General features: G+C 69.0%; 37 protein-coding genes and 1 pseudogene (1 of these 38 running past the window's edge). 10 read left to right on the top strand and 28 right to left on the bottom strand.

Features of this window, described 5'->3' with window-relative positions; all coding sequences use genetic code 11:
* The 3 genes from AB0L65_RS57985 to AB0L65_RS57975 all read right to left on the bottom strand — a co-directional run.
* Positions 1-159, bottom strand: the 5' portion of a protein-coding gene (locus tag AB0L65_RS57985; protein WP_364265375.1) for a histidine kinase. The gene continues 1,038 nt to the left of window position 1, outside the view; the window shows 159 of its 1,197 coding nt (coding positions 1-159); its start codon is at positions 157-159; the stop codon falls past the left edge of the window.
* Between the two features lie 283 nt (positions 160-442).
* Positions 443-1,396: an alpha/beta hydrolase family protein gene (locus AB0L65_RS57980; protein WP_364265373.1), complete on the bottom strand. Its 954-nt coding sequence runs from the start codon at positions 1,394-1,396 to the stop codon at positions 443-445.
* A 20-nt stretch (positions 1,397-1,416) separates the two neighbouring features.
* Positions 1,417-3,987 (bottom strand): SGNH/GDSL hydrolase family protein, encoded by a 2,571-nt coding sequence (locus AB0L65_RS57975; RefSeq protein WP_364265371.1) that lies wholly within the window; start codon positions 3,985-3,987, stop codon positions 1,417-1,419.
* Positions 3,988-4,295: 308 nt separating this feature from the next.
* Here AB0L65_RS57975 and AB0L65_RS57970 point away from each other — a divergent pair, with 308 nt between their 5' ends.
* A complete protein-coding gene (locus AB0L65_RS57970) occupies positions 4,296-4,688 on the top strand; it encodes a hypothetical protein (RefSeq protein WP_364265369.1) in 393 nt (130 codons plus the stop codon).
* 225 nt (positions 4,689-4,913) lie between these two features.
* The gene (locus AB0L65_RS57965; RefSeq protein WP_364265367.1) at positions 4,914-5,189 is read left to right on the top strand and encodes a hypothetical protein; all 276 of its coding nucleotides are present in this window, start codon (positions 4,914-4,916) and stop codon (positions 5,187-5,189) included.
* A gap of 41 nt (positions 5,190-5,230) precedes the next feature.
* Here AB0L65_RS57965 and AB0L65_RS57960 read toward each other — a convergent pair whose 3' ends face one another.
* The 4 genes from AB0L65_RS57960 to AB0L65_RS57945 all read right to left on the bottom strand — a co-directional run bounded on the left by AB0L65_RS57960 (position 5,231) and on the right by AB0L65_RS57945 (position 9,903).
* Entirely contained in the window at positions 5,231-7,612 is a 2,382-nt protein-coding gene (locus AB0L65_RS57960; protein WP_364265365.1) for a S8 family serine peptidase, read from the bottom strand.
* Positions 7,613-7,687: 75 nt separating this feature from the next.
* Positions 7,688-8,698: a hypothetical protein gene (locus tag AB0L65_RS57955; protein WP_364265363.1), complete on the bottom strand. Its 1,011-nt coding sequence runs from the start codon at positions 8,696-8,698 to the stop codon at positions 7,688-7,690.
* Positions 8,695-9,288, bottom strand: coding sequence for an RICIN domain-containing protein (locus tag AB0L65_RS57950; protein WP_364265362.1), 594 nt, complete (start codon positions 9,286-9,288; stop codon positions 8,695-8,697). The genes AB0L65_RS57955 and AB0L65_RS57950 overlap by 4 nt, the downstream gene beginning before the upstream one ends.
* Before the next feature lie 87 nt (positions 9,289-9,375).
* Complete coding sequence (locus AB0L65_RS57945) at positions 9,376-9,903, bottom strand: hypothetical protein (protein WP_364265360.1); 528 nt, start codon at positions 9,901-9,903, stop codon at positions 9,376-9,378.
* A gap of 374 nt (positions 9,904-10,277) precedes the next feature.
* Between AB0L65_RS57945 and AB0L65_RS57940 the strand changes: the two are divergent.
* Positions 10,278-10,439: pseudogene (locus tag AB0L65_RS57940) on the top strand (IS5/IS1182 family transposase); the annotation flags it as partial.
* 49 nt (positions 10,440-10,488) lie between these two features.
* Here the strand turns inward: AB0L65_RS57940 and AB0L65_RS57935 are convergent.
* From AB0L65_RS57935 to AB0L65_RS57925, 3 genes are all read right to left on the bottom strand, one after another.
* Complete coding sequence (locus tag AB0L65_RS57935) at positions 10,489-11,907, bottom strand: MFS transporter (RefSeq protein ID WP_364265358.1); 1,419 nt, start codon at positions 11,905-11,907, stop codon at positions 10,489-10,491.
* A 1,360-nt stretch (positions 11,908-13,267) separates the two neighbouring features.
* Positions 13,268-14,434, bottom strand: coding sequence for an acetamidase/formamidase family protein (locus tag AB0L65_RS57930; protein ID WP_364265356.1), 1,167 nt, complete (start codon positions 14,432-14,434; stop codon positions 13,268-13,270).
* A gap of 35 nt (positions 14,435-14,469) precedes the next feature.
* A complete protein-coding gene (locus tag AB0L65_RS57925) occupies positions 14,470-15,723 on the bottom strand; it encodes an aminotransferase class I/II-fold pyridoxal phosphate-dependent enzyme (protein WP_364265354.1) in 1,254 nt (417 codons plus the stop codon).
* A gap of 206 nt (positions 15,724-15,929) precedes the next feature.
* Here AB0L65_RS57925 and AB0L65_RS57920 point away from each other — a divergent pair, with 206 nt between their 5' ends.
* The gene (locus AB0L65_RS57920) at positions 15,930-17,057 is read left to right on the top strand and encodes a helix-turn-helix domain-containing protein (RefSeq protein ID WP_364265352.1); all 1,128 of its coding nucleotides are present in this window, start codon (positions 15,930-15,932) and stop codon (positions 17,055-17,057) included.
* 238 nt (positions 17,058-17,295) lie between these two features.
* Here the strand turns inward: AB0L65_RS57920 and AB0L65_RS57915 are convergent, their stop codons facing one another.
* The 3 genes from AB0L65_RS57915 to AB0L65_RS57905 all read right to left on the bottom strand — a co-directional run bounded on the left by AB0L65_RS57915 (position 17,296) and on the right by AB0L65_RS57905 (position 22,897).
* Entirely contained in the window at positions 17,296-21,984 is a 4,689-nt protein-coding gene (locus tag AB0L65_RS57915) for a hypothetical protein (RefSeq protein WP_364265350.1), read from the bottom strand.
* 37 nt (positions 21,985-22,021) lie between these two features.
* A complete protein-coding gene (locus AB0L65_RS57910) occupies positions 22,022-22,351 on the bottom strand; it encodes a hypothetical protein (protein ID WP_364265348.1) in 330 nt (109 codons plus the stop codon).
* A 240-nt stretch (positions 22,352-22,591) separates the two neighbouring features.
* Positions 22,592-22,897, bottom strand: coding sequence for a hypothetical protein (locus AB0L65_RS57905; RefSeq protein WP_364265346.1), 306 nt, complete (start codon positions 22,895-22,897; stop codon positions 22,592-22,594).
* A gap of 916 nt (positions 22,898-23,813) precedes the next feature.
* Here AB0L65_RS57905 and AB0L65_RS57900 point away from each other — a divergent pair.
* Complete coding sequence (locus tag AB0L65_RS57900; RefSeq protein ID WP_364265344.1) at positions 23,814-30,491, top strand: DUF5615 family PIN-like protein; 6,678 nt, start codon at positions 23,814-23,816, stop codon at positions 30,489-30,491.
* On the top strand, positions 30,488-31,183 hold the full coding sequence (locus tag AB0L65_RS57895) for a DUF3027 domain-containing protein (RefSeq protein ID WP_364265342.1): 696 nt from the start codon (positions 30,488-30,490) through the stop codon (positions 31,181-31,183). The genes AB0L65_RS57900 and AB0L65_RS57895 overlap by 4 nt, the downstream gene beginning before the upstream one ends.
* A 301-nt stretch (positions 31,184-31,484) precedes the next feature.
* Here AB0L65_RS57895 and AB0L65_RS57890 read toward each other — a convergent pair whose 3' ends face one another.
* From AB0L65_RS57890 to AB0L65_RS57860, 7 genes are all read right to left on the bottom strand, one after another.
* Positions 31,485-32,783: a hypothetical protein gene (locus AB0L65_RS57890; protein WP_364265340.1), complete on the bottom strand. Its 1,299-nt coding sequence runs from the start codon at positions 32,781-32,783 to the stop codon at positions 31,485-31,487.
* A 21-nt stretch (positions 32,784-32,804) separates the two neighbouring features.
* Positions 32,805-33,794, bottom strand: coding sequence for a LacI family DNA-binding transcriptional regulator (locus AB0L65_RS57885; RefSeq protein WP_364265338.1), 990 nt, complete (start codon positions 33,792-33,794; stop codon positions 32,805-32,807).
* 26 nt (positions 33,795-33,820) lie between these two features.
* Entirely contained in the window at positions 33,821-35,521 is a 1,701-nt protein-coding gene (locus AB0L65_RS57880) for a glycoside hydrolase family 36 protein (RefSeq protein ID WP_364265336.1), read from the bottom strand.
* A 2-nt stretch (positions 35,522-35,523) separates the two neighbouring features.
* Entirely contained in the window at positions 35,524-36,345 is an 822-nt protein-coding gene (locus AB0L65_RS57875; protein WP_364265334.1) for a carbohydrate ABC transporter permease, read from the bottom strand.
* Entirely contained in the window at positions 36,342-37,199 is an 858-nt protein-coding gene (locus AB0L65_RS57870) for a sugar ABC transporter permease (RefSeq protein WP_364265332.1), read from the bottom strand. The genes AB0L65_RS57875 and AB0L65_RS57870 overlap by 4 nt, the downstream gene beginning before the upstream one ends.
* A complete protein-coding gene (locus AB0L65_RS57865) occupies positions 37,196-38,503 on the bottom strand; it encodes an extracellular solute-binding protein (RefSeq protein ID WP_364265330.1) in 1,308 nt (435 codons plus the stop codon). The genes AB0L65_RS57870 and AB0L65_RS57865 overlap by 4 nt, the downstream gene beginning before the upstream one ends.
* 424 nt (positions 38,504-38,927) lie before the next feature.
* Complete coding sequence (locus AB0L65_RS57860) at positions 38,928-41,060, bottom strand: M9 family metallopeptidase (protein WP_364265328.1); 2,133 nt, start codon at positions 41,058-41,060, stop codon at positions 38,928-38,930.
* A 589-nt stretch (positions 41,061-41,649) separates the two neighbouring features.
* Between AB0L65_RS57860 and AB0L65_RS57855 the strand changes: the two genes are divergently transcribed.
* On the top strand, positions 41,650-42,606 hold the full coding sequence (locus AB0L65_RS57855) for a LysR family transcriptional regulator (RefSeq protein WP_364265326.1): 957 nt from the start codon (positions 41,650-41,652) through the stop codon (positions 42,604-42,606).
* Positions 42,607-42,799: 193 nt separating this feature from the next.
* Here the strand turns inward: AB0L65_RS57855 and AB0L65_RS57850 are convergent, their stop codons facing one another.
* The 7 genes from AB0L65_RS57850 to AB0L65_RS57820 all read right to left on the bottom strand — a co-directional run bounded on the left by AB0L65_RS57850 (position 42,800) and on the right by AB0L65_RS57820 (position 52,327).
* Positions 42,800-43,630: an NAD(P)-dependent oxidoreductase gene (locus AB0L65_RS57850; protein ID WP_364265324.1), complete on the bottom strand. Its 831-nt coding sequence runs from the start codon at positions 43,628-43,630 to the stop codon at positions 42,800-42,802.
* A gap of 8 nt (positions 43,631-43,638) precedes the next feature.
* The gene (locus AB0L65_RS57845) at positions 43,639-45,837 is read right to left on the bottom strand and encodes an FAD-dependent oxidoreductase (RefSeq protein WP_364265322.1); all 2,199 of its coding nucleotides are present in this window, start codon (positions 45,835-45,837) and stop codon (positions 43,639-43,641) included.
* The gene (locus AB0L65_RS57840; RefSeq protein ID WP_364265320.1) at positions 45,834-48,086 is read right to left on the bottom strand and encodes a hypothetical protein; all 2,253 of its coding nucleotides are present in this window, start codon (positions 48,084-48,086) and stop codon (positions 45,834-45,836) included. The genes AB0L65_RS57845 and AB0L65_RS57840 overlap by 4 nt, the downstream gene beginning before the upstream one ends.
* Positions 48,087-48,105: 19 nt before the next feature.
* A complete protein-coding gene (locus AB0L65_RS57835) occupies positions 48,106-48,957 on the bottom strand; it encodes a carbohydrate ABC transporter permease (protein ID WP_355200511.1) in 852 nt (283 codons plus the stop codon).
* Entirely contained in the window at positions 48,954-49,880 is a 927-nt protein-coding gene (locus AB0L65_RS57830; protein WP_364265318.1) for a sugar ABC transporter permease, read from the bottom strand. The genes AB0L65_RS57835 and AB0L65_RS57830 overlap by 4 nt, the downstream gene beginning before the upstream one ends.
* A complete protein-coding gene (locus AB0L65_RS57825; protein ID WP_364265316.1) occupies positions 49,877-51,244 on the bottom strand; it encodes an extracellular solute-binding protein in 1,368 nt (455 codons plus the stop codon). The genes AB0L65_RS57830 and AB0L65_RS57825 overlap by 4 nt, the downstream gene beginning before the upstream one ends.
* 111 nt (positions 51,245-51,355) lie before the next feature.
* Positions 51,356-52,327, bottom strand: coding sequence for a LacI family DNA-binding transcriptional regulator (locus AB0L65_RS57820; RefSeq protein WP_364265314.1), 972 nt, complete (start codon positions 52,325-52,327; stop codon positions 51,356-51,358).
* Positions 52,328-52,495: 168 nt separating this feature from the next.
* Here AB0L65_RS57820 and AB0L65_RS57815 point away from each other — a divergent pair, with 168 nt between their 5' ends.
* On the top strand, positions 52,496-53,632 hold the full coding sequence (locus tag AB0L65_RS57815; RefSeq protein WP_364265312.1) for a mandelate racemase/muconate lactonizing enzyme family protein: 1,137 nt from the start codon (positions 52,496-52,498) through the stop codon (positions 53,630-53,632).
* Between the two features lie 313 nt (positions 53,633-53,945).
* Positions 53,946-54,317 (top strand): DUF4189 domain-containing protein, encoded by a 372-nt coding sequence (locus AB0L65_RS57810; RefSeq protein ID WP_364265395.1) that lies wholly within the window; start codon positions 53,946-53,948, stop codon positions 54,315-54,317.
* A gap of 529 nt (positions 54,318-54,846) precedes the next feature.
* Here the strand turns inward: AB0L65_RS57810 and AB0L65_RS57805 are convergent.
* The gene (locus tag AB0L65_RS57805; protein WP_364265310.1) at positions 54,847-55,872 is read right to left on the bottom strand and encodes a M36 family metallopeptidase; all 1,026 of its coding nucleotides are present in this window, start codon (positions 55,870-55,872) and stop codon (positions 54,847-54,849) included.
* Positions 55,873-56,136: 264 nt separating this feature from the next.
* Between AB0L65_RS57805 and AB0L65_RS57800 the strand changes: the two genes are divergently transcribed.
* Complete coding sequence (locus AB0L65_RS57800; RefSeq protein WP_364265308.1) at positions 56,137-57,396, top strand: cytochrome P450; 1,260 nt, start codon at positions 56,137-56,139, stop codon at positions 57,394-57,396.
* Positions 57,397-57,671: the final 275 nt, after the last annotated feature.

Genomic DNA, 57,671 nt, shown 5'->3' with positions numbered 1-57,671 from the left:
CAGCGCCAGCGACTGCGCATCGGCCGGGCGCCCCTTGCCCAGCTCCAGCACCTCCCACAACGAGGTGCCGACGCCCAGCGCGACCGCCAGGGCGAGGTCGAGCAACCGCGGGTCCAGAGCGGACAGCCGACGGGCGAACGACGCGGGCCTGCCGGACAAACCCTCACCCCCGCACCAGCGTCATGGTCCGCCTCCAGGAAGGGAACGGCGCTCCTACGATGCCCGGCCGCGGCGGCCGCCGCAACAGACGCGTGCCGTCACGGGCAAGCGCAGGCAGCGACCGTCGCGAGGGCGGTCGCGGGCCGGCGCCGGGCGGGTGGGGGAACTTCGGCTTCACCAGGCGCCGGCCAGGCCCCCGTGCTTGTCGGCGAGGCCGACCGCCCGCCGGAGCCCCGGCCGGGGCGAATGTCCACGGGCTCGCCCAAGGAGCGCGGCCCCCCATTCAGGTGCCGAGCAGGGAGTCGATCGAGCGCCGTAGTTCACCCTGCCAGTTGGGCCAGTCGTGACGGTGGAAGGGCTTGATGTGCACCCGCAGTGGAATGTCCAGCTCGCCCAGTTTGTCGATGGCCTGCGTGGCCATGCCGTACACCGACTGCTCGACCGGATCCACCAGGAGGGGGTTGCCCACCCCGGCCTGGTCCTTGCCCGCCTGGCCGTCGCCGGTGGCGATGTAGAGTCTCGTCCCGCGCAGCGCCGCGAGCGAGTGCTTCGGGTTGTACCGGTTCCAGTACTCACCGCCGACCGGGCCGTAGATCTGCTCGACGGTGACGCCGCAGGCCAACGCGCCGCTCGCGATCGCGGCCATCGCGGGCAGGCCGGGGTTGCCCGGATAGTCGTTGTCGAGCGCTCCGCTGAAGGAGGCGGCGGCGGTGAACCTGCCGGGGAAGCGGGCGGCGTATCCGATGGCTCCGCCGCCGCCCATGGACAGGCCCGCGATGGCCTGCCGGTCGCCGGCGCGGTACTCGTTCTTCAGCAGGTCGTAGAGCTCGCCCATGTGGAAGGACTCCCACTTGTGCGGCGGAAGGCCCGGGTCCTTCCAGTCCATGTAGCCCGAGCAGGTGCCGGTGTCGGGCATGACCACCAGCACGTCGCGGGTGCCCACGATCGCGTCGGCGTCGCCCTGCGCGGTCCAGTCGGTGTAGGAGCCGCCGCCGCCGTGCAGCAACCAGAGCACCGGCCAGCGGCGTGTCGCGGTCTTGCTGTAGCCGGGCGGCAGGAGCAACCGCACCTTGCCCGGGACGTCGATCAGCGGTGAGGCGATGGTGAGGTCGAGGATGCGCCCCTCCTTGATCACCGTCTCGGTGACCTCGGAGGACGACGATGTGGCCTGGGCCGGGCCGGCGAGGGTCAGCAGCAGGACGAGCGCCGCCGGCGGGTGCGAGATGAAGATCGACATGACTGGTGCTCACATTTCAGTCAGCTGTTCAGCGCGGACTGCACCAGCGCGGCGTACGCTCGCTGGCCCGCGGGGTTGGGATGGTAGGAGGCTCCGTCGGTGGTGATGTCGATCGCGCGCACGTAGGGGTCGTCGTCGCAGATCGCGTGGCCGGTGAAGGCCGGCACCGGGTCGATGAAGGAGATGTCGACCCCCTCCTGGCGCAAACGGGTGATGGCGGCCGTGCTGACGGCGTTCATCTTGTCGGTCATGTCGTTGAGCCACAGGGCGTCGAGCTGGCCGATGCGGAAGGAGCTGATGCAGTTCAGTGGCGCCTCGTTCTGCACGTTGAACAGGTGCGGGTAGCCCAGGACGATGATGCGGGCGTTCGGCGCCTTCTGGTGGATCTTGGTATAGGTGTCGGCGAGCGGGCCGTCGAGCGCGGCGATGGCGTTCTCGGTGCTGTCGTCGCGGCAGTTGAGGCCGAGGCTGCAGCGGGCGATGACGTCGGAGAAGCCGGCGTCGTTGCCGCCGATCGTCAGGGTCACCAGATCGGTGTCGGCGTCCAGGTAGCCCTGGTCGATCTGCGGCGGCTCGCCGTTGGCGTAGGCGTCGCCCGTGACGTGCTTGGTCTGGGCGCCCGAGCAGGCCAGCAGGGCGAAGCCGGTGGTGCCGTTGCCGGTCCTCGCCTCGCTCTCGATGGTGCTGGACGAGCCGGGCCATCTGACCATCCGCGCGTAGGCGTCGGCCTTGGACCGGTGGCAGGTCGAGCCGCGGGTGCCCAGGGTGAAGTTGCTGACCTCGTCGTACGGCTCGTTGCCCTGCCCCGCCGAATAGGAGTCCCCGAGGCCCACGTAGTCGACCTTGGGCTTGCTCGTCGGGATGAAGGCCATGGCGTCGAAGGCGATGTCCCAGTCCCAGTTGCGGCCCTCCTCACGCCTGGTCAGGTTGCTGAGCGACACGCTGGCGCCCGAGTTGAGCTGGAACACACCGAGATCCACCCAGGTGTTCTTCTGCCAGTACTGGCCCACGATCCGATGCCGGGTCGGCGCGTTGCCGCCGGGATCGATGATGTAGTCGGCGAGCTGGGTATGCGCGCCGACCTCCGGGATGTGCACCTTGATGCGCGTCCACCCGGTCATGGAGCTGGGCGGGCGCCAGACGCCGGTGACGCCGAACTTGAGCTGGCCGGTATTGGTGGCGTCCCTGGTGTGGGTGAACCAGAAGTGGTCGCCGAAGCCGCCGCCGAGCTGGTGGAAGTCGACTCTGGAGACGTACGGCGCCGGGTCGGTCTCGTTGAAGTGGAGCGTGAACGAGCCGTAGTCGCCCCAGGTCCTGCTGCAGCCCGCGCGCACGATGGGCACCGAGGACGGCACGTCGTCCACGACGTAGGCGTTGGACGGGATGCCGCTGAGCGAGCAGTTGGGCGTGTAGTGGGTGCCGTCGGGTTGCTCGGGATAGGAGGTGTCGAAGCGCAGCAGTTCGTGGCCGCACACGCCGCTGCCGCACATCCGGTACCACGTCGGGGTGTGCCACCAGCACTTCAGGTCGTACTGGCCGGAGGCGTCCTTGTGCTTGCACGGCGCGGCCGCGTCGCCCGGGTCGCAGTCGTTCTTGCCCGGGTCGCAGAAGGACGTGAGGAGAGGTTTGGCGGCATTGCGGTCATCGCCGCTGACCCACCAGGCGGGGCGGAAACCGGGGCCGTCAGGGGTGGAGATGGAGTAGGCGGCGAAGCCGATGACCTTCTCCTCGTACGGCCAGAGCTGCGGCTCGGCGGGGTCGTGCGGATTGCTGTTGAAGAAGTGGCGGTTGGCCGGGTAGACGGGGTTGGCGGGGTTGTTGGCCCAGCCCACTCCCCACGGCGAGCCGTCCTGCTTGTCCGGGTGGAAGCCCGAGTTGTAGGCCCAGATGGCGAAGATCCAGTTCTCCAGCCACGCCGAATCGCCGTTGCTGTGGATGAGGCCGGCGTTGCGGGTCTGGTTCCACTTGTCCTGCAGGATGCGCAGGCCGACGGCGATGTTCGTGGCGTAGTCGACGGCGATCTCCCGCTGCTTCCAGGCGGGCAGCGCGACCTCGCAGAAGTTCTCGTCCGGCTTGCAGGGACGTTCGTGGCCCTGCTTGCGCATGCCGTCGGTGATCTGGGTGATGCCGTATCCGCAGTCGCTCTTGTCCCAGTTGATCACCCAGTCGTCGGACGGATCGTCGTTGTAGAGCGCACGGCCGTAGTAGTTGCCGACCAGTGGGTTGCCGGTGCTTCCCGGCAGCACGTGGCCCGTGGCCTGCCAGAGGTTCGACTCCTGCGACATGATGCCGAGGAACACCTGTACCGGAACCCGGCCGCCGCCCGCCAGGGAGAGCGGCGGGAACTCGCCCTGCGGTCTCCACTGCGTCAGGCCCGACTGCTTCCAGCCGGTCGGGCGGAGCATCGTCAGGTTGCCGACCACCGCCTGGTCCGCGGCCCACTCGACCTGGCGCGGCGTCGGCTGGTACACCTGCGTGTACGGATCGTTGCGCGGCACGGAACAGTAGGCGCCGGTGTCGACCGTGCCGGTCCCCGAACCGGCGGCGGCCGCCGCCGCCCCGCGGCCCGTGGCGGTATCGGTGACGGGCATGCGGTCCGAGGTTCGTACCGTGAAGTCGGTCTCCCTGCCGGTGGGCGTGATCTTGGTCTTCAGGTGGACGACCTGGGGTTCGCCGGGGGGGCTGCGAGGTCATCGCCCGTACCCATTCCTCGGACGGCTCCTGACCCGAGCCCATCGAGGGCCGCTTCTGCGGCAGGACGGCCAGCCGTCCGTGGGACGAGAGCGTGGCCGCGGCGGGAACGTCCACGCGGGTCACGGGAGCGGGCAGCGGCCGCGCGGGCGTGAGGCTCCCGGTGAGGAACACCTTCCCGCCCGTTCCCGCGCTCACATTGACGTCGGTGAGCGGCCCCGAGGCCAGCTCCGCCGCCTCACCCCCGGCGACCGGCACGCGGCGCACGCGGGCGACCTCCCCCTGGTACTCCATGAACACCACGCCGCCGTCGGCGTCGGCGGCCAGCCTGAACGGCACCGACGCCGCCCTGGCGAGCTCGCGCGGCTTGCCGTGCGCGGGAAACAACCGCAGGCTGCTGCCGGTGGCGGCCACGATGCCGCCGTTCACGGGGATGGCGGACGTGACCTGCCCGGCCCGCTCGACGGGCGCGGCCAGCCGTCCCGACGTCGCGTCGAGTACGGACAGCCGGGTGCGCGACGGTGCGTCTCCCGGTTCACCCCCTCCCTTGGCCTGCGTGATCACACTGCGCTCTCCCTGTCCGCAGCCGGGATTGAAGTAGGCGAGCGAGGAGCGGATCGGCAGCTTGGTGACCTTGCCGGTGGGCACGTCGATGAGCGCGGTGAAGGCCCCGCGGTCGAACAGGTCCGCCTGGTTGGTGAAGGCGCGCGGCGCGTAGACGGCCACCGCCTTGCTGCCGGAGGCGGTGAAGCAGACATTGCCGATCCAGCGGTCGGTGTCGAAGCCGGGCTCGCTCAGCGTCGCCAGCGTGCGCCAGGTGTAGCCGGTGCGTTCCTCGGCCGTCAGCAGGTGGAAGCCGGTCGCGTCGCCCTCGGTGCTCCAGGCGAGGTCCGGCGAGGCACGCCAGTCCGCGGCCAGCACGCGGTCCCGCTCGGCCGGAGCCACCGACGAGGACGGCGTCTCCGGCGACGCGGTGCTCGGAGGAACGACCGCGTCCGCCGGAAGGGTGAGCCCGGCCGTGAACAGCACGGCGGCCGCGCCGATGCCGAGCGCTCTGATCGTGGATCTGTTCATGATGGGCTCCATGGGGGATGGCGGATGACGCTGGGGGCAGTCGGCGGAACCGCAGAGCCTGGGGACGGGCTACCTGTTGCCGAAGTAGGCGTAGACGTCCACGGAGATCGTCACCGGCGAGGCGCCGGTGTTTCTCAGCACGACCGTGCCGTCCGGGCGGAGCGCGGCCGTGGCGAAGCCGACCGTGTTCCTGCCCGCCGCGTACGCCACCGTCCGTACGGCGGCCGCGCCGTCCGGGGGAACGACCTCGACAGTGCCGTTCGCCGTTCCGCCGGCGGTGACGGCGACGCCGACGGCCGGGACACCCGACGAGGGGACGTCGCCGCTGCCGGAGGGCCGCAGCACGTACGTGCCGCCAGGGGCGACCGTCACGCCGCCGGCCACCCGGACCGGGGCGATCGCCTTGACGAGGGAGGCGCGTTCGGCGGCGGTGTAGTAGCCGCTCACCTCGACCGAGACCTCGGCCGCGCCGCCGCCCAGGTTATGCAGATTGATCTTCCCGTTGGCGCCGGGTCTGACGATGGTGAAGAACTGCACGGGGGTGTTGGCTGGGTAGTCGGCGTTGGCGTCGGCGGGGAAGGCCTCACCGGCGGGATAGACCCGGATCGTGCCGGTGGAGGCGCTCTTCACCAGCACCGTCAGGGCGACGCTCTGCGGGGAGGGCAGGCCGGGCGTCGTCAGCTCGAGATTTCCCAGTGCCGGAACCGACACCCGGTCGGCGACGCGCGACGGCGCGACCGGGTGGTAGGTGCCGCCGAGGGTGGCCGCGGCGTGGTCGAGGGTGTAGCCGTGCACGTCGAGGTAGACGCGGACGGCCTGGCCGCTGCGGTTCTCCAGCTTCAGCGCGCCGTCGTCGCCGACCTTCGCCACGACCATGGTCGAGGCGTACCGGGTGGCGTCGTAGAAGAGCACGTCACCCTCCGGTTCGGGCTCGTCGGAGGGATAGACGGCCAGCGAGCCGGTGTTGAAGAAGTCGCCCTTGGCGGCGATGTTGACGGCGACGGCGGCGATGCCGCCGGCGGGAAGCCCGGCGACGCCCGCGACCGGGACCGTCATCGTGGAGTTGGCGCTGATCTGGGCGTTGTTGAGGATGCGGGTGCGGACCTGGAAGAGCTGGTGCGGACCGGGGCGGGCGGCGGAGCCCAGGGCGGCCTCGTCGAGCTGGATCCGGGGAGTGGTGTCGCCGCCGTACACGATGGGCTTGCCGGTGTCCTCCAGCGCCGCCTCGATCTCGGACGGCGTGGCGTCGGGACGGGCCTGGCGCAGCACTGCCAGGGCCCCGGCGACGTGCGGGGCGGCCATGGACGTGCCGCTCTTGGACTGCCACCGGCCGCCGGGCACCGACGAGACGATGTCCGACCCGGGAGCGAACACGTCCAGCAGCGGCCCCCGATTGCTGAAGGAGGACACCTCGTCCCGGTCGGTGGTGCTGCCCACCGCGATGGCGGAGGAGACGCAGGCCGGAGCGCTGACGGCATCGGTGTAGCCGTTGTTGCCCGCGGCCACCACCGTGGGCGCCCCGGCGACGAGCAGCCGGTCGATGACGGGCTTGCGCGGATCGTCGTCGCACGGGGCGGTGTACCTGCCGCTGCCCAGGCTGAGGTTGACCGCGGCCACGGGGACGCCCTCGTCGATCAGCTCCAGTACCTTCTCCATCCCCGCGAGCTGGGCGCTGACGAAGCTCAGCAGGCACGGCGGCCCGGCGGTCCCGCAGTACGAGAAGGAGTCGAACCTGCTGTAGACCTGAACGGCGACGAGATCGGCCCCCGGGGCGACCCCGCCCGCCGCGTCGCCGGTCTCCTGGCCGGCGACGATTCCGGCCACGTGGGTGCCGTGGCCGCAGTCCAGGTACGCGCACGGCCCGCTGTCGGCGTCCGCCGCTCCGGGCCCCTCCTGCTGGTCCGCGCCGTCCGGGCACAGGCTGGAGGCTCCGTAGGCGGGGTCGGTGGGGGAGAAGCACGCCTCGGCCACGACACGCCCGCCGAGGAAGGGGTGGTGGACCGCGACGCCCGAGTCCAGGATGGCCACCACGCTGCCCTCACCGGTCAGCCCCGCCTCCCGGGTACGGTCGGCGCCGATGAGGGGCACGCTCTCGGCGAGCGCCGGCGGGACCGGCACGTCCTCCGACACGCTGACCACGCCCGGCTGTCCGGCCAGCCGCTGCACGTCCGCCCGGTCGGCGCGCAGCGTGAGCACCGGTAATCGCGACAGCGTCTGGACCACCTGGCCGGGGCCGACCGCGGAGGCCGCGGCGGACAGGTCGGCGCGGTCCCGCGTCACCACGTTCACGCGGACCTCGCCGCCCGCGGACAGCTTCTCCGCCAGTTTCGGGTCCACGCGAGGGCCGGGCGCCGCCGCGGAGGCCGCCTGCGACGGCATGAGCGGCACCGTCACGAGGGCCGTCACGAGAGTGGCCGCGGTGATCAGGCGGCGGACCAGGTGTTGCTTCATGTGATCTCCGCTCGACATAGGACGTGCCTCGGCACAGTTCCCGCGCGGGCCCGGCCGCGAGGACGGTCCGGCGGATCACCGGCCGGCCAGCACCGCCTTGGCACGCTGCACCCAGGTGGTGAAGACGGACAGCGACTCGGTCAGCGCCTGCCGCTGGTCCCGCACCATGACCTCTTCGTAGGCGCGCTTCGCCGCCCGGTACGTCGGCAGCAGGTCGGCGCCGTTCGCGCAGGCGGCGTCGTCGGCCGCGACCTGCTTCTCCGCCTGCGTCGCGGCCACACCGGGCTCCCGGTTGGCCCAGCGGAGGTCGGCGCGGGCGCTCATCGGGCTGTCGTAGGCGTACCCCTTGGTCGTCATGCAGCTCACCCACTGGGTCAGGGCCCGTGCGACGGCGGTGTGCTCCAGGGCGAGGAAGCTCGCGTCGTCGGCCAGCAGCCGGGGGTCGGCGGCCAGGGCGTGGTCCTGGCCCAGGACGCGGGCCTCGCCGCTCGTCGCGCAGCCGCCCTGGGGGATGGCCTCGCCCGGCCCGGTCGTGGCGGCGGTGCCGTCGTAGGCCTGCATCTCCTCCGGTGTGGGGGCACGCTGGTCCGCGGGCTCCGAAGCGGCGGCCGCCGCCGCGGGGTCGAGCGCGGGCCGCGGGTATCCGGACCGGGAGGCCGCGGAGGCGTCGAGGGGTTCGATCAGATCCGCCTCCACGTAGTCCTCGGGATTCCAGTTCCGTACGACGCCCGCCGTCCAGGCCGAGAAGCCGAGCGACTGCATGCACGTGGCGGTCGCGGCGTCCTTGGCCAGGTCGATGGTGTGGATGTCGGCCATGGACGTCATGTACGGATCGAGCGGCATCGGGAGGCCCGGATCCGACGGGACGGCGGTGAGCACCGGCTCCGGGATCGGGGACGGCTCCGGCCCGAGCGTCCCCGTGGGCCCGGGAACCGGCAGAACCTCGCCCGTGGTGGGCAGGGGGTCGGGGTCGAGAGCCGAGGAGGTGGCGGAACCGGACGCGGCCGGATGGAGGCTGAACGCGGCGGCTCCGATGGTCAGCAGGACGGCCCCGGCGGCCAGCAGCGGTGGTGTGCCCTTTCTCATTTGCCGTTCCTCCTCCAGAAGCACTCGCCCTTGCCGATCCAGCGGCCCTCGGTGCAGTAATCGCGCGAGTAGAGAATGACGTTGGAGTAATGGAAGGGCTGCAGCACGCCCAGAGTGTCGTGCCAGATGTCGCCCCGGCAGCCCTGCCAGTTGTACCAAATGAGGAATCGGCGGCTGTAGATGCTGCTGTAGACGCTGCGGCCCTTCCACTGCTGCTGGAGCCCGCCCCACCAGCTCCACTGCGTGACCGGGCACGCGGCGCCGTTGTAGCTGGGGGAGAAGGTCGAGTTCCAGCGGTCCATGGACTTGCCGCTGTTCACGTTGCGGACGCGGTAGTAGCCGGCGCTGGTCTTGGTGTCCTTCCACAGCTGGTTCTTGCCGCCGTTGTAGGGCCAGACGGACACGATGCCGCCGTTGGCCTTCGACTTGTTGTACACCTCCAGGTACTGGCGCGTGTATTCGTTCTGCCAGCGGTACGTGCCGTCCGCGTGCGCGGCGGCCGGGAGGACGGTCGCCGCGGTCGCGACCGCGGCGACGACCGTCACCGCGGCCCGCGTGGCCGTGCGGACGGCGGGACGAGAGCCTCTCATCGTGTGGATCTCCCTTCTACGTGGAAGGTGTGAGGGATCCGGCCGGCATGACATTCACCGCCGGGCGTACCGGTCAGGAGGCGCTGCTCACGAACCCTTGACGTGCCACCATCTCGTGCACCTCCAGCTGCTGCCGCCCTTCACGCAGGCTCTGAAGTAGCGGCCTTCCACCTCGTTGACCCCGCCCGTGGTCCCACTGCTCGCGCCACTGGCGATCGTCTTGTGGCAGGCGTGATAAGAGGAGCCCCCGGTGTCGGACCAGTCGAGCGACACCTTGTCGCCCGCCTGCAGGCCGCTGCCCCACGCCCACCAGATGTCGGAGTCCCACGTACCGCTGTAGAGGCCCGCCCCACCGCGGGACGTCCCGGCCGCGTACTCCAGCCGGGCCCTGTCGGCTTTGGCGGGGTAGTAGTCGTACGGGTTGTAATTCGGGCCGCATGAATAATTGATCAGCCCCGCCGCGTGGACCTCCTCCGAGATGACCACGTCACCGTCGCCGGTCACCGGCTCGCGGGACGGGCTCGGGGCCGGCTGGGGGGAGTGGGCCAGCGCGGGCGGCGTGGTGAGGAGAGCAGCGGCGGCCACGCCGAGTGCCAGTGCTGAAGCGACTTTCACGTGTTGTCACCTTTCGGAAGGCTGGATGCCGCCGTAACGTCCGAGCGCGGCCGGGACACCCCGTCGCCACGGTTGGAGCACGGGCACGTTCGCCCGCATCTGCCTGACAATTGATCGAGGAGCTGCTTCGACGCGTCATCACGCCGGCTTGCCGCACGCGAGGCGGCCGGCCGGTCGTTCATGCGACAAGGTATCCACGGGCAGCCTTGACTGTCGTCAATCATCCGGTGGACGTCCGCCTCCACCCAACGCAGTAGCACGCGCCGCCATGTCAACCAGCGCCGTATTCCTCCCTCAGGCTTGAGGCCCTCGGCGGGTACGGGGTGGGGTGGGCGACGGGGCGGTCGGTGGAATGACCACCGCACGACGACACCTGGATCACGGTCTACAAGCGGCACCGCCGCTGGTCGGCCGATGGCACCTGGCGGATGCTGCTGACCGCGATCCAGGCCGAGCAGGATGCCGAGGGCCGCCTGGACCGGGACATCTCCGTGGACTCCACCACCGTCCGGGCGCACCGGCACGCCGCCGACGCGTGCGAGATGTTCGGCGGCACGGCGGGAGAGTCGCTGCCCGGCGGCGGCTTCAAGGTCGAGGCGACGCTGCGGTGGCTGCCCCGGTTGCCGGGCCCGAGTCGAGCCGGCGGCTCAGCCGCTGATACGGGTGGCTGCGTAGTGCCAGGATGGTGGCGATCAGGCCGATGACGCCGGTCAGCATGAAGACGAGAGCCAGGCCGCGGTCGGCGCCGGTGCCGAACCAGTCGCCGATCGTCCGAGCGCCCGCACCACCGTCGGTCATGAGCGGGATGAAGACGAACTGGGCGATCGGTGAGATCAGGAACGCGGTCAGCGGGGACGCGGCCTGCTCGACGCTCTGCGCGAAGCCGAAGACCCGGCCCTGCCGCTCGTAGGGCACCACCTTCTGCAGGATCGTCTGCTCGGCGGCCTCGGCGTACGGCACGAGCAGCATGTACACGTACATTCCGGCAGCGAGCAGGACGATCGAGGATCGTAGCGGGAACAGCAGGGTCACCGTCCACAGCACCAGGTTGACCAGCAGCAGCACGCGAACAGGGTTGCGGCTCAGGCCGGTCCGGGCGACGAGCAGCCCGCCGAAGATCAGGCCGGTGCTGAGCACGCCCCAGAGCAGCCCCCACACCTGCACCGACACCAGGGACAGTCCGTAAGCGTCGATCAGTGCCATGAAGACGCCGCCGAGGAAGTTGTTGAACGCGGAGAAGGCGATCAGTGCCATCAACCCGGGCACCTCGCGGACCAGCCGGATCGTGCCCCGCAGGTCCACGCCGTGCTCCGGAGCGGCGGCCGGCTCGCCGAGCACCGGGGCTGCCTTCGCCGAAGGCTCTGCCCCCACCGGCACGGGCACGCCAAGGGCCGCCGGCCGCTCCGGCATCCGCACGGCGGCCAGGTGCAGCACGCCTGCGGCGAGTGCCGTCAGCGCCAGGACCAGCACCCAGAACATGCCGCCGAACGCCACGAGCAGGCCGCTGAACACCGACGTCACCAGGAAGCTCACGCCCGACGTGCTGCCGACCAGCCCGTTGGCCCGGTCCCTGCTGCCTTCTTCGATCAGCGCGGTCACCAGCGTCGGCAGCGCGATCGTCCGGATGTTGCCCGCGATGACGCCGAACATCAACAGCACGATCATCGTCCACAGGGCAACGCTCGCCGGATCGGTGAACGACTCCTCCGGGACGGCCCGGTAAACCGCCAGCGCCGCGGCGTAGAGCACGAGTGACACCAACGCCGACAATTGCATCATCGTCTTTTTCGCGTGGCGGTCGACCAGGCTGCCGAACCAGACACCGGTGAGCGCCGTCATCACCAGGAAGATTCCAGAGATCACGCCGGTGGCGAAGACCGAACGCGTCTGCAGGTAGACGTAGAAAGTGATCGCGAACCAGACGGTGTTGTTGATGACCGACACCAGCAGGGTGTTGACCAACAGCTGATAGAAGGTCCTCCGGTCTCCTCGAATGCTGCTCATGCCGCGACTCCGACGGTTCCCTCGGCCGTGGTGTGTTCGCCTGTCATCGCCGGAAGGGGGACCGCGTCCGGCCGTGGGCATCGAGGGCCGGGCGCGCCCTCGTGCGGCGTACGAATGCGCTCCTCGTCGGTTGGCATCGGTGGCTCCGTTCTCATGGGTCGGTGCGCCTGTCGCGAGTTATGACCCGCCAGAAGCGGCAAACTCATCGTGAACCGGACGGTCCCTGCCGGCGACGGAGACACGGTTGCGTCGGCCGGGCGGCAGGTACAGCAGCCGGCGCTCCAGGCCCGTCCGCGCAACCTGCACCCCGTAGTAACACGCCTTGGTCTTCGGATCTTGGTCTTCGGATCGGAGAGCGCCGGGCCGCCGAACGCGGCATGCTGGGTGAAGCCGTGCCTTTGCGAGGTGAAGGGCCGGCAGACCGAATGGTGGTCGCTGTCGCCGACGTTCTGGAGGCCGTGGACGCCCACGAGGAAAGCGCCGTCGCGGTAGAAGGGATGCACGTTCACCCTCAGCGCTCAGGAGCACTTTTTCGTCAATGCCGTTCATGAGCGAATCGGCGATGGGGATGTTGGGGAATCGGCCGAAGTAGCCGCCGTGGAAGGTGACGGTCTTGACGTCCGGCGGTGGGGCGGGCACGTAGAAGAATCCCCGGTTGCTCGTGCCTTCATCGGTGTTGACCACCGCCCAGCCCGGGTCGACGCCATGAGGTTGAGCCGTTCGTTGCTCCAGTTCTCTGGGCCGACCCGGACTCGCATGTAGCGGACGTTCGTGGCAGGGTTCAGCACGGTGAACTCCTCGAAGACCTGCGTGAAGTTGCCGGTGAGGTTGGTGATCTCGAAGACCGCGACCAGGTATCCGCCGTCCCGGTAGAACGGCTTGACTTCCATGCGCCGGGCCTGTCTGGCGCCGGCCGAGTTCGTCCACTGGATCGTCCGGCCGGCGACGGTACCGCCGTCGCTGGGACGGAAGGCCGCAGGCCGCCCCGTGGCGCCACCGACGCTTTCACGCTGCCCGCCGGGGCCGATCAGGGCTTCCGTAGTCTGCTGCCTGATCGCGTAGGAGACCTGGTCACGGTGAGCGTGGAACCACGGCTCCTACGCCTGCCGTGCTGTATTCGTGCGCGGCGTCGGCGGCGAACTGCTTTGAGCGTCGAACGTCGGCTCCACTCGGGTGAGCAGCCCGTCATGCTGCCATCGGCCGAGCGCGGTCCGCGGCCAACCAGCCCAGCGCGACTGACGCCACCGCCATGATGGCCAGGCTGATCGTCGCGGGCCTCCTGCCGCCGTGCGCGCCGCACGCCTGTCACCGACCGAGGCGCTGAGAACGGTGTGATCGCCGACCCGGCCGGGGCCGGATGTCAGCTCGGCAAGACGTCCCGGTCGAAGATGTCGATCGGCAGGTAGAGCGTCACCGTCGGATTGGGAATGGTGACGATGCAGCTGACGCGGATCTCGACGGGTGCCACGCTCAGGATCACGTACGCCTGCTCGCCGCTGTAGCCCAGCCCTACCAGGTAGTCCACGGCCCGGCGCACCGCCTCTTGGGCGGCGAAGCTCGCGTCCTGGAACCGCTGCTCCTTGCCGCGGAAGCAGAAACCGGTGAAGCCGAGATAGCGGTCGGCACCGAACTGCGCGACCAGGGGCGCCGGACGGACGATCGGCGTGGTGATTCGGTGACGGACCATGCCGTCCTTGATCAGACGCAGCCGTAGCCAGGTGCGGCCGTCCATCTCCATCGCGTTGAAGCTGCACTCCCCGTCCGCTGCCGAGAGATGGTGGTCGCCGAGCGACAGTAGTGCGCCCTCCACGAACACTGGGAAGTAGACCGTGGCCCCCGGACCGAGGGTGTTGACATCCATGTTGCCGCCGTTCTCCCGGGGCGGCTGGGTTCGGGCCGCCATCCGGGCGGCGTCGGCTCCGAGGCCGCGCAGCAACGCGTTGCGCGGATCCGGGGGGAAGGCGCGATCGTCGGCGTACAGGGGCTTCTCGCGCTCGTCCCACAGGCGCATCAGCTCGTACGATGGCGCGACCCCCATGGTTCCGGCATGGGGCTGGGCGGGGATGCGCACGCCTGGCACCTCCGGCGACTCGGCGATGCCGCCGCGGGCGTACCACGTCGAGCGATAACCGTCAGGGAAGATCTCGCCGAGCAGTCCGGGCGTGCCGGGCAGGATGTTGGCGAAGGCGATGCCGCTCAGCGGTTCGACGCCGAGCACCTCCGCGACCAGCACGTCACCGGGCCGTGCGCCGTCGACGTGCACCGGGCCGGTCAGCGGATGCATGCGGGACAGATCGACGTGGCGCAACTCGTCGAGACCGCCGTTGTCGTGGATCTGGTAGTCGTCAAAAGCGGCCGACTCCAGGATCACCTCGCCGCCTGGATCCACCGTCACGGCCGGTGGGATCTCGGGATGCCAGCGGTTGTGCCCGATCTTGGGCTGATCGGCGAGCGGGACCCCGACCTGGCAGGTCAGCCGGGGCACGTCCAAATAGCGGTCGCTGTAACGGGAAAGCGGCTCCATCATGGTCCTTACCGGTCGGAGGGGGCGTGACGCGGTCCTTACCGGTGAGGGACCGCTGTGAAGCGCACTTCGGTGAAGGGCGCACGCCATGCGGTGACCTCGGCCGCCAGCGTGGCCGGCACGCTGTCGGAGGCGAGAGCACGGGCGATGAAGGCGGCCAGAGCGGGCATGTCGTCCTCGTCCATGCCGTTACGGGTGATCTCCGGGGTGCCGAGCCGCAGGCCGTTCAGGTCGCCGGCCACCGGCGCCATGGGCAGGCCGATGCCGCATGCGAGCAGGTTGGCGACTCGCAGTAGGCGGGAGGCGCGCTGCCCTCCGCCGAAGCGGTGGGCGGGCACGGCGAACTGGTGCGACCTGGTCGCATCCGCGAACACCGGCACGTCCAGTGCTCGCAGTTCGGCCGCGAGCCGGGCCGCGTTCGCCACCATCGCCTGCGCGTAGGCGGCCCCCTCCGCCTGCCAGTCGAGCATCGTGACGGCCAATGCGGCGATGCGACCGGCGTCGGAGTTGGCGGTCAACCCGGGGTAGGCGATGGCGTCAAGACGCTGCGCCAGTTCCTCATCGTCCGTGACCACCAGCCCGCCGGGCGGCCCCCCAAGGCTCTTGTACGTGCTCATCGTGACCAGGTGCGCGCCCTCGCGCAGCGGGTTCGGCCAGACCCCACCGGCGATGATGCCGCACATGTGGGCGGCATCGCAGAGCACGCGTGCTCCGGCGGAGTCGGCGATCTCCCGCACGGCCGCGATCGGGTGGGGGAAGAGGTTGAGGCTGCCACCGATGGTGATCAACTTCGGACGAAGCCGCATGGCCATTTCCCGCAGCCCGGTCAGGTCGACCGTGTAGCCGCCCACGTCGGTGGGGGCGGGGACAGTGGTGAGTCCGTACAGTCCGGCGGCGCCCTCAGTGTGGTGGGTGACGTGGCCGCCGACGCTCGCGGGTGGAACGATGATCGTGTCGCCGGGGCGGCAGGTCGCCATGAAGGCGTACAGGTTGGCAAGCGCGCCGGAGCCGACGCGGACCTCGGCGTAGTCGGCGTCGAAGACCTGCGCGGCCAGCTCGGCGGCGATGATCTCGATCCGTTCGATGGCCTCCAGGCCCGTCTCGTACTTCTCCGCCGGATGGCCGAGTGAGGGACGCGTACCGAGCCCAGCCGACAGCAGCGCCTCGGCCCGGGGATTCATGACGTTCGTCGCGGGATTGAGATTGACCGCCTCAGCATGGTGAATGCGGTCATTCCAGGCCACCAGGCGGCCGATCTCCTCCAACGTGGCGGCGGGGGATCGCCCAGCCACGGCGTCTGCCACCTCGCGCGTCAGCCGCTCGCTCGCGGCGGAGATCCAGGGACGGGGAAAGCGGGCACGCATCACGGTCTCATCTCCCGGTTCGGGCTCGTGCGGTTCGACGGTAAGCGGCGACGGGCGGCCGGCACATCGGATGGACGCCGAGATCGTGCCGTATCGGTCTCGACATTTGTCGCACGATGAGGGGAGAGTCATGCATGGATCTTCAAGACGTGCTCGAAGACCTCGCTCAGCGGCTGGGCCGCGGACTGTTCGTCGACTCGACGGACGGCCGAATGCTCGGCTACAGCAAGCAGGACGCGCACGCGGACCCGGCCCGCGTCGCCTCGGTCATGTCGCGCCGGGTCGCGCCTGAGATTCGTGAGTGGCAGAACCGGTACGGGATCTCCAAGGCCACGGAGGTCGTCCGCCTGCCCCCGAACGCCGAGCTCGGCATACGGGCTCGCTTCTGTGCCCCCATCCGGCGTGATGGGCGATGCCTCGGCTATCTGTGGACCTCCGCGGACGGTAAGGCGCTCGACGAGACTGCGCTCGGCGCGCTGCAGGGTGCCGCCGCCGACCTGGCCCGGGTCCTGTCAGGGCGGGGCGACGAGCGCGAGGACTTGATCCGCTGGTTGCTCGATCCGGACCGAAGCGGGGAAGGAGCCCGTGATCGGCTGGCTGCGCTCGAGCCGTCGCTGCTCTCCTCCGAGGTCCTCATCTGCGCTGGCGTGCCGATCAGTCGCCGCCAACAGGTGCCCGCCTTGTCCGCCGCCGAGCTGGAGCGCCTCGGCACGGCTCTACCGCGGGCGCTTCCTTGCTTCGTCGCTCCCACGCACGTGACCGCCCTGCTCTTGTCCGGTCCCAGCGGTCCCACGGCCTTGGACGAGGCGCTGCGCAGGTCCGCCCGTCGTCCCTTCGCCATCGGGATCGGTGACCCGGTGCCTTTCGAAGTCTGCGCGGTGCGCGAGGCGTATGGACAAGCCAGGGCGGCGGCCGGGGTGGCCGCGCTGGATCCGGCCTTGCCGCGCGTTCTACCGTGGTCGGGCGCCGGGCCGTACCGCATGTTGCTTCCCGTCGCGCCGGGGCCCGATCCCGTGCTCGTCCCGCTTGGAAATGATGAAGAGCTTGTGCGGACCCTGGAGACGTACCTCGATGCCGGCTGTGATGTCCAGCGCACGGCGGCGTCGCTGCATCTGCACCGCACCACGGTGTACTACCGGCTCGACCGGATAGCCACGACCCTCGGGGCGGATCTTCGCGACGGGCTGGTGCGCTCCCACCTGCACCTCGCCTTGAAGGCACATCGTCTCAGCGGCCGGCCCTCAAACGGACACCTCTGGTGATCTGAGCGGGGACATCGATCGTGACCGCCACGACGTCCTCCCCCGGCGGGTCGTTGAGGGTCCCACCGCGGTTGATCGCTCCGATGGCGCCGCGACTGTTCCGATCACCTGTTGACCGCGTGAGGCCGGCACAATACGGTCCCGTCTGGTTCCGGGAAGACGAGGTTCCAGATCGACCAGGATCGTTCGCCCGGCCGCCCGCCGGTTCCCGGTCGGCACGCGTGGAAAGGATGTCCGTTCAACGGGGGCGGAGGAGGTCGTCGGCGGCTGCCGCCAGAATCGATGGCTCCAGCCGGGCGAGCACACCCAGGGACGTCGTCCACGCCTCAGTGCCGAGGATCCCGGCGGCGAGGCGGCGAGCGCAGGCCGGCGCGGCGTGTGCGGCGACTCCGGCCAGCGCCCGCGCACGAGCGGGCACATCGGGGATCGTACGGGCGGCCGCCTCCGCCTCCTCGCAGTCGCCGGCCGCCGCCAGGGCATGTGCGAACGTGGTGAGCAGCTCGGCCTTGCGGTCGGGGTGGGCGAGGTCCCGGATGGCGGCTTCGGCCCGGCCGGCGAGGCGGCGGGCCAGGGCCGGGTCGCCGCTCATGAGGTCAACCAGCAGCGTCGCGCGGTCATCGACGCCGATGTAGCGGGCGAATGCGTCGATCCGGTCGAGATCGCCCCCGGAGGCAGCGATCCTGGCGAACTCGGTCAGGGCTGGCGTCGCGCTCTCACCGGTGGCGCCCTGGATGAGCGCGGCGGCTCGTTCAAGGTCCCCGTCGGCCGCCGCCACCCTGGCGAGTCCGGTCAGCGCCTGGTCCCTCTCGTGCAAGTCGGTGATGGCGCCGGCGATCCACACGGCAGTGCCGGAGCACCCACGTGCGGCGGCGGCTTGCGCGAGCGCCGCCATCGCCCGCGCCCGCTGATCGGGATAAGCGATCCTCCAAGGCAGCACCGCGTCGAGCCACTCCCCAGATGCGAGGGCCGCCGCCGGGTCCATGAGCCCACCGGACCCGAGGACCGCCGTCAGGTCGGGGAGCTTACCGGACACGAGCGCCGTCGCCGGGTCGAGTGCACCGGACGCGGCGGCCGTCGCATCGGGGCGTGCATCCGCCTGGGCGGCCCGTCCCGCCGCGAATCGTGCGCTCAGCTCTGGCGACACCCCCGGGCAGGGCCCCATGCTCGCCTCGGAGGCCGTGGCCGACTGGAAGCGCGCATCCGGTCCGGGACTCTCACCCGGCTCAAGGCCCATTGCTGCGAGGACCGTAACCAGGTTCGTGGTGGGGGCGAGGGCCTCCAGCAGGTCGGCCTGCAGGCAAGCCCGCTGGTAGGCGTCAGGGACGGCGCGGACGGCAGACTCGGCCGCAGCCGCGAGCCGGTCCGCCGCCTGCGGGGTTCCGGTCCCGGCGACCGCCGCTGCCAGCTCGATCCGGGCGGAGGCCGCCTGGCGCGGGTTCCTGATGAGGTCGATGGCTGCTTCCGACCGTGTCGTGAACCTGCCGGTCAGGGCGTGGTCCCCGCTGCCGGCCACCACCCGTACGAGCGCCGTCAGGGACTTGGCGCGCCGGTCGGGCTCGATGATCCAGCGCGTCATCTGCTCTGCTTGCCAGGCGAGATCGGCAGTGCGGTAGGCGTCCCCGGCGGGGATCATCGCGCGTACCATCTCGACCAGCGCGTGGGCCCGCTGCTCCGGAGCGGCGATGGAGCGGGTGGCGGTCACACCGTGCGACACGATGGCGCGGATGAGCTGCCGGTCGCCGTGAGGGAGCACCATGTTCAGCAGCTCTGTCAGCGCCTGCGCCTGCGCCTGCGGATCGGCGAACCAGCGCGTGACCGCGAGCGCTCGTCCGGTCTCGCCCCCTGCCGCCAGCACCTGCATGAGCGCTCTCAACAGCTTCGTCTGCTCTTGCAGGTCGGTGAGGGTACGGGCCAGCCTCTCGGCGGCATCGGCCAGCCGCCGCGCCACGCCACCGCCCCCACTGTCATTGCCTTCGTCACTGTCATCGCGACCGTTGCCGATAGCCGCTCCCAGTAGCGCGATGAGGGCGCGACCGCGGCGTTGCACGGCCCTGATGCGCAGGGCTGTCTCTTCGGCCAGGGCGAGGTCGCCGTCGCGGGCCGCCGTGGCCGCCGTGGCCGCCACTTCGGCGAGCAGCGCGTCCTGATGCCGGCCGGACGATGCGGAGTCGGCGAGGATGGTCGCGCGGCGGAAATCGCTCATCGCCAGCGCGGCCCGGACCAGGGACTGTTCGACGCGTTCCTTGGCTTGCCAGTCGGTCACCGCGATGGAACGCGCGATGGACTCGGCCCGCTCGGCGAGCCGCCTGGCGTGGTCGTGCCGTCCGCACGCGATGACGGTGTCGGCGAGCTCGACCAGCAGCCGCGCCTGCTGAGCCCCGTCCTGGATCCGGCTGATCAACGCCTCCCCCTGCTCGACAAGGCTCGCGTCCGCCTCGTTCACGACCGTGAGCCGCCGCATCAGAACGCGGGCCCGCGCGCCGGGATCGTGGATGGAGTCCAGTAGCGTCGCCGCACGCTCGTGGTCGCCGACGCGGGCCAGCACGACCGCCAGCTCGGCTCGCTGCTCCTCCTGCAGCCAGGTGCCGGTGATGGAGGGGACGGCCTCGGCTCTTTCGGCGATCTTCCTGACCAGGCCGACGGAACACCGCCCGGCCGCCGCGGCGGCCAGGTTGGCCAGTTCCCGGGTCCGCCAGTCTGCGTTGTTGGCGGTGACGGCGCGCTCCGCCCCGAGCTGTTCCTTGCCGGTGATGGTCACGGCCAGCTCCGTCGCCCGCCACTGCGCGTTGGGATCGACCTCGGCGAGGAGCATGGCCCGGCCCGCCAGCGCCTCCAACGCTTCCGGGTCATCGCCGGGCGCGGCGCGGAGCACCGCGACGAGGCTCCGTACCTGTAAGTGAAGAGAGGCGGCTCGCATCGCGAACGCCTCGGCCGCCTCGATGTCGCCGGTGGTGGCCAGCGCCGCTGCGAGCCGTACCCACTCCTCGGACTGGCCGCCGTCGTCGAGAGCGGCCACGGCCGCCTTCGCCTGCTCAGCGATCCGTGGCAGCCCGTCCTGGTCGCCGCCGCTCGTCATCAGGTCGACCAAGGCCCGCGTCAGCCAGACCGGATCGGGAAGGGAACGGGCCAGTTCCTCCGCTCTGTCGAGGTCCCCGTTCACGGCGAGCGCCCGCACGAGCGCCATCATGGCTTGTGCCCGGCGACTTGCGTCGCCGATGGCGTGGATGAGGCGTTCGGCCCGGTCGAAGTCGCCGCCTGCGGCCACCGCTTCCACCAGATGGACCATCGCCTGCATCTGCCGGTACGGGTCGCCGATGGCGTGGATGAGGCGTTCGGCCCGGTCGAAGTCGCCGCCTGCGGCCACCGCCTCCACCAGATGGACCATCGCCTGCATCTGCCGGTAGGGGTCGGTGACCAGCTGGACTGCGGCCTCTGCCTGCTCGGCCAGCCAGGAGCCGGCCTTGCCCGCGGCCCGCAGCAGCAGGCTGAACGCCTCCGCCTGGCGCCCAGGCTCGACGATGGAGCGGGTCAGTGCCTCGGCGCGCCCGAGGTCGCCGAGCCGCGCCCACAGAGCGGGCAGCCCGATCGGGAGGTGGGCGTTGCGGGATGTCAGCCGCTCGCGCGCCACGGCCAGGCGGAGCAGCGCGGACAGGTCGGGCTCGGCGGCGTCGTCCAGGAAGTGCTGGACGGTGACGATCTCGGCCAGCGCGGCGGCATCCCCACCGGTGACGTCCAGCATGCGGTCGTGGCGTACCGGATCCAGGGCGCAGGCGAGCATCCAGTCGGAGGCGCCGATGGCCTGCAGGAGGAGGAAGTAGCCGCGGAGCAGGTATTCGGGGGTGTCGGCAGGCCAGCCGCGAGCCCGGTAGTCGTCCGCCCACTTGTGCAGGCGCTCGCGGTAGTCCGTCAGCCGGGCGGGACCGAGCCACTCCACGGCCGTACTTTGCAGCTCCTCGTGCGCGAGTACGTACACCTCAGGGCCGGTGCCCGGCCGCCAGCGGTTGGCGCGGCGGGCGAAGGTCCGGCCGGACACCGCCCGCATATGCTGCTCGATCTCCCAGACGCTCCAGCTGGTGAGCTCGGCCAGGTCCTGGGCGCTGAGGCCGCCGCCGGCTGAGGCGACGAGCCCGAGCAGGTCCTGTTCGGCGGGCTTGCCGAGCAGGAGGCGTTTCAGCTCACGCTCGGCGTCCGTTCTGATCACCTGGGCGTGCGGGGAGACCTCCAGCCGGCGCACGACGGCGCGCTCGCGCAGCGGGTGGTCGTCCGGCACATCTGGCGGGACGGGTGGATTGGGGCGGCCAGTGGCTACAACCCGGACGTTCGTCGGGGGCCGGACGGGCAGGAGCGCCGCGATGCTGTACGCGTCGGGGCCGACGGTCACCCCTTGGTCCTCGTCCAGGCCGTCCACGACGAGCACCAGCCGTTGACCCCGACGTCCGCAGACCTCGGCCGCGGTGTCCAGCATGTCCAGCAGGTGCGCCTCCTTGGTCGCCTCGGTCAGGAAGCCAGGCAGGGGCTCGGCGGCGGCTGCTGCGAGCTGTTCGAGCATCACGTCCACGAACGCCATGCGGTCGTTGTGGCCGGCGAACCGCGCGGTGATGAAGAAGGAGACGACCCTGACTGTCTCCGGCGGGTTCAGTGCGAACCAGGACATCAGGGCCGACTTGCCGGCCCACGCCGGCGCCTGCCACCACAGGTACGGGGACTCGCCGTCGGCGTGGCAGAACTCCGCCAGCTCGGCGAGCTCCTCGTCGCGGCCGAGGAGTCGCGCGGGGGCGATGCGCCGGACCTGCTGCCAGTAGGCGGATCGCGCCACGGGAGGCGAGCCCATGGTGATGTCGCCGTGCACTGTTCCAGTGACGGCTACGCCGCCGGAGCCTGCCGTGGCCGCGCCGGTACGCTTGGTCGTGCTGTTGAGGCGGTCCATGTCGGCACCACGCGCGCTCGCTCCAGCGGTTGGCCGGTCAGCTCAGGCTGACCCCGCTGGTCGCTTTCCCGCCGAACGCCTCGGCGTCTCCGGTCCGGTCCACTTCCACCAGGTCGTCAGCAACGGAGGCGGGGCCGGAAAGCCCCGAAACGGCGACTCCGTCCGAGTGTGCCACCGCCTTTCCGGTGCCAGAAACGCGTACTTTCTTCCCCGTACCCGGCAAAGCCGCCCAAACAGCTACACCGACCGCCGCAATTCCCATCAAAGCGGACACTGTTGTGGCGACTCTGTCGGCATACTCCCAGGTGAGCAGCGCGAATGTGGCCGCGAATGCGGCCACGACCAGACATGTCACCAATAAAACCATACGTCGCACTGTCACCTCCCCAGTCTTGCGCAGCAGATGGGAAAGGGTCTCGCATTTCGCAAAATGCAGCCATTCAGTCGCAGATATTCCTCCCGCCTTCGACACCAAGAACCGTAGGAGTCCGGATGATGGTGATATGTACAGACAGTGCCGTGCGGCGAGGGGGCACGGCCTCGGCGGCGAGTAGCGATCTGCCGGATGCAGCGGTGACGAGGCGCCGCCAGCAGATAAGCGCGCAGGTCAGGCTGAGGAAGGCTGCGTGGATGTCGGCGCGGGCCTCCCAGCGAATGGGCAGACCCGGTGTCGGCGTCGACGGTGAGACCGTCGACTGGCTCCTTGCGCGTACACGGTGTCGACCCGGACGTTGCGGGTCCACTGGCTGGTGTCGCCGCGGTTGTCGATGCGTACGCCGAGGCCCGCGTCGAGTCGCATGTCGATCTGGCCGAGCCAGACGTTCGTGACGTTGCGCAGGAGGATGCCGTAGACCGGAGTGCCGGTGACGTTGAGGTACGAGACCTCGATGTTCGCGGCGCCGCGGGAATGCACGGGAATAGATCAGCGCGTGGCCGCCGGAGCCGGAGCCGGTCACGTTCAGACCGACAGGGAGGTGTGGCTCGGCAGCGAGATCCGGCTGCCGGCGCTGTTGCGGGGGTCCAGGTGCAACCGCTGACCGTCACCTGAGACTGGAAGGTGCCCTCTCCGCAGGCGGCGTCGTCCCTCGGGTCGGCGTGGCGCCGAGATCGTTAGTGCTGGCGCTCAACGCGTGGGAGCCATTGAGAGATAGTTGCGATGCCTCAGGGCCAATATGACGCCGCTGAGGCTCGTCAATTCCGGTGTCAGCTCTCCTGTCCGTGTCGATCACGAAGGTCTTCTTACCGGGAATGGCCTCATCGAAGGGCTGGTGCAGTGAAATTTCATCCGGTTCAACGCATTGCCTTGGTCGCGGGTCGTATCCGATGAAGCTTTCAGAAAAAGGTTTGTCGGGGTGCGGGGGGCGCGAGGCGTTTCCGCTCTTCAGCCGCGAGCGTCTCCGTCCGGCTCCTCTTTTCCATGATGTCGCATGACGGAGCTGTGGCATGCCTGCGTGGTCGTGGGCTCAGGCTTCCCCTGACGAGAGACAAGCGTCCGGGTCGGCATTTTGGGATGTGGTGGGCCAAAGTCAACGGTTATAGAGGCTGCCTCTACATATGTTCTACATTCCGGCGGTCGCCAAAGATGTGACGCAGATCACACGGGCGAATTCCTGTCCGGCCTGGCTGTTCCGTATGAGTCGGTTGACATGGAGTTCGCCTCGCTGTGAATCCCGAAAGCAACATTCCGTAGTGCCCATTGCCGGTATGTAGGTATTGACCATGTGGTGATCGTCTATCACGATCCGAACGATCGTCTTTATCAAGTCCTTATGGCGCAACGCGGCCCTGTTCCCGGGGTCTGCGTCAGCGTGCCGTGAAGAGGTGGCGACATGCGGGTATGGCGGCGGTTACGGACGATGGTGCTGGTCATCGCGGTGGCGATGGCGGTGTTGATTTCCGGGTTGGGGGTGCCGGACAACCTCGTCGTCCCCGCGGCGGCGTCGGTGGAGGGGCCGGATCCGGAGACGTCGGTGGACGGTCGTCCGGTGGCGAAGGAGAAGGCGGCCAAGGGGGCGGAGGAGTCCCAGCCGCAGGTCGAGCGCAAGGAGCCGGTGTGGCCGCAGCCGGGTACCGCTGAGGTGGATCCTGGCGCGAAGGCGGTTGCGGCGGGCGGGCTGCCGGTCCGGATCTCCGAGGTCAAGGGCGCCGCCGACGTCGGCACGGTGAAGGTGGAGACGCTGCCTGCCGACACCGTAAGGAAGCTCGGCGGAGTGGGCATCGCCGCCCGGCTGACCGGCCAGAGCGCCGGGAAGGTGCGGGCGGAGTTCTCGTACGCGGGCTTCCGTGACGCCTACGGCGGCAACTTCGCCACCCGCCTGCAGGTGCTCCGTGTGCCGGCGTGTGCGCTGACGACCCCGCGCCCGCGCGATTGCGTGGTGCGGCCGCAGCAGGTGAAGGCGCACAACGACATCAAGACCGGCACGCTGACCGCCGATATCGACACCGATCCCGCGTCCGGCAAGGCGGCCCCGCTGACCCTGTCGAAGAGCCAGACCGGCAAGGACACCAAGGCGGCCGACGCCCGCGCGGCGCAGGCGTTCACGTCCGGCTCGGTGTACGTGCTGGCGGCCGGCATGACCGGCCCGGACGGCAACTTCGGCGCCACCGACCTGAAGCCGTCGGGCACCTGGCAGGCGGGCACCTCGGGCGGCGGGTTCTCCTATGACTACCCCCTGCCGGAGGCACCGTCGCCGGTGGGCAACGGGCCGAACCTGTCGCTGCAGTACGACGCCTCCTCCGTGGACGGCGAAGGCAACTGGACCAACAACCAGTCCGGCGTGACCGGGATCGGCTGGAACCTGTCGGCCGGGTTCATCGAGCGGAAGTACCGCCGCTGTACGGCCCGGAACGAGTACGACCCCGACACCGCCGAGCTGATCTGGTACGCCGACGAGAACGGCCCCTACGCTTCGGCGGTGTGCTGGGAGTCGCCGGATGAGCTGGCGACCGACGTCACCAAGGATTACACGCAGTCGGAGCTGGTGCTGAACCTGGCCGGCCGCTCGGCCTCGATCGTCAAGGACCGCACCAGCGGATTGTGGAAGACGGTGCCGGACTTCGGCTGGAAGATCGAGCAGTTGACCGGCGGCGCGGACGGCCTGGAGTACTGGAAGGTCACCTCCTCCGACGGGCAGGTGCACCGCTTCGGCTACGCCAAGGACGCCCAGTGGCAGCTGCAGTACATCGGCAACCAGCGGGGCGAGCCGTGCTCTGACCGCTACTTCAACGACATGATCCCGCCCACCTGCGCCGGTGTTTGGCGGTGGAACCTGGATCAGTCGATCGACGCCAACGAGAACGTCATCGACTACACCTATGAGCGCGAGACCAGCTACTTCTGCATGCCGGGCTGCGACTACGAGACCTACAGGGTCCTGCCGTACGACCGGGGCGGTTTCCTCAAGCAGATCAGCTACGGCCACAACACCCAGGTGAGCGGGAGCACACCGACCTCGCGGATGACGTTCACCACCTCAGACCGCGGCGGCCTGGACGTGCCGACCGACCTGACCTGCGGTCCCACCTGCACCACCAACGACGCGATCGCCTTCTACTCCACTCGCAAGCTCGATTCGATCCTCACGGAATCCAAGAACCCCACCAGCGGGGCGTGGGAGCCGGACACGCGTACCGACTTCCGCTACCGGTGGATCTACACCCGGACCGACTTCGGCCCCGCCTATGACCCGGTGCTGTGGCTGGACAGCGTGCAGCAGACCGGTCTGGCCGGCACGACGTCGCAGAAGCTGCCACCGGTGAGCTTCGACGCCACCATGGTCGCGGGCCGGATGGACTACGACAACTGGTCGGACTGGACCGACTTCCTCTCCTGGCGCATGGTGCCCCGGGTGGCCGGGATCGGCAACGGGATGGGCGGCCGGATCGAGGTCACCTACGGCCAGGCCGACCCGTGCGGCGGCGGCAAGGGCCGCGACGGCACCAGCTACTTACCCGACGGCACCGGCGACTGCTACAAGGTCGACTACGACTACAACGAGGAGACCGGCTACGAGAGCTGGGGCCGCTTCTTCAAACAGCTCGCGATGAAGGTGGTCGAGCGTGACCTGGTCGGCGGCTCGCCCGACATGGTGACCAGCTACGACTACCTCGGCGGGCCGCGCTGGACCAACCCGCTCTCCTTCGCCCAGCCCGACCTCGCCCCTACCGGCAGCGACTGGCGCGGTTACGGCACCGTCCGCACCACCCGCGGCTCCGGCAGCGATCCGAACGGCTACACCGTCACCTCCGACACCTTCTACCGCGGCATCGACGGCGCCACCATCACCACCTTCGAGGGCACCACCGCCACCGACTCCCGCGACCTGCAGGGCCAGCTGCTGCAGGAGCAGACCTGGAAGCTGACCGCCACCGACCCGCGCGCCTACACCGAGGCCGAATCCACCCGCTACGAATACCAGGTCGCCTCCACCGGCACCGGCCCCGGCGTCCTGGACCCGGCCTTCGTCCACCGCACCCGCGAACGCACCCGCGAACTGGTCACCGGCGGCACCTGGCGGTGGAGCGACCAGCGCACCGCCTACAACGGCGACGGCCAGCCCATCACGGTGAACGACTACGGCGACACCTCCATCACCAGCGACAACACCTGCACCAGCATTGCGTACGCCCGCAACCCGGCCAACGGCATCACCAGCCTGCCCTCGGTGGCCGAGAAGCGCTCCGGCGACAGCTGCACGAGCGGCACGCTGATCGGCAAGTCCATCACCTTGTATGACGGCGGTACCGACCCGGCCACCAACACCCCCTCCGACGGCAACGTCACCGAGACGCGTTCCTACGCCAGTGCAACGTCGATCTCGGTCACCAAGGGCACCTTCGACGACTACGGCCGCCCGCTGACTGCCACCGATGCCATGGGCAAGGTCACCACCACCGCCTACCAGCCTGCGGTGGGATGGCCGCACCAGGGAGTCACGGTCACCAACCCGCTCGGCCACACCGTCACCACCACGTCCTCGCATCGCAATGGCCTGCCCACCAAACTCGTCGACGCCAACAACAAGATCACTGAAGTCGGCTACGACGCACTCGGACGGGCATCCGCGCTTTGGGAGCCCGGTCAGCCGCGCAGCACCCCGACCGCGACCGTCGCCTACGACATTCCCTTTGACGGCAACCTTGGCCAGCCCACCGCCCCGGCCAAGACCACGTTGCGCAAACTGCTGCGCGGTACGACATACCTGTCCACCTACAGCTACGAGGACGGCTTCGGCCGGCCGCGTGAAACCCAGACCGATTCGCCTGCCGGTGGCCGCGTGGTCATGGTGACCGCCTACGACACTCGCGGCCTCCAGGCGACGTCCTCCCAACCGGTGCACAACACGGGAGCCCCCGGCAGCGGCTTGCTGAACCCGTCATTGACCACGCTCCCGTCGTGGACCAAGACCGTCTACGACAGCATGGAACGCCCGACTGCGGTCATCGACTACCACCTGGCCACCGAGTTTCGCCGCACTACGACCGCCTACCCCGGCCTGGACCGGGTCGAGGTCGTTCCGCCGGTCGGTGGTAAGACCGTCTCTGTCTCCGACGTCTTCGACCGCACCGTCAAGACTGAGGAGTGGAAGGACGGCACCACCCACCACGACACCACCTACAGCTACAACGCGGCCGGCAACCTCTCAAAGATCACCGATGCCAACGGCAACGTCCGCACGTTCACGTACGACTGGCTCAGCCGCCGGACTGCGGCTACCGACCCCGACGCCGGGTCGTCCTCGTACGGCTACGACGCCGCAGGCCGGCCGTCCTGGACCATTGACGGCAACGGCGGCAAGGTCTCCACTGTCTACGATGATCTGGGCAGACGCGTCAGCCAATGGACAGGCGAGCCGCAGACGGGAACCAGACTCGCTGAATGGACTTATGACTCCATTGCCAAGGGGCATCCGACGGCCGCCATTCGCTACGCCGGCTCCAACGCCTACGTGGATGCCATCACCTCGTACGACAACTCCTACCGGGCGACCGGCACCAAGCTGAGCATCCCGGCCGCCGAGGGGGCGTTGGCGGGCGAGTACGAGTTCACCGCGAGCTACGACGCGGCCGGCAACCTGATCCGTCAGGGCATGCCCGGCAAGGGCGATCTGGCATCCGAGACGCTCGCCTTCGGGTACACCGATCTCGGGCTGGTCAAGGACCTCACCTCCGACTACGGCGGTGGCACCACCTACGTCAAGGAAACGGTCTTCTCCGCCACCGCCCGGCTCAACGAGCGCTCCTACGGTGCCAACTCCCAGGTCAAGCGCACCTACACCTGGGACGAGGGCACTGGCTGGCTCAGCCGCCTCACCACGACCTCCGGCTCGCAGATCGCCCAGGACGACACCTTCACCTACAACAAGGGCGGCCAGCTCACCCGCATCCAGGACACCCCGGCCGGTCAGTACGAATGCTTCGGATACGACGGCCTCGACCGGCTGACCACCGCCTTCACCACCGCCGGCGCCTCGTGCACGGCCGGTGATGGCCAGGGCATCGACCCGTACAACCAGTCATTCACCTACGACGCGGTCGGCAACCTCCAGACCATCACCGACAACGGTGTCACCTCCACCTACGGCTACCCGGCACCAGGCGCGGCCGCGACCCGGCCCAATGCCGTCACCTCCATCACCCGCCCCGGCCGCACCGACACCTACGGCTACGATGCCGCCGGTCAGCTCGTCGCCCGCACGGTCGACGGCAAGCAGTCCACCTTCACCTGGAACGCCCTGGGGCAGATGGACAAGGCCGTCGTCAACGGCGCCGAGACGTCGATGGTCTACGACGCCGACGGTGAGCGGCTCATTCGCCGCGACCCCGACGGCTCCTCCACCCTCTACCTCGGCGGCATGGAGGTACGGGCGACCGGCGGCATCGCCAAGGCCACCCGCTACTACTCCGGTCCTGACGGCGCCGTGGTCGCGATGCGGACATCGGGCGGCATCCAGTGGCTGGCCTCGGGCATGCATGGGTCCACTCAACTCGCCGTGGACGACAGCACAGGTCAGGTCTCCCGCGAGCGCTACCTTCCCTACGGTCAGCGGCGCGGAGGCGATGATCTGCCCTTCACCGACAGGGGGTTCCTCGGCAAGGTCGAGGACTCGGCCACCGGCCTTAATTACCTGTCGGCCCGTTACTACGACCCTGCGATCGCCAAGTTCGTGTCCACGGACCCGCTCCTGGACTTGACCAAACCGCAATGGACCAATCCCTACTCCTACGCCGGCAACAATCCCGTGGGCGCCTCCGACCCCACGGGACTGAAAGTGATCGACGACGCGGGCTCCGCTGACGCGTGTGCCAAGCCCAAGAGCGTCGCATGCAAGGCCAAGCGCAAGCAGGAGGCGGACGCCGCCGTGCGCGCTGCCCAGGACGAAGTGCAACGGCAGCTCAAGGCGCTCATCGACGCCGTCCTGGCCATCGCGAAGATCGCGGCCGACGAACTGGGCATCACCGCCGGAATCAAGTGCTTCACCACCGGAGACCTGGGAGCCTGCGGAGAGACCGCACTCAACATCCTCGGCTCGCTGGCAGGCGGTCTCGCCGGAAAGCTCGCGGCGAAGTACGCCCTGCCCTGGAAGTGGAAGAAGGCCTACGAGCTAGGCAAACGCGTCTGGAAGCATGCCGGCGACGCCATCAGCGCCTTCAAGAACTGGCTCGCGTCGAAGGACAAACTCAAGATCGCCGAGAGAGTCAGGGAAGCGGCGACCAAGGAATTAGGCGACTGCAACAGCTTCGTTCCCGGCACCTTGGTCGTGATGGCTGACGGAAGCACCAAGCCGATCGAAGACGTCGACGTGGGCGATCACGTTCTGGCCACCGATCCGGAAACGGGCGAACGGTCGGCCCAGCCGGTGCTGGCGCGTATCACCGGCGAGGGCGCCAAGAACCTCGTGCGGATCTCGGTCCGGACCGAGGACGGCTCGGGAGTGGTGATCGCGACCGCCGAACACCCGTTCTGGGTGGAGGATCTGAAGGCATGGGTGGGCGCCACCCGGCTGTCGCCAGGCATGTGGCTCAAGACCGGAGCCGGTACGCATGTCCAGGTCGCGGCGGTCGCCAAGTGGACCAGCGCCAAGCAGGACGTCTACAACCTCACCGTCGCGGGCCCGCACACCTACCACGTGGCGGCGGCGAGCACCGACGTCCTGGTTCACAACGACAACCCGTCGTGCGATCTCTCGGCGGCGATGAAGCGGGCCCTTGCGAAAAAGGCCGGGTTCAGCGGGGTGGGTGAGCGGCTGCTCGTCGACGAGAACCTCTCTCCCGGCCTGGCCGCCTTCCTGCGAAAGCAGGGATTCGACGCCCGGAGTGTCCAGGAGATGGGCCTCAAGGGCGCGAAGGATCCGGAACTCGCTCGGCTCGCCGAGCAACTCGGCGCGAAGGTGGTGACCCGGGATCGCGGGCGGCAAATGGATGGCGGTTTCGGTCGGAACGCGATCCAGATAAACTCGAAGATCAATAGTTTCGCGGCGATCCTGAGGATCATCACCGGCAAATGACAGGCATTCCGGGCCACGCCGGCCCGAACGCAGCCGAGCTTTCCGCGATCCACCGGCGGTGGATCGCGGAGCGGCATCGGCGTACCGAGGATCCCGATTATCGGGAGCAGTGGTACTACGAGCAGTGCGGCAGCTGCCGGTTCTGGTTGCCGCTGTCCGGGGAACTGGGCACGGACTACGGCGCGTGCGCGAACCCGGCTTCATCCTTCGACGGCCGGGTCCGTTTCGAGCATGACGGGTGTGAGGCGTTCGAGGAGGCGGGAGCCTGGTCCACGCCGGAGGATCATGACGCTCACCGACGGTGGAGGCTGTACCTGCACGCTCTGGACGGTATGGACGAGCGCGGCCTGGCGCTGCTCCGCGATGCCCTCGCTGAAGAGCCCGACCGGGGGATGGCGCTGGCCGTGGTCTTGCGTGCGCTGGAGGCGGTGGGCGCGAGCGAGCGGCAGGAGTGGATCGAGCTCGTGCCGCCGGGGCAGGACCGGGAGCATGCCGAGGCACGAGTCAGAGACCTCGACTTCTTGGCGGGCGGACCGACCGGTGCGCCCGACGATTGGTCGGACTGGATGCAGCAACGGCTGGCGGCGACGAGTTCGGACCTCGCGATGCTGGACATCCTCGCCCAAGCGGGGCGCACAAAACGCGTCAGGCGGATGGCCGCCGAGCGCAGGCGGGTGATGGGAGGTCCATGATCTCTCCGGTAGAGCAGCAACTGTCGCGCTCTGCTGCCGTAACCTCGGGTGCGGCGTCCGGGAGCTTCGGGTCGCTGTCCTGCATCACCATCAGCCGTGTCCTGTACCGCTTCACCAGAGCCGGTCGGCGTGACCTCATCGCGGCCGTTCGCCGAGCTGACGGCGGAGCATCTGGTCGTACCGGCCCACCCACCAAGATCTTCAGGACACTCCTGGTACGAGGACCATGGGAGTCCCCGAGAGCCTCCTGGCGTCGGGGGAGTCGCACCTCCTTCACGCTGATGCAGGAGCCGGCCGAGGTTCATCCGCCGTATGGCGCGGGTCCCGGGCTGTCTGACGTTCGCCGCTCTCCAGGGCGAATCGGTACGCCGTCCCAGGTATAGGTAACGTCCGCCGACATGTTGACCAGAGTGGTCGCATCGTGCTCGCACCGTACGGAGATGTGGCCGCGCCCGACGGGGATCCCGCTCACCTTCAGCCAGTCCACCTCGGCGGGCAGCGTGGAGTGGATCTCGACAGTCCCTCGTGGCGCGTCCGGCCGGACACCGAGCATGCCCGTCACGACCTGGCTGACCAGCGTGAAGGGCACCTCGGGATAGTCGCCGTTGAGCCCTCCGGCGACGTGCGGGAGATTCCGTGCGGCGAAGATCTCCCGCATCCACTTCCAGGCCGTGTCGGGCCGGCCGTGCCGGAAGAAGACGTCGGGCAGGTAGGTGAGTGCTTCCACGTTCTCCGCGCGGCCTTGGGCGTCGACGAAGTCGAGGTAGCTCTCGTTGCGCGATCCGGCGTCGATGAGGCCCTTCAGCGGCATGAACACGCTGTTCTCGCCGCCCCATCCGGTTACGCCGCGGCCGTCCACGGTGTAGCCCCTGATCATGTCCTTGCCGCTGCCCGTGCCGGTCCAGACCTGATTGAAGTGTCGCTTGAGCTCGGCGGCCTCTCCGGCGAACGAGTCGTGGCCCAGCCCGGCCATCGCCAGGTAGGCGGCGTATCGCGCGGCCATCGCGTCGCCCGCCTCGGCCAGAGGCTCCCCGCTCAGCTCGTTGTAGGTGGCCACCCCGTCGAAGATGCCGCCGCCGGTGCCCCGTGCGGTGGCTGCGAAAGGGCCTGTGGTGTTCCGATAGAAGGCATGCAGCACCGGATCGTCCACGTAGACACTGTCGCCGGTCCAGCGGTAGGCGGTCTCGCCGGCTTCCACCAGCTCGAAGACGGCGGGAATCTCCCGGACGAACCGGTCGGGCCCGCGGTAGTCGATGGCCAGGTAGGAGCCGTCGAAGTTGAACGCCCAGACCGGGTAGTGGCCGTGTTCGGGTGTGGCCGAGGCGGCGAAACACTTCAGCATGGTCAGATTGGCCTCGTCGAGGCCGAGCAGGTGGGCGCCGGTGAGCTGGTGCACGAAGTCACGGGCGTAGAACCCGCTGCGGTGAGCGTAGCCGGCCCAGTACGACGGCAGGTACACACCGGTGCCCGTGCCGCCCGGCCTGGTTTCGTCGACGTTGACCGGGCCGATCGTGCCGCCGGTATGCGCCCAGCTCAGCGCCTTGCGGCAGGCCCACTCGAAGATCTCCACGACCTCGGTCGAGGAGGACGCTATTTCCATGAACGCACAATCCTCAGGGTGTCAGGGGAGGCTTGCCCGGACGATCGGCTCCGCGGGCAGCAGCAGACCCGCTTCGGGCGCGACCTGTTCCTCGATGAGCTGCAGCAGGCGGCTGACCAGGGCGTCGGCGAGCCGTCGCAGCGGGAGCCGCACCGTGGTCAGCGGCGGCTGCAGGAGCCGGGCGTAGGGCATGTCGTTGAAGCCGGTGATCGCCAGGTCCACCCCCACGGCCAGGCCCTCCGCCTGAGCGGCGGCATAGGCGCTCGGCGCCAGCCAGTCGTCGACCAGCACCAACGCCGACGGACGCGGTTGCCGCCGCAGCAGCGTCCGTGCCACATCGACGGCCTCTTCCGGTTCGTCGGCCGTGGCCTCATGCGCGACCAGCTTGAAACGGCGGACACCGGTACGGAAACCCTCGGTGCGATGGCGCAGCCAGGGCAGCTCCGCCGACATGCCCAGAAACGCCAGACGCCGGTGACCGCGCTCGGAGAGCAGCCCGACGACGTCGATCATCGCCTGTGCCGAGTCGACATCCACCCAAGCCTGGGGCAGTTCGGGTCCGGTCCGGCCGAACACTGCGAACGGGAAGCCCGTCTCGCTCAGGAAGCTCACCCGCGGGTCGCCTTCCACCACGTCTGAGAGCAGGAAGGCGTCAGCCGTCCGGGCCGCGATGACCTCCTCCAGCGCGCGCACCACCTCCTGCCCGGGGCGCGGCCGCACCAGCAGGATCCGGTACCCGGTCGCACCCGCCGCCGACACGAGCGCCTCCAGGAAGCCGCTCATCAGTGCGTTCGGGTTGGCCGGATCGGTCTCCGGCGTGGTGTAGGCGAGCACGCGCCGAGTCCCGGAGCGCAGGCTGCTGGCCGACTGGTCGGGGCGGTAGCCCATCTCCTCGATCAGCGCCGTGACCCGGTCCAGCGTCTCGGCGCGCAGCCGATGCGGCGCCCTAAGCGCATTGGAAACGGTCTGCCGGGATACACCGGCAGCGCGGGCGACGTCCTCGATGCTCACCCCGCGGGCCCGGCCTGCTGGCATGTTCAGATCTCCTCCTCGGTACGGCGCAGCCGTAGCAGCCCACCCACGGGGACCGTCACCAGAGTCGCTCCCGGAGCCAGGGACAGCCTGGCCTCGGACACCCGGGTCCCGCGACAGTCGTATGCCACGGACGTCACGGTCTGTGCCGCTTCGCCGTACAGCGCCACGCGCGTGTCGCCGGCAGCGTTGGCGACGAGCACTTCAGCCCATCCAGTCGCGGGAACCTCGACGGGGAGTGGGGCATAGCGGGCGATGACCATGGCGTGCCCATCGTAGGTCCACACGAGGGGATAGCCATGTTCGGGCTGGTCCGGCTTCAGGGTGCCGAGCTGCAGCGTGTCCAGGAACTCGCGGCAGATCCCCAGCCAGAACTTGATCACGGACAGCTGTCCCGGCCGCTGTGCCCGAAGGTCGACTGAGATCTGCGGTACCGAGAACAGCGCGTTGATCAGGTGGATGGCGACCTGCTCGTCCGGCTCCGACGGATGCCACATGATCATGTCGGAGTGCACGGCCCGCTGCCCCGAGATCAGCCGGAGGTCCACGGTCCGCTGCCGGTTCTCCTGCGGGCTCAGCGGGCAGTCCGTCGCGCGGATCATGTTGCCGTAGGGCCACAGCCCCGCACTGGTGTACGGCTGCCGGTACTCTACGAGGATCCCGGGCAGGCGCGCGTCCAGCTCGGCCATCAGGCGCAGGACTCCCTCGTCCACGTCGGAGCAGTCGGCGCCGGGCGTCGGCTCCGGATCGCCGCCGGGGGTGGCGAACTGGTCGACGAAGTCGATCTTCAGCCCGTCCATCTTCCACTCCTCGACCGCCCGGGCGAGCCGTTCGACCAGGTAGGCGCGAACGTCCGGATGGCGGGGGTCGAGCACGGCCGCGTCCATGAGCTCCAGGTAGCGCAGGAACTTCCCCTCGAAGCGGGCGAACGCCGCGCTGCCCTTGCCGATGAACGGGATCGCGTACCACAGCAGGTAGGCCAGGCCGAGGCCGTGCACGCGCTCGACGTGCGCGGCCATGTCGGGGAAGGCCGCGGCATTCGGCTCCCAGTCGCCGCAGTGGGCATAGCCCCGGGCGCGGTCGGCCGTCTGCCAGCCGTCGTCCACGATGATCGTGTCGCAACCCAACTCCTTGGCCAGGGCGGCCTGCCCTTCCACGCCCGCCTCGTCGACCTCCTGGTGCAGGCTGTACCAGGTCGAATAGGCGGGCAGGCGTGCCTGGCGGGGTGTATGCGGCTCGCCCCACCAGGTGGCGACCTCGGTCAGCGCCGCGGAGAAGTGCCGGTCGGACAGGTCGAGCCGGATGCGCAGCCCCCTGCCCTGGACGGTGATGGCGAACTCGCCGGTCTCCTCCATCACCCCGCCGGTGATCGACGTACGGCCGGCCACGTCGGCCAGCGCCACCGTGCACACGTTCGCGCCGTCCCGCCCGACCAGCGACGCGACAGGGGAGCCCGAGGTCAGGCGTGAGGTCATGGGGGCGTTCCAGATGGGCGGCACCCAGCGGGCACCCGTGCGCGGCGTCCAGTACGCGCTCACCTCGACGCACGGCATGCGCCACTGGGCCGCGCTCGCCTCCGGCGCGTCCAGCTCCCAGACGCGGTCGCCGGTCCTGGTCACCGTGACCTCCCCGTCGAGTGCGACCTCGACATCTCCGACCCGCACCGAGGTGGTGCCGAACACCGCACGCGGCTGCCACAGCTGCATGTCTATCCTTTCGTGGCCCCGGCCAGCAGGCCGGAGATGAACTGTTTCTGGAGGATGAGAAAGAGGACCATCATGGGCAGCGACGAGATCGCCGTGCCCACCATGACCTGGCCGAAGTCGGTCCTGGTCGTGGCCTGCAGAGAGGCGAGCGCGACGGGCAGCGTGTGCATCTCCGGGGTGCGCAGCGCGATCAGGGGCCACAGGAAGTCGTTCCACGAGCCGAGGAACAGGAAGACCGCCAGCGCCGCCAGCGCCGGCCGCATGACCGGCACCACGACACGCGACAGCACCCGCAGCTCGCCCGCCCCGTCCACGCGCGCCGCGTCGAGCAGCTCGTCGGGTACGGCCAGCAGCGATTGACGCATGAGGAAGATGCCGAACGGCACCGTCAGGCCCGGCAGGATCAGCGCCGGATAGCTGTCGATAAGCCCGATGTCGTTCATCATCTCGAAGACCGGGATGATCGTGACGCCGCCCGGGATGACCAGCGTCGACAGCAGCAGCACGAACAGCGCGTTCCTGCCGCGGAAGCTGAACTTGGCGAAGCCGTACCCGGCGAGCAGCGAGATCGCCAGCGCGCCGAGCGTGGTCGCCACCGCCACGAACAGCGTGTTGCCCAGGACGTGCAGCAGCCCGATGGACTCCTCCAGCTTCCTGGTGTTCTCCGCCAGTTGGTCGCCGGGGTAGAACTTCGGCGGGTTGGCGAAGATGTCGGAATTGGCGTGGGTGGCCGCCATCGCCATCCAGTAGAACGGGCCGACGCACAGCCCGAACACCGCGGCCAGGACAAACGTCAGCGGCCACCCCCTGACCAGCCGGATCATTTGCGCCCCCCGGTGAGCTTGATCTGCAACAGGCCGAACCCGGCGACCATGAGCGTCAGCGCGTAGGCGATCGCCGCCGCGTAACCGAAGTCGAAGTAGCGGAAGCCGTTCTGGTAGAGGTAGAGCGAGATGGTCAGCGTGGTGTTGTCCGGCCCGCCGCCCGTCAGCACGAACGGTTCGTCGAAGAGCTGCAGCGTGCCGATCGTCGACAGCACCACGGTCAGCAGCAGGATCGGCCGCAGCTGAGGGATCGTGATCGACCAGAATCTGCGCGCCGCCCCGGCCCCATCGACCATGGCCGCCTCGTAGAGCTCCCGCGGGATGCTCTGCAGCCCGGCCAGGTAGATGACCGCCGTGTAGCCGGTGTAGTGCCAGGTGAGCGCGATCACGATGGCGATACGGGCCCAGAACGGGCTGCCGAGCCAGTCGATGCGCTCGATGCCGAAGAACCCGAGCAGCCAGTTGAGCAGCCCGGACTCCTTGCTGAGGATCACCGAGAACATCACGCCGTAGGCGACCAGCCCGGTCAGCGACGGCATGAAGACGCCCAGCCGCCACACCCCGCGCAGCCGTACGAACGGGGAGTTGAGCCCCAGCGACAGCAGCAGCGCGAGGAAGAGCATGATCGGAACCTGGACGACCAGGATGAGCGCCGTGTTCCCGAGCGAGGTCCAGAACAGCGGGTCGGCCGCCAGCCGCGCGTAGTTGTCGAGCCCGGCGAAACCGCGCGCGGCGCCCGCGCCCGTGGTGAGGCTGATGTAGGCGGCGGCCAGGATCGGATAGGCCTTGAAGACGGCGAACCCCAGCAGGGCGGGTGCGATCAGCAGGTAGGGGATGTTCCTCCTGGTGATCATCCGGCCGCGGGCTTCCTGTTGGTCTGCTGCGCGACCAGCTTGGCAGCCTGGGCCAGGGTTGCGGCCGGGTCGGCGCCCTTCATCAGCACCTGGGTCTGCGCGTCGCTGGCGATCTTCAGCGCGCGGGCGTAGTCGCCGGAGTAGTAGGTGGCGTCGGCACCCTCGCCGAGCGAGTCGGTGAACGTCTTCAGCGCCGGCTGCCCGCCGTAGTAGGCGATGGGGGAAGTGAAGACGGGGTCGGCGTAGGCGGCGGTGAGAGCGGGGAACACGCCGCCCTCCCTGAACGCCTTGTTGATCATCTCGGGGCGGGTGAGGGCGTACTCGACGAACTTGAATGCCTCGGCCTTGTGCGGGCTGCCGCCCGCCACCGACAGGTGGGTGGAGTTGACGATCGCGGCCCGCTTCCCGCCCGGTGCCACGGCCGGTGGCTGCATGGCCCGCCACAGGCCCTTCTGCTCGGGGCGCATCTCGGGGATGTAGTTCACCGCCCAGGCCGGCCACGGCAGCACGGCCAGCTTGTTGCCGCTGACGAGCTGCTTGAAGGTGCCCTCACCGGAGGTGTCGGCGAGGATCCCCGCGTCGTTCATCTTCTTCAGCAGGGTCATGGCCCGTACGGCGGGTTCGCTGCCAAGGGTGACCTCACCCTGCTGGTTGAAGTAGAAGGCGCCCTGCTGCTGCAGGAGCATCTGGTAGAAGTCCATGTCGGCGCCGCCGGCCGCGGGCTTGTTCACGCCGACGAGGTAGGCGCCGGTCTTCGCCTTGAGCGTCTTGCCTGCCTCGATCAGGTCGTCCCAGGTCTGGATCTTCGCCGGGTCGATCCCGTCTTTCTCGAAAAGGTCGGTGCGGTAGAAAACGCCTGCCGGGTTGACCTCCCAGGGCAGCGCGTACACCCCGCCGTCCTTGCCGGTGACGGTGGGCCACAGCCCCTTGGCGAAGGCGTCCTTGTACTTCTCGGCGCCGAACTCGCGCAGGTCGGCCAGGCCGCCGGGGAACTTCTCCATGTAGCCCGGCAGGTAGTCGACCCCGATGTGGAGCACGTCGGCCAAGCCCTTGCCGCCCGCCGCCATGCCGATGGTGATCTTTTCCCAGATCGCCGGGTTGCCGACGGCCTGGACGTCGACCTTGATGCGGGGGTTGGCCTTCTCGAAGTCCTTGGCTACTGCTGCCAGGCCCGCCGAGGCGGGCTTCCAGGTCCACACGGTGATCTTCACTGGTGCGTTCGGGTCCTCGGCCTTGTCGCCGCAGCCGGCCAGAGTGAGTGAGAGAGCCGAGGTCAGGGCGAGGAATCCACGTCGACTGATCATGAGGTCTTGCCTTTCAGGGGGGTGCGCGCGTCACGCAGTGCCGAGGCCGGCCGCGTAACGCATTTTTGGGGGGCGTGCGGCGAGAGGCGGATCCAGCTCACCGGCTGGCCGCCGCGATCCGGATCGAATATGAACGTTCATATTGTGTAGGGAGAACAAGCAGGTCAGTCCCTCATCACTGGCCGTCTAGCTCGCAGAAGGCGTGTTTTTTTGTATGAACGTTCATATTGAGGACGCTCGTCTGGCTCCGCAAGGGGGCGGTGCGCAAAGATTGGATAACGGTCTCAGGCGAGCAGCCCGTCGGCCGTCCCCAGGTGCCTCAGTACCGCGGCCTCCGGCGAGGCGCTTCCATCATGGCGTGCGCCCCGGCCGGGCGGCATGCCTGGTCGGAGCGCTCACGCGGCGATCGAGTGATCTGATGGCGTCAGTATTCGGCCTTCACGGTGATTCCGCTGAAGTCCTTGTCCGCGTAGAGGGAGATGTAGTTGTAACCCGATCTCGGGTGGTCGATGGTGAGGGTCTCGGAGTTGCCGGCGTTCGTCGAACGCTGGGTGTTCTGCGTCGTCGTAGCCCAGGCACTGTCGCTGTAGTACAGGTCGGCGTTGCCGGTGCCGCCCGAAACCGTGATGGCGAGCTTCGCGGTGCCCTCCGGGATGTTCAGGTAGAAGTAGGCGTAGTTGCCCGAGGTCGCTGCCACGTTGCTGCGCGTGCAGTTCCGGCCGAGCTGACGGGTGTCGGTCCCGGTGCACTCGCCCCCGTCGCCTGTGCCATCGGACGCGATCGCGGACAGCCATGAGTACCAGTCGTCGTTGTAACGGCCGCCGATCGTGCTGGTGAGGAAGGTGCGGGCCCCGTCGTAGTCGCCGGTCCGGTAGCGGCCGAGCAGAGTGGTCATGTCGGCCGGGTGCTTTTCGAGCATGTACCGCACGGCCAGATATCCCCACCGGTAGGTACGGTTCGTGTCGGTGTTCTCATAGGTGGTGTCGAACAGCGTGTTGAGCGGGTAGGTCTTCTTGCCCGCCTCCTTGATCGCGGCCTCGTAGGTCTCCTTGCGGTAGGAGTAGGAGATGTACTCGGCGAACCCTTCGATCCACCAGACCGTCGGGGTCCTGGTGCCGGTGGCGAAGTCGCCGTACATGTCGAAGCGGCCGTCGAGGTAATGCGTGTACTCGTGGTTCAGGTTCCAGATGTCGAACTCGGGGCGCTTCCACTCAGCCTCGTAGGCGATGAAGCGCGGCTGGTTACCCGCGACGTTCGGCTCGCCTTCCAGGTACATGCCGCCGTTGTCGGTGCTGATGCCGAATATCTGACCGGCGTAGATCTGGTAGTCGGTGCTCGAGTGGAAGACGTTGACCTCGATCGTGATGTTGTTGTCGTCCGCGACCGCGCCGTTGTCCTTCACCACGCCGTGGAAGAACGCGTCCTGGCCCTTGAGGCTGGCGCAGGCCCGGTCGAGCTGGTCCTGAGTCATGACCTGGGCGCGGAACTTGATACTCGGGCTACATGTGAAACTGACCCTCAGGACGGCTTTCTTGAGCCTGTTCGCCAGGTCGCACGTTTGGTAATAGGAACAGCTCGCCTTGTCGTAGTAGTCGGTCATCCCGGCCACGGCGGCCCAGAGCGCGGCGGTGGGGCCGGTCATCTGGCTCCTGCCGAGCAGGCCCTTCAGCATCGGCTTGACCTTGGCCTGCAGCGACTGGTGCTGCAGGAACCGGCCCAGTTCCAGGCCCGCGTTCGAGGTGAGGTAGAAGCGTTCCGTGCCGAGCAGGTCGAGGTGCTTCGTCGCGAAGCCGTTCACCGTGTCCAGCACGCTCGGGTCGGCCTGAACGGCGGCGACGAACTCGGGGAGGTAGTGGCCACGAAACAGAATCGTGTAGACGTTGTTGACCGCCGCGACCATCCAGTAGTGCGCGTCGTAGGAGCTGTCGTAGGAGTTGAGCATCCGCTTCACGACAGCGAGGTAGCGGGCGTTCTCCCCGGCGCTGTCGATCAGGGTGACCGATTCGGCGAGGACCTCACCGCTCGCGTCGCTGACCGTCCCGGACTTGGCGTTGCCGAAGAAGGAGTCCAGGCCGGCCTCGATCGCGGCCTTCAGGCCCGGGCCGTAGTCGCCCACGTCACCGGAGTGGTAAAACCGCACGTAGTAGCCCGCGCGCAAATAAAGCACGATCTGGGCTGTGCCCAGGCTGTTGTCGCCCGGATACCGCGCACCGTCGTCGCGCAGCGCGTACGCGACGGTGGTCATCTGCGATTCGCGGAACGCATAGTAAGCATCGCTGCCGCTCAGGCCGAACAGGGTGTTGACGCAGTCGGTGCCAACGGACCTGATCTGCTGGACGAGGCCGCTCCCGGTGCGGCTGGTGAAGTCGCTCACATTGCACGGTGCGGTGGCCTGGGCACCCTTGAGCGCCTTCATGGATGGCCGGCTGGGCGCCAGATTCTCCGGCGCGTCATAATCCTGCCGCAGCGCGTCCTTCGACGTCGGCAGGGGAGCGCGCAGGGTGACAGGGAGTGGGGCCCGCTGGGTGTGCCGCGCTCCGTCGTCGGCGGTCGTCACGCGGGTCGGCGCCGGCCGGTTCGACGGTTGATCGGGAGGCGGCGTCGGGGCGGTGCCTGCCTTCGCCGGTACGGATGGCACGAAGACCAGGCCGATGGCTAATCCCAAGGTGGACAAGAACACGAGCAGTTTGGACAGTGATCTGCCGCCGGCAGATCGTGGCTGGGGCATCCTCACGGACAACCTCCTGGGGCTTGGCACTGGCTGTGAGGTTCGGGCTGGTCAGCCGGGACAGGGAGGTACGGCGGTTCGCCTGGATTGCCTGCCTGCGAAAACCGGAGGCAGGCTTTCGTGTGTCCGTAGTGTGAATGCCGGGAAAAACCTCCGATCATAAGCCGATGCATAAATCTGAGTTATGGCGCGCCCCTTCGCGACGGAACACGGCCGAAGCCCTCTGGCCGTCGACGGTCGGAGAGCATCCGCGGCGGGGATGCGCGGCGGGTCGTGGCGCGACCGGCAGTTGGCCGGGGCCATGGAACATCCAGGGGGTATCCGAATGGATGTGAGGTCGCCCGAGTGCTACGCGCCGCGCGCCGCGTAGTCATTGACTATGTGTTCAGGAGGCGGCAACTGATATATCACATAGCTTATGGAGCTTGAGCTCAGGCATCTCCGCGTGGTCTGCGCGATAGCCGAGATGGGTAGCGTGAGCGGTGCCGCCGCCCGCCTCGGCCTGTCGCAACCGGCCATGACGAACCAGCTGAGGAAGATCGAGAAAGTCATCGGCGGAGAGCTGTTCGTCCGCAGCCGTACCGGCGCGGCCCCCACGGCGCTGGGTAACCAGGTCGTCGCCAGGGCCAGGATCGTGCTGGCGGAGATCGACGGGCTCTTCGGCGACCTGCGTGACGCGCATGCCCCAGCGACCGGACTCCAGCTCGGCAGCATCCACACGGCCTGCGTGTCGAGCATGGTGGATCGGGTGGGCGAGGCGATCCTCGGACGCGCCATCTCCCTGCGGATCGAGCCGTCGGCCGCGCTCCTGGCGGACGCGCTGGCCCAGGGCCGACTCGACGCCGCGCTCATCGGCATGGTGGAGGGCTTCGGCGTCACGCCGGGCCCGCCTGTAGTCAGCAGGATGCTGATCCCCCGGTACCCGTTCTTCGTCGCCCTCTCGGCCGGGCACCCGTTGGCGGGGAAGGGCGAGATCCAGCTCGCAGACCTGCGCGAGGAGTCGTGGATCAGCCCACCGGGGGCCGACGACGGTTCGCTCGCGGCGCTGCGGGCATCCTGCCGCGCCGCCGGGTTCGAGCCTGACATCCGGTACGACGCCCCGAGCGGCGGCGGCCACCACCTGGTCGCCGCCGGTCACGCCGTCCGATTGGTAGATCCCACCTGGCCCGCCCGCGAGGGCACGGTTGTGCTTCCTCTGTCAGGAGAGCCCCAGGTCGGCCGGCTCGTCATGGCCTGGCGGCGGGACCACCTCAGCCCGCAGGCCGCCGCGGCGATCTACCGCGGCCTGGCCATCGCGTTCAAGGATCATGTGGACGACAACCCTGTCTTCCGCCGATGGTGGGACACCCACCCGGAGACTCACCCTCTCTTGTGACAGGGTTCGCTGTTCCCGCACCGGCACGAGGAGGCCGCCTACCTGCGGATGGCGACCGGCGACATCCCCGACCCCGTCATGGTCGGACGGCTCCGATGTAGAGATACCGGAAGAGCACAACGGCGGCCCACGCCTTGCTGACGAAAGACCGGGCCGGCTGCGCACCCCGCGCCCACCTGCGCACAGGTCACCGTCATACGTGAAATTCCGCGCTGAAGCCCAGAACGCCGGTCGCCCTGGCCAGGTTCAGGGGGACCGCGCGGCCCGGCAGCGGACGGCGGATCTCGGTCGTGGGATGGAAACGGCGGAGCAGCTCCTCGGTGGGGTGGGAGACGAGGGTTTCCGGGGCCGCCACGGTGATGACGTGGCAGCCGCCGAGGGCGAGGCCGAGCAGGCACGCCCGGGCCGCGTCCCGGGTTTCGAGGTAGGCCCACAGTCCGGCCGCGTGCAGGCCGGGGTCCAGCTCGCACCTCCGTGCGAAGTCGAGGAGGCGCTCGTCGAAGCCGCCGACGTACGGCAGGCGCAGGGCGGTCACCGACATGCGGTGGCGTCGCGACATCATCTGGGCGGTCAGCTCGTCGACCTGCTTGGACAGCGCGTAGGGATCCTCGGGAAGGGGCGGTTGCTCCTCGTCCACCGGGGCGTATCGAGGGTGGAGGGTGCGCGCGGCGAAAGGAAGGCCCGAGATCGCCGTGCTGCCGGCCGTGCACACCTGCCTGATCCCGGCCCGGCCCGCCTGTTCCAGCACGGTGAAGGTGGCCTGGGTGTTGGTGGCGAAGACCTCCTCGGCCGGATGCCGTTCGGGGGTGGGGATCGCCGCGAGATGGATCACGGCGTCCGCCCCCTTGAGGGCCTTCCGTACGGCGTGCGAGTCCGTCGCGGATCCCGCGACGACCAGCTCGGCCTTCAGATCTCCCGGATCTTCCAGCACGAGGGCGTTGGCCGTGATCCCCTGCTGCCCGAGCAGGTCGAGGACGGCCCGGCCGATACGGCCGGCAGCGCCGGTGACCAGGACACGCTTCATGGGTCTACTCATACCGGCGAATACGCGCGAACCGCCACGACATGGGCGTACGGGGTCCCGTTGCCGGCGTCCACCACGATCCTCAGCGCGTCGGTGGTGACCGGCTCGAGGTCGTGGACGTTGCGGCGCCGCCGGTTGTCGCGCACCTCGGACACCGTCCGCCAGTCGCCGCCCTGCCGCACCTCCAACCGGTAGTCGCGGACCAGCGTGGGCATGACCTCGAACGGCGTGCGGTGGTGGTGCAGGTTGATCAGGTCCTCGTTCACGTCGTCGTCGGCCAGCACGTCGACGCGGCCGATCGTCACTGGCGAGGGCCAGGACAGTTCGAGGGTGGCGGGCAGCCGGTCCGACACCCACATGTGGGGCCCCGCGTGCGGGCGTTGGAAGCCGTCGAGCGCCTTGGACGGCGCGAAGGCATCGGTCGGGCCGGTCCGATGGCAGAACGTACGGCGCAGCAGGCCCGAGTCGGACCACTCCCGCAGCAGTTGGGGTGCCTCGTCCTGGGGGCGCAGCGGAACCCGGGTCAGGCAGAGCACGCCGGGGGTGGGCCGGTCGGCGACGTGGAGGGCGAGGTCGGGGTTCGCGTGGATCAGGAGGAACGCGTTCTGCGCCCGAGCAGGCCGGAACGACAGATCCACGCGGACCCACTGGTTCTTCCCCGGTTCGACCGGAACGGTGTGCGAGGCGATCAGGTCCCGCGGCACGTAGTTCTGGCCCAGCATCGGATCGTAGAGGTCCACGATCAGCTCGGTCCCGGCCGCCGCGTCGAGCATGAGCTCCACCGAGTCCAGGGCCGGGTCGACGGGCAGGATCAGGCCGGCGTCCGCCTCCAGCGGCCAGGTCTCGGCCGAGGTCTCCACCTCCAGCCGGGACAACGTGCTCGACGCCTCGGCGGTGGCCGCGCGAGCGAGATCCGCGGGGTCCTCGTACGGCAGGCCGACGATCGAGCCGTCCTCCCGCAGGAGGGTCGTCCGCAGAGCGCGCACGTCCAGTTGCCGGGGGGAGACGCCGTCGGCGACGCACAATGCGGCCGCCGTGCCGGCCGCCTGGCCGATGGTGGCGCAGGTGGCCATGACCCTGGTCGAACCGAACGCCACGTGCGACGCCGAGATGTTCCGCCCGGCCATGAGCAGGTTGGGAACGTTCTGCGAATAGATGGACCGGTACGGGATGTGGTAGATCCCGTCGGCGTAGCGCTGCCTCGCGCCGTCCTCCTTCGCGTACATGCCCTGCGGCGGGTGCAGGTCGATCGACCATCCGCCGAAGGCGATCCGGTCCTCGAAGGGCGTCTGGCCCAGCACGTCATGCTGGGTGAGCACATGGTCGCCGAGGAAGCGGCGGTACTCCCGCTTGCCGGGCAGCGCGCCCACCCACTCCAGGGTCATGGTCTCGGCGTCGAACTTCCCCGAGTTCTTGATGTGGTCCCAGATGCCGTAGATGACCGACCACAGCTCGTCCCGGATGCGGTCGTTGTCGTGCACGGTGTCCAGCTCGCCGCCGAACTCGATCCACCAGTAGGCGCAGCCGTTGTCGCCCGCCCTGATGATCCGCCGCTCGGGGATCGAGGTTTCGGTGATGTCCTTGGCGAAGCCCGGCGGGACGTAACGGACCGGCTCGCCCGCGTCCTTGGTGTAGAAGAGCAGCGTGCTGCCGAGCGTGATGTCGTCGGGCACCTCGGGCGCCCACGGCTCGCCGTGCTCCGCGCGCCCCTCACGGCCGATCCGGTGGCGGGCGCCGGCCAGGTGGCCGACCAGCCCGTCCCCGGTGCAGTCCAGGAAGATCGGCGACTCGAAGGTGATCAGCCGTTCCGAGCCCATCATCCAACCGGTCACGGAGTCGATCCGCCCCGCCGAGCACGACACCTCCCGTACGTCGGTGTTGAGGAAGAGCGCGATGTTCGGCTCCTGCCGCACCAGGTCGAGGACGGTCGTGTCCCAGAAGTACGGATTGCCGTGCGGGTTCCGGTACTGGTTCTCCAGGAAGAGCTCGCCCATGATGCCGCCCTCGCGGGCGTTGTGGTTCTTGCCGTGGCCGGTCGCCCCGACCACCCAGACCCGTACCTCGCTGCTGGAGTTGCCGCCGAGCACGGGCCGGTTGGTGACGAGGGCGACCGTACGGCCCAGCCGGGCCGCGGCGACGGCGGCGTTGACGCCGGCCAGGCCGCCGCCGACCACGGTCACGTCGCGGGAAAGGGTTTCCGATCTCATAGCTCCAGCCCGTAGTAGAGGCGCGGGGCGCCGTCCAGGGTGACCTTCACGCGGCGGCCGTCGGCGGTGATGGTGCGTTCCTGCCCGATGCAGTCGATCTCCCGGACCGTCCGCCCGGAGGTCTTCAGCGACAGGCAGGTCTTGGTGGGCCAGTGGTCCACCCAGGCCTCAGGGTGCGGATACCACTGGTCCTCGCCGTGGTCCCGGTTGAGGATGTAGCCGTCCTTGCGGCTCCACAGGACGGCCAGCTTGCCCCGCGGAGTGTCGAACAGCAGGCCCTTCAGGTCGGGATCGGCGAAGGTGTGCCAGCGTTTGAAGGTCGCGCCCTCCAGGTGACGCGTGGCCGTCGCGAACGCCAGCAGCGCGGGCTTGGCGCTGGTGTCGCGGTTCAGCAGCCCGAAGTGGTATTCGGGGTTCTTCGGATCGGCCTCCTGCGGATGGTGGATGGTGCTGTCGTGGGGCTGGTACCAGTTGACGCCGTCCACGCCTTCCGACAGGCAGAGCGCGAGCTGGAGCAGCGTGTTCTCGGCGGCCTGGCGGTGGGTGTCGTTCCACCAGTGGTTGGGCCGGGTGCAGGCGTAGGCCTCGGTCAGCCAGAGCTCCTTGCCGCCGCCGTACTCGTCGAGGGTCTGCCTGGCCTTGCGAAGCGCGCCGAGGAAGTTCCAGTAGGAGCCGTTCGAGCCCTGCTCCCACTCCTCCGGCGGCGGGGCGTAGTCGGCGGTGAAGTTGCCGCGGCCCGGGTGGAAGGCGAACGCATCGATCAGGTCCCAGCCGCCGGCCGCGTGGAAGTTGGTCGTCCACCGGTGGTCCATGCCGCCGAGGCCGCAGTTCATCAGCTTGATGCCGGAGTCCTTGAGCCGGTCGTGGATCGGCTTCAGACCGTCGCGCACGTATTCGGCGGCCTTCTGCCCCGACATCCAGGGCTGGTTCAGCTCGTTGGCCACCTCGAAGTAGGCCGCGCCGGACTCGCGGGCGATCCGCGCGCGGTCGTCGGCCCAGGCCGCTATCTGCTCCGCCGTACCGTTGAAGATCACTCCGCCGAGCTGGACGTTGTGCCGGATGCCGAGCGCGTCGAGCTCCGCGGGCGGGATGCCCGGCGCGCCGTCGTAGGCGATGCGCACCCAGTTGACGCCGATCTTCTGCATCAGCCGGCCGACCTGCTGCTTGTCCGGGACGAGCAGCCAGGTGTAGTTCGCGATGCCGAACTTGCCGTCCTCCTGGTAGGTGTACGGCCGCAGCGTGGCGAGGTTCGTCCGCGCGAACGCCTCCTCGCTTCCTGAGGTGGCCTTGACCTCGATGAACACGATGCCCTGCGCGCGGCCCTGCACGGTGAGCGGCTCCTGCCACGCCGCGCCGGGCTCGACGGTCCTGGTGAGCCTGCCGGTGCCGAGCACGGCGCCGTCGAAGTCGCGGGCCCACCACGTGAGGGTGACCGGCTTGGCGGCCGCGCCGCCGTTGACCACCTGCGCGTTGACCGCCATGGCCGCGTCCGGGTCGTAGAGGCCGAAGGGCTGGTCGCTCCAGACGTCCACGCCCAGTGGCGCCGCGGTCGCCACGGCGTTGGCCGCGCCCGGCCGCATGTCGCCGACGACCAGCTCCACTCGGGTCGCCCCGTCCGCACCCGCGGGCGAGTGGATCCAGGTGGCGTTGGTGAACGACGGGGTGGAGGCCGCCACCCGGAAGTAGGCGCTCGTGCCGTCCCACGTCTCCCGGTAGAGCGAGCCCGCGTTGATCTCGTACGGCACGCCGCCGCGGGCGTCCTTCGTCCAGACCGTGGCGGGCACGTACTGCTCGGGCGCCGTGTTGCCGATCAGGGCGCGGGAGAACATGTAGCCGGTGGGGGCCAGCGTGGAGCTGCCGCTGACCTCCCACTTCAGGCTCGCCCGGCGGGCGGCCACGGTGAACGTGCCGCGCACGGTCACCGCCGAGGCGCTCGCCGACATCTTGTAGGCGACCTGGAGGGCCGGCTGGCCGTCCACGGTGGTCAGGCTCGGAGTGCCGCCGAACGTACGCTGCTGCCCGAGCACGCTGTCCTTGATCATGAAGTGGCCGATCCTGAGACGATCGGTTCCCGAACCGTCGCGGACCACGATCGAGCCGTCGGCCTCGGCGACAAGAGCGATGCCGTCGGCCGAGATCGACAGGCCGTCCGCCCGGGCGGGGGCGGCGGTGAGCGCGGAGGCCGCGCCGATCAGTGGGCCGGTCAGCGCGGCGGCCTGGAGGAGGGTACGACGGGAGACTTCAGGCACGGGGGTCTGCCTTTCGTGATTAGCCTTTGACACCGGTGAAACCGAGTCCGGCGACGACGTACTTCTGGAAGACCAGGAACAGCAGGACCGGCGGGGCCAGCGCCATCGCCATGCTGGCGATCAGCACGTCCTGCGGCGCCTGGTCGGCCAGCGTGGCCAGGGCCACACTGACGGGCTGCTTGTCCGGGTCGGTGATGGCCACGAGTGGCCAGATGAAGTCCTTCCAGCTGTGCATGATCGCGATCAGGCTGATGACGGCCAGGATCGGACGGCTCATCGGCAGCACGATCCTGGTCAGGAGCTGCCAGGAGTTGGCGCCGTCCACCTTGGCGGCGGCGAAGAGCTCCGGCGGCAGCGCGTCGAAGAAGCGCTTGGCCAGCAGGACGTTGAAGGCGCTGGCCCCCGCGGGCAGCCAGATCGACCAGTAGGAGTCGACGAGGCCCAGGTCGATGATGGTCAGGAAGAGGCTGGTCATCGAGACCGTGTAGGGGACGAACATCGTGGCCAGGATCGCGCCGTAGATCAGCCTGCCGAGCCTGGGCTTCAGCACCGACAGGGAGTAGCCGGCGGTGATCGCCACGATGAGCTGGACGGCCCATGAGCCGCCGACGACCTGGAGCGTGTTGAGCAGGTAGTGGCCGATGCCCAGATCGTTCCAGGCGGTGCCGAAGTTCTCCGGCCGGGGGTCGCCCGGCCAGAGTTCGAGCGGCTTGGCGATCAGGTCGGTGGCCGGGGAGACCGCGCCCTTGACGGTCATGTAGAGCGGGCCGATACCGATCACCAGGAGAAGCGCGAGGGTGAGCCACTGGACCGCGCGCACGGCCGCCCTGACCGCCGGGCGGCGCTCCTCGACGGGGGAGATCAGGCTCATGAGGAGCTCCAGGCGCGGGTGGCCCGCAGGTAGATCGCCGACATCAGGCCCAGGAAGATCGCCAGGAGGAAGGCGAGCGCGGCGGCCTGGCCGTAGGCGCCGTCCCGGAAGGCGTACCTGAAGATCAGCAGGAGGATCGTGAGCGTGCTGTTCTCCGGGCCGCCGTCGGTGAAGACGTAGGGCTCGGTGAACACCTGGGTGGTGCTGACCAGCTGGAGGAGGAGCAGCAGGCCGATGGTGGGGCGGAGCTGGGGCAGGGTTATGTGCCACAGCCTGCGCCCGATCGACGCGCCGTCCATCTGCGCCGCCTCGTAGAGCTCCGAGGGGATGGTCACCATGGCGGCGAGGTAGATGAGGACCGTGCTGCCCATCCAGGCCCAGGTCGACTGGATGACCAGGCTGAGCATCGCGGTCCTGGGCGACTCCAGCCAGGGGAAGGGGCCCACGCCGATCAGGCCCAGCAACTCGTTGAACAGGCCGTGCCCGGGATCGTAGAACCACTTCCACAGCAGGATCGCCACCACCGGCGGGATCACCACCGGGAGGTAGACGAGGAAGCGGTAGACCCCGGCGCCCTTCCGCACCGTCGACATGACGGTGGCCAGGATCAGCGGCGCAGGGAACCCGATGAGCAGTCCCAGCCCGACGAACAGCAGGGTGTTCGCGATCGCCGTGTAGAGCAGCGGGTCCCGGCCGAGCGCGGTGAAGTTGTCCAGCCCCACCCACGTGGCCGGGTCGACCAGGTTCGTCTCCTGGAAGGAGATCAGCAGCCCGCGGATCATCGGCCAGTAGGAGAACACGCCGAAGGCGACGAAGGCCGGGACGAGGAAGAGGAGCGCCATGACGGAGTTGCCCCGCCTGCCGGCGCGTGGGGCGACCGTCACCGCCGGCTCGCGGCGAGCGAGGCGCGGGGCGAGCGTCACTGCCGGCTCGCGGCGAGCTTGGCGTTCACGTCGGTTTCGGCCTTGGTGAGGAGGACGTCGAGGTCGGCGTCCCGGTTGGTCAGTACGGCCTGCACCACGCTGTCGAGCACCGCGTAGACGGCCTGGGCCTGCACCGGGGGTTCGGCGCGGAGCTGGAGCTTGGGCGTGCCCTCGATCCATGGCCGGAAGTGCTCGAGCTTGACGTTCACGTACGGCTTGACGGCTTCGTCGATCTTGGCCTGCTGGGCTTCGTCGAACATCGGCAGCGTCGGCACGCCCACGGCGGCGTTCGGGTCGGCCGCCAGCGCCTTGGCCCGTTCGGCGGCGGCGCCGGTGTCGTACTGCGGCTGGGCGTAGGCGAACAGCAGCCACTTGACGGCCGCGGCCGTCTTCTCGGCGGAGGCCGACTTGGGCACCATGTAGACGTCACCGCCGGTCAGCGTGGCGTTCCCGCCGGCCTGCGGGAGCGGCCCGATGCCGAACGCGTCGATGTTCGGCATGCCGTAGGTCATCTTGGCCAGCCGGTACGTGCCGGGCGTGCCCAGGTACATCCCGATCTCGCCGGCGGCGAACCGCTTGATCACGTCGTTCTGGTCGTTGAGCTGGTTGGCACCCATGGAGTCGTCGGTCCAGCGCATCTCCTTGAGCAGGGCCAGCGCCCGCTTGGTCGCGTCGGCGTTGAAGGCCGCCACCCACGTGTCGCCGGCGGGCTTCTCCATCTCGCCGCCGAAGGTGTAGGTCAGCTTCGTGAGCTGCCAGCCGCCCTGGTTGTTCTTGGACTCGTGCACGAACCCGGCCTTGCCGGTCTTCTCGGCGATCCGCTTGGCCTGGGCCCGAACCTCGTCCCAGGTCGTCGGCGGCTTGTCGGGATCGAGGCCCGCCTTCGCGAACAGCTCCCGGTTGTAGACGAGTCCCATCGCGAAGGGCGATTGGGGCACGCCGTACACCTCACCGGCGGAGTCGCTCAGCGGCCGCAGGACCTGCGGGTTGAACTCCTTGTAGTGCGGCCACTTGGCCAGCTCCGCGGCCAGCGGCTTGACCTGCTTGCGGGCGATGAGCCCCTGCGGCTCGGTGAGCGGCACCTTGATCACGTCCTCGACCTTGCCGCCGGCCAGTTTGGCGGAGAACGTCAGCGGGTCGTAAGCGGCCGAGGAGCCTTCGATGGCGATGCCGGGATTCTGCTTCTCGAAGTCGGCGACCATCTTCTCGAACGCGGCCAGGCTCGGCTTGTCGGTCGCCGGCGGCATGCCCTGGACCCTGAGGGTGATGGTGCCGGACTCCTGCCCGGCACCGGAGGACGATCCGCAGGCGGCGACGGCCGTGGCCAGGACGGCCACGCCGAGGGAGGCGGTGATCTTCTTCATCTGAGCTCCCGCGTTCAGGTCATAGCATTAAGAAAGGTGTTGAAGACGGCAGGGCGGGACGGTGGTACGGCATGCCGTACCACAGGGTTGTCGATGATCGGCGAACGGCGGTCAGCCGTGGACGGGACCGGTCGAGGATCTGGGTATGAGCCGGGAGCCGATCTCCACGACGCGCCCGCCGCCCCGCCCGCCGATGGTGTCGAGCAGGAGGTCGGTGGCCCGGGTGGCGAGCTCCTCGGCCGAGATGCGGATGGTGGTCAGCGACGGGGTGGCGGTTTCGGCGAGCAGCGTGTCGTCTATGCCGATCACGCTGACGTCGCGCGGCACGTCGACGCCCAGCTTGGCGAGCTGGTGCAGCACTCCGAGCGCGACCAGGTCGTTGTGGGCGAGCACCGCGGTGGCGTCGGCGGAGGTGACCAAGGTGGCGGCGTGCAGGCCGGTCTCGAAGCGCGGCTCGTAGGGGCCGAGCTCGACGAGGGACAGGTCGTGCGCCTCGAACGCCTCCCTTATCGACTTGCCGCGGCTGTGCTCGGGTCGCGAGCCGTTGATGAAGACGCACCTGGTGTGGCCGTAGGCCTTCAGGTGCTCGGCCGCCTGGGAGATGCCGGCGGTCAGGGAGACCCGGATCTCCGGGATGCCGGGCACGTGCCGGTTGACCAGGACCACTGGCATGGTCTCCGCCAGCTCGCCCAGCCTGTCCTCCGAGAGGGTGGAGGCCCACAGGATCATGCCGTCGACCCGCTTGGAGACCGCGGCAATGGTCTCCAGTTCGTCGGACTCCCGCTCGTCGGTGTCGGCGGCCAGCACGGTGTAGCCGAGCCTGCGGGCCCGGGCCTGCATCGCCTTGAAGATCGGCGGGAAGAACGGGTTGGCGATGTCGGGGATGATCAGCCCGAGAGACTCGGTCTTCCCGCCACGCAGTGAGCGGGCCGCCGGGTTGGGCGCGTACCCCAGTTTCGAGGCCGCCTCCCGGATGCGCTGCAAGGTCTGGGGCTGCACCTGATCGGGGGCGGTGAACGCGCGAGAGACCGTCGAGACCGACACTCCGGCCGCCTGCGCCACCTGCCTGATCGTCACTGCCACGCTGTCCTCCTCGTACCGGTACGGAGGATGGTTGCAAACGTTCCCGGAAGCGTCAAGAGCGTTTCCTCGCGGTCACCAACCTGTTAAATCCGCTCTGGCCATCGCCGCACGAAGGATGCATGATTGGGTTCCTGAGAATCCCGGTAACGTTCTCATAGGAGCTCATCTGTGAAGATCACTGGTTGGGAAGTGCTCACGCTGCCCGAGCACGGCGACAGCATGATGCTGGTCGTCGTCGACACCGACGAGGGCGTGCACGGCATCGGCGAGGTGGGCATCCGCTCGCGGCAGAAGGCGGTCTCGGGGGCGATCGAGCACCTGGGCGAGCTGCTGCTGGGTGAGGATCCCACCAGGATCGAGCACCTGTGGCAGGTGATGTTCCGCCGGGGCTTTTTCCCGGCCGATCGCATCCTGTCGTCCGCCATAGCCGCCATCGACGTGGCGCTGTGGGACATCCGGGGCAAGACGCTCGGAGTGCCGGTCTACGACCTGTTCGGGGGGCGGACGCGTGACCACGTTCCCGCCTACGCCCACCTGGGCGACGACTACCACGACCTCGAGGCGTTCCTGGACCGGGCGCGGGCGCTCGTCGCGGAAGGCTGGCGGCACCTTCGCTTCGCCGTGCCCCATGACCAGGACGGCACGCTGGACCAGCGGGCCTCGATGCGGTGGGGCATCGACCTGTTCCATGCCGTACGGCAGGCCGTGGGCGACGACGTGGAGCTGATCCTCGACGTGCACACGCGGCTCGACCTGCCCGAAGCCGTGACGTTGTGCCGCGAGATCGAGGCGGCCAAGCCGTACTTCGTGGAGGACCCGCTGCGGTGCGAGAGCCTGGAGGTGTACCGGTCGTTGAGATCCCGTACGGCGGTGCCGCTGGCGGCGGGCGAGCAGTTCGGGTCGAAATGGGAGTTCCAGCGGCTCATCGAGCAGGACCTCATCGACTACGCCAGGGTGGACATCGCCGTGGCGGCCGGGCTCACCGAGGCCAGGAAGATCGCCGCCATGTGCGAGGCGCACTACGTCAAGCTGGCCACCCACAACCCGCTCGGCCCGGTGACGGCGGCCTCGTCGTTGCACCTGAACCTGGCTTCACCGTACATCGGAGTGCAGGAGCACCAAGCCCTGCCCGAGCTGCCGGACGTGTTCACCGCCCGGCCGGTGGTCCGCGGAGGTCGCTTCGAGATCCCCGACCTGCCCGGCCTCGGCGTCGACATCGACCGGGCCGAGGCCCGGAAATATCAGGCCATCGCCGCTGAACGCCCCCACCTGCGCACCCGTGACGGCGCCTTCACCAACTGGTGAGGGTTCCTGCTCGCGAACACTCCCGACCTGGCCGGCGGCGCGTGCCTGCGCGGCACCTGATTCTCGTGACGGAGCACCAGCGGCTCACCTTTGAAGAACGTGCAGCTCAAGCCCTATGCAACGGGTATGGCGCGACGCCGTTCCGCTGGCGGCCTTCACTTTGCTCCCTTGAGCATCTATCGGTTTAAGTCATTTGCAAGTGGCACAATACAGACTCTCCTCACCAATCACGCTGCCGTCGGCTTGGGCGGCAGGAAGGGAAGACATCGTGCAGCTAGGCAAGAAGCTCACTGCCGTGGCCGCTTGCGTTCTTATGGCGAGCGGGGCGCTGGCTACGGCGGCTCCCGTGGCAGCTGTTGCGGCTACGTCGGCTACTGCAGGGGAAAGTCAAGCACGTTACTATTACGGTGCCATCGCTGTGGCGCGGAACGGCCGTACCGGCAGGTCCTGGGACTACGGAACAGTGGCTGCCGCCAAACGGCGGGCACTGAGAGAATGCGGCCGCTCCAGCTGCAAAGTCCTCGTCACCTTCGTCAACGGGTGCGGCGCTGTCGCCTACAATTCCAGGAGAAACGTCTTCTGGGGCGGTAGGGGGAGCACGCCCGCCAGGGCGAAGAGGAACGCCGTAGCCAATGCGGGCGGCGGTCGTTGGATCGCCTATCAATGCACCAGGCGCTGGCGCTAACGCTGGCATTTTCAGGTAGTTGAGCTGGATGTATGCGGTGGTCGGGCGGGCTCGGTGATGAAACCAGCGGGCGCGTGCCTGGTGGCGGCGTTGAAGAGTGCGCCTGCCGATAATTGTGTTCGACCAGATGACGGGGCATGCGAGCCACCGTGGTGACCGGAACACCTCCGCCCACCGGCGACATTGGCCGCGAGCCACAGCCGGTCGGCGTGATTGTGCCTGCCGAAAACTCCGTCCGTGCAGTTCAAGCGGCACGGGAGTATTCGTGAAGGACTCCACCCGGCCGGTTCTCGGGATGGCGTCAGCCGGCGACCCCGGCCGGCAGCTTGGCGCTCCTCAGCCCCATGCCTTTCGGACGAGGGCTTCGCACCGGAAGTGATTCGAGTTTCTGAGCCTCACAGGTCAAAACAGCGCTCCTCGTGAAGGCGGGGCCGTCTTGGGCTATGGGCTGGAGGTTGCGTGAGGGTGGAGTAGGCGGAGGTGCCAGCGCCTACTCCACCCCGATCTCGACAGCCGCGCTCCGGCAGAGCTAGAGAAGACCTCTGGAGGTGAACGCGGCACGTACGGCTGCCGCGGCGGTGTCGCCGCCGTGCCGCCGTGCCGCGTTCACCGTGGCCTCGGCCGCCGCCTTGAAGGTGGTGTCCTTGGCGAAGTCGAACTGCGCGTCGATGATGACCGTGCTGCCCAGCGTGTCACCAAGCCTGGTGCGGATGTCGTACAGGGCTGACGACCAGATCTCGCCGTCCGCGTGCACCTCGCCGACCATGTCCTCGGGGTAGCGCTTGGCGCCGTCCAGTCGGCGCAGGCAGTGCGGGGCACTTGACGTGTAGGAGACCGAGTCCCAGTCGGCCACGCATGCCTCGGGAGTCCGCGTGGGTACGCCGGTCTTCCAGCTGCTGACGGCCACGGCGAGGTAGTCGCCGAAGGCCTCACCGATCGCGCCCGATTCCAGGGTCGTGCCGAAGCCGGTCACCTGGCCGTCCTGCACGGAGTGGCCGTACTCATGGACGATCACCTCGCCGTCCTCGGCGTCGTCCACGCCTCCCTTGCCGAGGGTGATGTTGGCCTTGTCCTCCCGGAAGAAGGAGTTGTCGCCGCCGTACTGGTTGATCCGCAGCTCGATCTGGCGCTGGTTCACCGCGCGCAGCCGGGAGCCGAAGCCCAGTGACTGGATGTAGTGCTGGGCGGTGGTGACCCAGTAGTAGCCCATGACCTGCTCGAACTGGTCGGTGTCGCGGTGCCAGGCAGGGAAGGCGCCGTCCACGGTCTTGGCGGCCTTGCCGGTCTCGCTCTTGACCCTGACGTAGCGCCCGGTGAGGGTGCCGGAGCTGTCCAGGTCAGTGAGGGTGACGGTGCGGTACGCCGGGTCGAAGGCCGCGCCGTCGCGGTCGTGGTCGTCGACGAGGGACTCGTCGCCCGTGCTCTGGACCGCGTTGGGGTAGAAGACGGTGGCGGTCGGTTCGGTCGTGGCCTGGGCGGTGCCCGGCGCGAGGAACGCCGTGATGGTGCCGACCGCCAAGCAGGCCGCAGTCATACGACGTTGGGGGGTGCTCACCGTAGATCCTCCAATAGGTGGGAATCCGGTGAACTTACGGGATTAATGATCCTTTTGTCACCCCCGTGTCTGTACGGCGGTGTCTGTCCCCATTGACGTTCAGAGAACCGGGTCAGCGGTCGGTCCCTGGTCCTGACCGAATCGACTCCCCGCATGGGGACGCGGCGCCGCGGGAATGGCACCTCCTGGCCTGTAGGGCGCCGAAGGGACCCGGCCGGATCTACTGCCCCCGTCGCGCCACCCGATGAGACAGGAGGCTTCACCGTGAACCCCACCACGTCCGTGAGCGAAGCCGGCCGAACGTTTGCCACGCCCGCCGCGTACACCGACGAGACCCGCCTTCACGAGGCACTCGCGCTGCTGCGCCGTGAATCTCCCGTCCACCGCGTGGAGGTCCCCGGGTACACCCCGTTCTGGGCGGTCACCCGCCACGCCGACGTGCTGGAGATCGAGCGGGACCACACCCTGTGGCTCAGCGCCCCGCGCCCCGTGCTGAGGACCGCGGACCTCGACGCCGCACTCGAAACGCGCCGGGCGCGGGGGACCGCGCTCAGGAGCATCGTCCACATGGACGATCCGGAGCACCGCGTCCTGCGCGCCGTCGGGGCCGACTGGTTCCGCCCCAAGGCCATGCGCGCCCTGGAGGCGCGGGTCCGAGAGCTCGCCCGCCTGCACGTGGACCGGATGGCAGAGTACGGCGGCGCGTGCGACTTCGCCCGCCAGGTCGCCGTGCACTATCCGCTCTACGTCATCCTTACCCTGCTGGGCCTGCCCGAGTCGGACTTCCCACGCATGTTGCGGCTCACGCAGGAGCTGTTCGGCCAGCACGACGAGGAGACCGGGCGCGACGGCAGCCCGCGGGGCCACACCTCCGTGCTGGAGGACCTCTTCGCCTACTTCCACGAGCTGACGGCCGAGCGCAGGGCCAGGCCCACTGGCGACCTCGCCTCGGAGATCGCCAACGCCCGCATCGACGGCCGGCCGCTGGACGACAACACCGCCGCCTCCTACTACATCCTCATTGCCACGGCCGGGCACGACACCACCAGCTCCACGATCGCGGGCGGCCTGGAGGCGCTCATCCGGCACCCGGACGAGCTGCGGCGACTGCGGGACGACCCCGGTCTGCTGCCGACGGCCGTCGAGGAGATGATCCGGTGGGTGAGTCCTGTGAAGGAGTTCATGCGCACCGCCTCCGCTGACACTCAGGTCAACGGCACGCCCATCAGGAAGGGCGAATCCGTGCTGCTGTCGTACCCGTCGGCCAACAGGGACGAGGAGGTCTTCGCCGACCCGTTCCGCTTCGACGTCGGCCGCGACCCCAACAGGCACCTGGCCTTCGGCTCCGGCGTTCACTACTGCCTGGGCGCCGCGCTCGCCCGCATGGAGATCCGCGCGCTCTTCGCCGAACTCGTTCCCAGGCTGGCGAGCGTCGAGCTCGACGGCGAGCCCGTGTGGACCGCCACCACATTCGTCGGCGGCCTCAAACGCCTCCCCATCCGCTATGTCATGAAGGACGGCTGAGCGCGCCGACTCGGGCGAGACCGCCGACCGGAACAGCGGAGACAGGATCAGGGGTGGCTGTCGTCATCGGTGGACCCGCGGCGATGCCTTTGGCCGACTCCTGCTCTTGGCCGTTACGTCCGGGACGAAAGCTCAGTTAGGTCCTCGTCCTTGTGCGCGAGCCGGGACTCAACAGGTTTTGGGCAGGAGCGGTGCGACGTCGTCGAGTAGATCGCCCCCGCAGAACGGCAGCGAACCTGAAGTTCTGTCTGGTCGGCTCCTGCGCGGCCCGTACT

The sequence above is a fragment of the Nonomuraea sp. NPDC052116 genome (assembly GCF_040680035.1).
Taxonomy (GTDB): Bacteria; Actinomycetota; Actinomycetes; order Streptosporangiales; family Streptosporangiaceae; genus Nonomuraea; species Nonomuraea angiospora_A.
Note: the sequence above shows the minus strand (reverse complement) of the source record. Positions and strands in the feature narration are given on the sequence as shown.

What these genes read in the sequence shown, in the direction of transcription:
- AB0L65_RS57880 (WP_364265336.1), bottom strand. Translation starts at nt 35,521, where the DNA reads ATGCAGCTGTGGCAGCCGCGTGCGGTGTTCGGCACCACCTCGGTGCGG.
- AB0L65_RS57865 (WP_364265330.1), bottom strand. Translation starts at nt 38,503, where the DNA reads ATGATCAGTCGACGTGGATTCCTCGCCCTGACCTCGGCTCTCTCACTC.
- AB0L65_RS57915 (WP_364265350.1), bottom strand. Translation starts at nt 21,984, where the DNA reads ATGGACCGCCTCAACAGCACGACCAAGCGTACCGGCGCGGCCACGGCA.
- AB0L65_RS57895 (WP_364265342.1), top strand. Translation starts at nt 30,488, where the DNA reads ATGACAGGCATTCCGGGCCACGCCGGCCCGAACGCAGCCGAGCTTTCC.
- AB0L65_RS57870 (WP_364265332.1), bottom strand. Translation starts at nt 37,199, where the DNA reads ATGATCACCAGGAGGAACATCCCCTACCTGCTGATCGCACCCGCCCTG.
- AB0L65_RS57900 (WP_364265344.1), top strand. Translation starts at nt 23,814, where the DNA reads ATGCGGGTATGGCGGCGGTTACGGACGATGGTGCTGGTCATCGCGGTG.
- AB0L65_RS57935 (WP_364265358.1), bottom strand. Translation starts at nt 11,907, where the DNA reads ATGAGCAGCATTCGAGGAGACCGGAGGACCTTCTATCAGCTGTTGGTC.
- AB0L65_RS57825 (WP_364265316.1), bottom strand. Translation starts at nt 51,244, where the DNA reads ATGAAGAAGATCACCGCCTCCCTCGGCGTGGCCGTCCTGGCCACGGCC.
- AB0L65_RS57975 (WP_364265371.1), bottom strand. Translation starts at nt 3,987, where the DNA reads ATGCCCGTCACCGATACCGCCACGGGCCGCGGGGCGGCGGCGGCCGCC.
- AB0L65_RS57875 (WP_364265334.1), bottom strand. Translation starts at nt 36,345, where the DNA reads ATGATCCGGCTGGTCAGGGGGTGGCCGCTGACGTTTGTCCTGGCCGCG.
- AB0L65_RS57980 (WP_364265373.1), bottom strand. Translation starts at nt 1,396, where the DNA reads ATGTCGATCTTCATCTCGCACCCGCCGGCGGCGCTCGTCCTGCTGCTG.
- AB0L65_RS57855 (WP_364265326.1), top strand. Translation starts at nt 41,650, where the DNA reads ATGGAGCTTGAGCTCAGGCATCTCCGCGTGGTCTGCGCGATAGCCGAG.
- AB0L65_RS57810 (WP_364265395.1), top strand. Translation starts at nt 53,946, where the DNA reads ATGGCGAGCGGGGCGCTGGCTACGGCGGCTCCCGTGGCAGCTGTTGCG.
- AB0L65_RS57920 (WP_364265352.1), top strand. Translation starts at nt 15,930, where the DNA reads ATGGATCTTCAAGACGTGCTCGAAGACCTCGCTCAGCGGCTGGGCCGC.
- AB0L65_RS57850 (WP_364265324.1), bottom strand. Translation starts at nt 43,630, where the DNA reads ATGAAGCGTGTCCTGGTCACCGGCGCTGCCGGCCGTATCGGCCGGGCC.
- AB0L65_RS57910 (WP_364265348.1), bottom strand. Translation starts at nt 22,351, where the DNA reads ATGGTTTTATTGGTGACATGTCTGGTCGTGGCCGCATTCGCGGCCACA.
- AB0L65_RS57890 (WP_364265340.1), bottom strand. Translation starts at nt 32,783, where the DNA reads ATGGAAATAGCGTCCTCCTCGACCGAGGTCGTGGAGATCTTCGAGTGG.
- AB0L65_RS57960 (WP_364265365.1), bottom strand. Translation starts at nt 7,612, where the DNA reads ATGAAGCAACACCTGGTCCGCCGCCTGATCACCGCGGCCACTCTCGTG.
- AB0L65_RS57955 (WP_364265363.1), bottom strand. Translation starts at nt 8,698, where the DNA reads ATGAGAAAGGGCACACCACCGCTGCTGGCCGCCGGGGCCGTCCTGCTG.
- AB0L65_RS57950 (WP_364265362.1), bottom strand. Translation starts at nt 9,288, where the DNA reads ATGAGAGGCTCTCGTCCCGCCGTCCGCACGGCCACGCGGGCCGCGGTG.
- AB0L65_RS57930 (WP_364265356.1), bottom strand. Translation starts at nt 14,434, where the DNA reads ATGATGGAGCCGCTTTCCCGTTACAGCGACCGCTATTTGGACGTGCCC.
- AB0L65_RS57835 (WP_355200511.1), bottom strand. Translation starts at nt 48,957, where the DNA reads ATGAGCCTGATCTCCCCCGTCGAGGAGCGCCGCCCGGCGGTCAGGGCG.
- AB0L65_RS57845 (WP_364265322.1), bottom strand. Translation starts at nt 45,837, where the DNA reads ATGAGATCGGAAACCCTTTCCCGCGACGTGACCGTGGTCGGCGGCGGC.